The organism is Priestia sp. JV24 (assembly GCF_025910025.1).
In the GTDB taxonomy this organism is placed as follows: domain Bacteria; phylum Bacillota; class Bacilli; order Bacillales; family Bacillaceae_H; genus Priestia; species Priestia megaterium.
Window position 1 is genome coordinate 1 of sequence record NZ_JAPCIN010000024.1, and the last position, 56,457, is coordinate 56,457.

67 protein-coding genes and 1 riboswitch (1 of these 68 only partly in view) are annotated in these 56,457 nt (G+C 38.0%); of the genes, 28 read left to right on the plus strand and 39 right to left on the minus strand.

Annotated features, from left to right (window positions below):
* Positions 1-278: 278 nt before the first annotated feature.
* From OK414_RS25600 to OK414_RS25610, 3 genes are all read left to right on the plus strand, one after another.
* A complete protein-coding gene (locus OK414_RS25600) occupies positions 279-473 on the plus strand; it encodes a hypothetical protein (protein ID WP_013059575.1) in 195 nt (64 codons plus the stop codon).
* A gap of 239 nt (positions 474-712) precedes the next feature.
* Positions 713-2,299, plus strand: coding sequence for an AMP-binding protein (locus OK414_RS25605; protein WP_016765791.1), 1,587 nt, complete (start codon positions 713-715; stop codon positions 2,297-2,299).
* Positions 2,300-2,418: 119 nt separating this feature from the next.
* On the plus strand, positions 2,419-3,096 hold the full coding sequence (locus tag OK414_RS25610) for an MgtC/SapB family protein (RefSeq protein WP_013059577.1): 678 nt from the start codon (positions 2,419-2,421) through the stop codon (positions 3,094-3,096).
* A gap of 26 nt (positions 3,097-3,122) precedes the next feature.
* Here the strand turns inward: OK414_RS25610 and OK414_RS25615 are convergent, their stop codons facing one another.
* From OK414_RS25615 to OK414_RS25645, 7 genes are all read right to left on the minus strand, one after another.
* Entirely contained in the window at positions 3,123-3,731 is a 609-nt protein-coding gene (locus OK414_RS25615) for an NAD(P)-binding protein (RefSeq protein ID WP_013085291.1), read from the minus strand.
* Entirely contained in the window at positions 3,712-4,479 is a 768-nt protein-coding gene (locus OK414_RS25620) for a sirohydrochlorin chelatase (protein ID WP_205661992.1), read from the minus strand. Before OK414_RS25620 ends, OK414_RS25615 begins: the two co-directional genes overlap by 20 nt.
* A 13-nt stretch (positions 4,480-4,492) precedes the next feature.
* Entirely contained in the window at positions 4,493-5,272 is a 780-nt protein-coding gene (gene cobA, locus OK414_RS25625; protein WP_016765793.1) for a uroporphyrinogen-III C-methyltransferase, read from the minus strand.
* A gap of 91 nt (positions 5,273-5,363) precedes the next feature.
* Positions 5,364-5,963, minus strand: a complete 600-nt coding sequence (cysC, locus tag OK414_RS25630) for an adenylyl-sulfate kinase (protein WP_014457932.1) — start codon at positions 5,961-5,963, stop codon at positions 5,364-5,366.
* Between the two features lie 12 nt (positions 5,964-5,975).
* Positions 5,976-7,127 carry a sulfate adenylyltransferase gene (gene sat / locus OK414_RS25635; protein ID WP_013059582.1) on the minus strand — a complete coding sequence of 384 codons (1,152 nt, stop codon included), beginning with the start codon at positions 7,125-7,127 and terminating at the stop codon, positions 5,976-5,978.
* 52 nt (positions 7,128-7,179) lie between these two features.
* Positions 7,180-8,259, minus strand: a complete 1,080-nt coding sequence (locus tag OK414_RS25640) for an inorganic phosphate transporter (RefSeq protein WP_016765794.1) — start codon at positions 8,257-8,259, stop codon at positions 7,180-7,182.
* A 19-nt stretch (positions 8,260-8,278) separates the two neighbouring features.
* A complete protein-coding gene (locus OK414_RS25645; RefSeq protein WP_016765795.1) occupies positions 8,279-8,992 on the minus strand; it encodes a phosphoadenylyl-sulfate reductase in 714 nt (237 codons plus the stop codon).
* A gap of 254 nt (positions 8,993-9,246) precedes the next feature.
* Positions 9,247-9,349, minus strand: a riboswitch (SAM riboswitch).
* 313 nt (positions 9,350-9,662) lie between these two features.
* Here OK414_RS25645 and cdaS point away from each other — a divergent pair.
* The 3 genes from cdaS (at position 9,663) to OK414_RS25660 (ending at position 11,626) form a co-directional block, all read left to right on the plus strand.
* Positions 9,663-10,289: a sporulation-specific diadenylate cyclase CdaS gene (gene cdaS / locus OK414_RS25650; protein ID WP_016765796.1), complete on the plus strand. Its 627-nt coding sequence runs from the start codon at positions 9,663-9,665 to the stop codon at positions 10,287-10,289.
* 97 nt (positions 10,290-10,386) lie between these two features.
* A complete protein-coding gene (locus OK414_RS25655; RefSeq protein WP_013085297.1) occupies positions 10,387-10,770 on the plus strand; it encodes a VOC family protein in 384 nt (127 codons plus the stop codon).
* A 67-nt stretch (positions 10,771-10,837) separates the two neighbouring features.
* Entirely contained in the window at positions 10,838-11,626 is a 789-nt protein-coding gene (locus tag OK414_RS25660; RefSeq protein ID WP_013085298.1) for a potassium channel family protein, read from the plus strand.
* Positions 11,627-11,635: 9 nt separating this feature from the next.
* On the opposite strand, the gene OK414_RS25665 is transcribed toward OK414_RS25660, so the two are convergent.
* The 3 genes from OK414_RS25665 to OK414_RS25675 form a co-directional block, all read right to left on the minus strand.
* Entirely contained in the window at positions 11,636-12,040 is a 405-nt protein-coding gene (locus OK414_RS25665; protein ID WP_016765797.1) for a YugN-like family protein, read from the minus strand.
* A gap of 53 nt (positions 12,041-12,093) precedes the next feature.
* A complete protein-coding gene (locus OK414_RS25670) occupies positions 12,094-12,288 on the minus strand; it encodes a hypothetical protein (protein ID WP_230586502.1) in 195 nt (64 codons plus the stop codon).
* A 130-nt stretch (positions 12,289-12,418) separates the two neighbouring features.
* Positions 12,419-13,768: a glucose-6-phosphate isomerase gene (locus OK414_RS25675; RefSeq protein ID WP_263045903.1), complete on the minus strand. Its 1,350-nt coding sequence runs from the start codon at positions 13,766-13,768 to the stop codon at positions 12,419-12,421.
* A 708-nt stretch (positions 13,769-14,476) separates the two neighbouring features.
* Here OK414_RS25675 and OK414_RS25680 point away from each other — a divergent pair.
* From OK414_RS25680 to mnhG, 7 genes are read left to right on the plus strand one after another with little or no spacing between them, the layout of a single operon-like run.
* Positions 14,477-16,882, plus strand: a complete 2,406-nt coding sequence (locus OK414_RS25680) for a Na+/H+ antiporter subunit A (RefSeq protein ID WP_095380232.1) — start codon at positions 14,477-14,479, stop codon at positions 16,880-16,882.
* Positions 16,879-17,301 (plus strand): Na(+)/H(+) antiporter subunit B, encoded by a 423-nt coding sequence (locus tag OK414_RS25685; protein ID WP_013085301.1) that lies wholly within the window; start codon positions 16,879-16,881, stop codon positions 17,299-17,301. The genes OK414_RS25680 and OK414_RS25685 overlap by 4 nt, the downstream gene beginning before the upstream one ends.
* Complete coding sequence (locus OK414_RS25690) at positions 17,301-17,642, plus strand: Na(+)/H(+) antiporter subunit C (RefSeq protein ID WP_013059592.1); 342 nt, start codon at positions 17,301-17,303, stop codon at positions 17,640-17,642. The genes OK414_RS25685 and OK414_RS25690 overlap by 1 nt, the downstream gene beginning before the upstream one ends.
* Positions 17,632-19,116 carry a Na+/H+ antiporter subunit D gene (locus OK414_RS25695; protein ID WP_034648547.1) on the plus strand — a complete coding sequence of 495 codons (1,485 nt, stop codon included), beginning with the start codon at positions 17,632-17,634 and terminating at the stop codon, positions 19,114-19,116. The genes OK414_RS25690 and OK414_RS25695 overlap by 11 nt, the downstream gene beginning before the upstream one ends.
* A 6-nt stretch (positions 19,117-19,122) precedes the next feature.
* Complete coding sequence (locus OK414_RS25700) at positions 19,123-19,599, plus strand: Na+/H+ antiporter subunit E (RefSeq protein ID WP_263045904.1); 477 nt, start codon at positions 19,123-19,125, stop codon at positions 19,597-19,599.
* Entirely contained in the window at positions 19,600-19,884 is a 285-nt protein-coding gene (locus tag OK414_RS25705) for a Na(+)/H(+) antiporter subunit F1 (RefSeq protein ID WP_013059595.1), read from the plus strand.
* A complete protein-coding gene (gene mnhG, locus OK414_RS25710) occupies positions 19,868-20,230 on the plus strand; it encodes a monovalent cation/H(+) antiporter subunit G (protein WP_016765801.1) in 363 nt (120 codons plus the stop codon). Before OK414_RS25705 ends, mnhG begins: the two co-directional genes overlap by 17 nt.
* Positions 20,231-20,274: 44 nt before the next feature.
* Here the strand turns inward: mnhG and OK414_RS25715 are convergent, their stop codons facing one another.
* Positions 20,275-21,438 carry an iron-containing alcohol dehydrogenase gene (locus OK414_RS25715; RefSeq protein WP_013085305.1) on the minus strand — a complete coding sequence of 388 codons (1,164 nt, stop codon included), beginning with the start codon at positions 21,436-21,438 and terminating at the stop codon, positions 20,275-20,277.
* Between the two features lie 220 nt (positions 21,439-21,658).
* Here OK414_RS25715 and OK414_RS25720 point away from each other — a divergent pair, with 220 nt between their 5' ends.
* Entirely contained in the window at positions 21,659-21,889 is a 231-nt protein-coding gene (locus OK414_RS25720) for a DUF378 domain-containing protein (protein WP_013059598.1), read from the plus strand.
* 35 nt (positions 21,890-21,924) lie between these two features.
* Here OK414_RS25720 and yugI read toward each other — a convergent pair whose 3' ends face one another.
* From yugI to OK414_RS25735, 3 genes are all read right to left on the minus strand, one after another.
* On the minus strand, positions 21,925-22,326 hold the full coding sequence (gene yugI / locus OK414_RS25725; protein ID WP_013059599.1) for a S1 domain-containing post-transcriptional regulator GSP13: 402 nt from the start codon (positions 22,324-22,326) through the stop codon (positions 21,925-21,927).
* A gap of 207 nt (positions 22,327-22,533) precedes the next feature.
* The gene (locus tag OK414_RS25730) at positions 22,534-23,694 is read right to left on the minus strand and encodes an aminotransferase (protein ID WP_016765803.1); all 1,161 of its coding nucleotides are present in this window, start codon (positions 23,692-23,694) and stop codon (positions 22,534-22,536) included.
* Positions 23,694-24,194 (minus strand): Lrp/AsnC family transcriptional regulator, encoded by a 501-nt coding sequence (locus tag OK414_RS25735; RefSeq protein WP_013085306.1) that lies wholly within the window; start codon positions 24,192-24,194, stop codon positions 23,694-23,696. Before OK414_RS25735 ends, OK414_RS25730 begins: the two co-directional genes overlap by 1 nt.
* Before the next feature lie 158 nt (positions 24,195-24,352).
* Here OK414_RS25735 and OK414_RS25740 point away from each other — a divergent pair, with 158 nt between their 5' ends.
* On the plus strand, positions 24,353-25,201 hold the full coding sequence (locus OK414_RS25740; RefSeq protein WP_013085307.1) for an alpha/beta fold hydrolase: 849 nt from the start codon (positions 24,353-24,355) through the stop codon (positions 25,199-25,201).
* A 166-nt stretch (positions 25,202-25,367) separates the two neighbouring features.
* Complete coding sequence (locus OK414_RS25745; protein ID WP_263045905.1) at positions 25,368-26,540, plus strand: MalY/PatB family protein; 1,173 nt, start codon at positions 25,368-25,370, stop codon at positions 26,538-26,540.
* A gap of 35 nt (positions 26,541-26,575) precedes the next feature.
* Here the strand turns inward: OK414_RS25745 and OK414_RS25750 are convergent, their stop codons facing one another.
* Together OK414_RS25750 and OK414_RS25755 are read right to left on the minus strand one after the other, a co-directional pair.
* Entirely contained in the window at positions 26,576-27,100 is a 525-nt protein-coding gene (locus OK414_RS25750; RefSeq protein WP_034648536.1) for a superoxide dismutase family protein, read from the minus strand.
* A gap of 103 nt (positions 27,101-27,203) precedes the next feature.
* The gene (locus OK414_RS25755; RefSeq protein WP_034648533.1) at positions 27,204-27,401 is read right to left on the minus strand and encodes a hypothetical protein; all 198 of its coding nucleotides are present in this window, start codon (positions 27,399-27,401) and stop codon (positions 27,204-27,206) included.
* Positions 27,402-27,486: 85 nt separating this feature from the next.
* Here OK414_RS25755 and OK414_RS25760 point away from each other — a divergent pair, with 85 nt between their 5' ends.
* A complete protein-coding gene (locus tag OK414_RS25760; protein WP_016765806.1) occupies positions 27,487-27,867 on the plus strand; it encodes a kinase-associated lipoprotein B in 381 nt (126 codons plus the stop codon).
* Positions 27,868-27,903: 36 nt separating this feature from the next.
* On the opposite strand, the gene kapD is transcribed toward OK414_RS25760, so the two are convergent.
* Complete coding sequence (gene kapD, locus OK414_RS25765) at positions 27,904-28,518, minus strand: 3'-5' exonuclease KapD (RefSeq protein WP_013085312.1); 615 nt, start codon at positions 28,516-28,518, stop codon at positions 27,904-27,906.
* 348 nt (positions 28,519-28,866) lie between these two features.
* Positions 28,867-29,250 (minus strand): hotdog fold thioesterase, encoded by a 384-nt coding sequence (locus tag OK414_RS25770; RefSeq protein WP_013085313.1) that lies wholly within the window; start codon positions 29,248-29,250, stop codon positions 28,867-28,869.
* A 106-nt stretch (positions 29,251-29,356) separates the two neighbouring features.
* Here OK414_RS25770 and OK414_RS25775 point away from each other — a divergent pair, with 106 nt between their 5' ends.
* The 3 genes from OK414_RS25775 to OK414_RS25785 all read left to right on the plus strand — a co-directional run bounded on the left by OK414_RS25775 (position 29,357) and on the right by OK414_RS25785 (position 30,746).
* The gene (locus OK414_RS25775; protein ID WP_016765807.1) at positions 29,357-29,725 is read left to right on the plus strand and encodes a hypothetical protein; all 369 of its coding nucleotides are present in this window, start codon (positions 29,357-29,359) and stop codon (positions 29,723-29,725) included.
* A gap of 176 nt (positions 29,726-29,901) precedes the next feature.
* Positions 29,902-30,438: an HD domain-containing protein gene (locus OK414_RS25780; RefSeq protein ID WP_016765808.1), complete on the plus strand. Its 537-nt coding sequence runs from the start codon at positions 29,902-29,904 to the stop codon at positions 30,436-30,438.
* 116 nt (positions 30,439-30,554) lie between these two features.
* On the plus strand, positions 30,555-30,746 hold the full coding sequence (locus OK414_RS25785; protein WP_016765809.1) for a hypothetical protein: 192 nt from the start codon (positions 30,555-30,557) through the stop codon (positions 30,744-30,746).
* 50 nt (positions 30,747-30,796) lie between these two features.
* Here the strand turns inward: OK414_RS25785 and OK414_RS25790 are convergent, their stop codons facing one another.
* Both OK414_RS25790 and OK414_RS25795 read right to left on the minus strand, forming a co-directional pair.
* Positions 30,797-32,116: a Na+/H+ antiporter family protein gene (locus OK414_RS25790; protein ID WP_016765810.1), complete on the minus strand. Its 1,320-nt coding sequence runs from the start codon at positions 32,114-32,116 to the stop codon at positions 30,797-30,799.
* A 267-nt stretch (positions 32,117-32,383) separates the two neighbouring features.
* On the minus strand, positions 32,384-33,877 hold the full coding sequence (locus OK414_RS25795) for a leucyl aminopeptidase (RefSeq protein ID WP_034648527.1): 1,494 nt from the start codon (positions 33,875-33,877) through the stop codon (positions 32,384-32,386).
* A gap of 245 nt (positions 33,878-34,122) precedes the next feature.
* Between OK414_RS25795 and OK414_RS25800 the strand changes: the two genes are divergently transcribed.
* Entirely contained in the window at positions 34,123-34,599 is a 477-nt protein-coding gene (locus OK414_RS25800; RefSeq protein ID WP_034648525.1) for a divergent PAP2 family protein, read from the plus strand.
* A gap of 42 nt (positions 34,600-34,641) precedes the next feature.
* Here OK414_RS25800 and OK414_RS25805 read toward each other — a convergent pair whose 3' ends face one another.
* From OK414_RS25805 to OK414_RS25815, 3 genes are all read right to left on the minus strand, one after another.
* Positions 34,642-35,289 (minus strand): 3D domain-containing protein, encoded by a 648-nt coding sequence (locus OK414_RS25805; protein WP_013085320.1) that lies wholly within the window; start codon positions 35,287-35,289, stop codon positions 34,642-34,644.
* 81 nt (positions 35,290-35,370) lie between these two features.
* Positions 35,371-35,694, minus strand: a complete 324-nt coding sequence (locus tag OK414_RS25810; protein WP_013059616.1) for a YuiB family protein — start codon at positions 35,692-35,694, stop codon at positions 35,371-35,373.
* Positions 35,695-35,816: 122 nt separating this feature from the next.
* Entirely contained in the window at positions 35,817-37,031 is a 1,215-nt protein-coding gene (locus OK414_RS25815) for an NAD(P)/FAD-dependent oxidoreductase (protein ID WP_013085322.1), read from the minus strand.
* A 492-nt stretch (positions 37,032-37,523) separates the two neighbouring features.
* Here OK414_RS25815 and OK414_RS25820 point away from each other — a divergent pair, with 492 nt between their 5' ends.
* Positions 37,524-38,516, plus strand: a complete 993-nt coding sequence (locus OK414_RS25820; protein ID WP_013085323.1) for an NAD(P)/FAD-dependent oxidoreductase — start codon at positions 37,524-37,526, stop codon at positions 38,514-38,516.
* 27 nt (positions 38,517-38,543) lie between these two features.
* Here the strand turns inward: OK414_RS25820 and OK414_RS25825 are convergent, their stop codons facing one another.
* The 4 genes from OK414_RS25825 to OK414_RS25840 all read right to left on the minus strand — a co-directional run bounded on the left by OK414_RS25825 (position 38,544) and on the right by OK414_RS25840 (position 41,049).
* Positions 38,544-39,062, minus strand: a complete 519-nt coding sequence (locus OK414_RS25825) for a hypothetical protein (protein ID WP_263045906.1) — start codon at positions 39,060-39,062, stop codon at positions 38,544-38,546.
* Between the two features lie 149 nt (positions 39,063-39,211).
* Complete coding sequence (locus OK414_RS25830) at positions 39,212-39,577, minus strand: HesB/IscA family protein (RefSeq protein ID WP_013059620.1); 366 nt, start codon at positions 39,575-39,577, stop codon at positions 39,212-39,214.
* Between the two features lie 75 nt (positions 39,578-39,652).
* Positions 39,653-40,507 carry a diaminopimelate epimerase gene (gene dapF / locus OK414_RS25835; protein ID WP_026106717.1) on the minus strand — a complete coding sequence of 285 codons (855 nt, stop codon included), beginning with the start codon at positions 40,505-40,507 and terminating at the stop codon, positions 39,653-39,655.
* A gap of 302 nt (positions 40,508-40,809) precedes the next feature.
* On the minus strand, positions 40,810-41,049 hold the full coding sequence (locus tag OK414_RS25840; RefSeq protein ID WP_047931145.1) for a YuzB family protein: 240 nt from the start codon (positions 41,047-41,049) through the stop codon (positions 40,810-40,812).
* 382 nt (positions 41,050-41,431) lie between these two features.
* On the opposite strand from OK414_RS25840, the gene OK414_RS25845 reads away from it, so the two are divergent.
* Positions 41,432-42,496, plus strand: a complete 1,065-nt coding sequence (locus OK414_RS25845) for an NAD(P)/FAD-dependent oxidoreductase (RefSeq protein ID WP_013085326.1) — start codon at positions 41,432-41,434, stop codon at positions 42,494-42,496.
* A 43-nt stretch (positions 42,497-42,539) separates the two neighbouring features.
* On the opposite strand, the gene OK414_RS25850 is transcribed toward OK414_RS25845, so the two are convergent.
* On the minus strand, positions 42,540-42,866 hold the full coding sequence (locus OK414_RS25850; protein ID WP_216875691.1) for a YuzD family protein: 327 nt from the start codon (positions 42,864-42,866) through the stop codon (positions 42,540-42,542).
* A gap of 193 nt (positions 42,867-43,059) precedes the next feature.
* On the opposite strand from OK414_RS25850, the gene OK414_RS25855 reads away from it, so the two are divergent.
* On the plus strand, positions 43,060-43,290 hold the full coding sequence (locus tag OK414_RS25855; protein WP_013059625.1) for a NifU family protein: 231 nt from the start codon (positions 43,060-43,062) through the stop codon (positions 43,288-43,290).
* A gap of 89 nt (positions 43,291-43,379) precedes the next feature.
* Here OK414_RS25855 and thrB read toward each other — a convergent pair whose 3' ends face one another.
* From thrB to yutH, 5 genes are all read right to left on the minus strand, one after another.
* Positions 43,380-44,294, minus strand: coding sequence for a homoserine kinase (gene thrB / locus OK414_RS25860; protein ID WP_013085327.1), 915 nt, complete (start codon positions 44,292-44,294; stop codon positions 43,380-43,382).
* Complete coding sequence (thrC, locus tag OK414_RS25865; protein WP_026106720.1) at positions 44,288-45,349, minus strand: threonine synthase; 1,062 nt, start codon at positions 45,347-45,349, stop codon at positions 44,288-44,290. The genes thrB and thrC overlap by 7 nt, the downstream gene beginning before the upstream one ends.
* Positions 45,349-46,650, minus strand: a complete 1,302-nt coding sequence (locus tag OK414_RS25870; RefSeq protein ID WP_013059628.1) for a homoserine dehydrogenase — start codon at positions 46,648-46,650, stop codon at positions 45,349-45,351. Before OK414_RS25870 ends, thrC begins: the two co-directional genes overlap by 1 nt.
* 240 nt (positions 46,651-46,890) lie before the next feature.
* Positions 46,891-47,880 carry a 2-hydroxyacid dehydrogenase gene (locus OK414_RS25875; RefSeq protein ID WP_047931101.1) on the minus strand — a complete coding sequence of 330 codons (990 nt, stop codon included), beginning with the start codon at positions 47,878-47,880 and terminating at the stop codon, positions 46,891-46,893.
* A 117-nt stretch (positions 47,881-47,997) separates the two neighbouring features.
* A complete protein-coding gene (gene yutH / locus OK414_RS25880; protein ID WP_034648503.1) occupies positions 47,998-48,999 on the minus strand; it encodes a spore coat putative kinase YutH in 1,002 nt (333 codons plus the stop codon).
* Positions 49,000-49,175: 176 nt separating this feature from the next.
* On the opposite strand from yutH, the gene OK414_RS25885 reads away from it, so the two are divergent.
* A complete protein-coding gene (locus OK414_RS25885) occupies positions 49,176-49,676 on the plus strand; it encodes a phosphatidylglycerophosphatase A (protein WP_013059631.1) in 501 nt (166 codons plus the stop codon).
* Positions 49,677-49,713: 37 nt separating this feature from the next.
* On the opposite strand, the gene OK414_RS25890 is transcribed toward OK414_RS25885, so the two are convergent.
* Together OK414_RS25890 and OK414_RS25895 are read right to left on the minus strand one after the other, a co-directional pair.
* Complete coding sequence (locus OK414_RS25890) at positions 49,714-50,484, minus strand: TIGR01457 family HAD-type hydrolase (protein ID WP_013059632.1); 771 nt, start codon at positions 50,482-50,484, stop codon at positions 49,714-49,716.
* A gap of 76 nt (positions 50,485-50,560) precedes the next feature.
* Positions 50,561-50,998 (minus strand): DUF86 domain-containing protein, encoded by a 438-nt coding sequence (locus OK414_RS25895; RefSeq protein WP_013085332.1) that lies wholly within the window; start codon positions 50,996-50,998, stop codon positions 50,561-50,563.
* A 162-nt stretch (positions 50,999-51,160) separates the two neighbouring features.
* On the opposite strand from OK414_RS25895, the gene OK414_RS25900 reads away from it, so the two are divergent.
* Positions 51,161-51,427, plus strand: a complete 267-nt coding sequence (locus OK414_RS25900; protein WP_013059634.1) for a DUF3055 domain-containing protein — start codon at positions 51,161-51,163, stop codon at positions 51,425-51,427.
* Between the two features lie 48 nt (positions 51,428-51,475).
* Here OK414_RS25900 and OK414_RS25905 read toward each other — a convergent pair whose 3' ends face one another.
* Positions 51,476-51,751 carry a YutD family protein gene (locus OK414_RS25905; protein ID WP_013059635.1) on the minus strand — a complete coding sequence of 92 codons (276 nt, stop codon included), beginning with the start codon at positions 51,749-51,751 and terminating at the stop codon, positions 51,476-51,478.
* 196 nt (positions 51,752-51,947) lie between these two features.
* Here OK414_RS25905 and OK414_RS25910 point away from each other — a divergent pair, with 196 nt between their 5' ends.
* Positions 51,948-52,589, plus strand: a complete 642-nt coding sequence (locus OK414_RS25910) for a YhcN/YlaJ family sporulation lipoprotein (protein WP_034648498.1) — start codon at positions 51,948-51,950, stop codon at positions 52,587-52,589.
* 294 nt (positions 52,590-52,883) lie between these two features.
* Here the strand turns inward: OK414_RS25910 and lipA are convergent, their stop codons facing one another.
* A complete protein-coding gene (gene lipA, locus OK414_RS25915; protein ID WP_013059637.1) occupies positions 52,884-53,783 on the minus strand; it encodes a lipoyl synthase in 900 nt (299 codons plus the stop codon).
* A gap of 316 nt (positions 53,784-54,099) precedes the next feature.
* Between lipA and OK414_RS25920 the strand changes: the two genes are divergently transcribed.
* The gene (locus OK414_RS25920; protein ID WP_016765822.1) at positions 54,100-55,101 is read left to right on the plus strand and encodes a M23 family metallopeptidase; all 1,002 of its coding nucleotides are present in this window, start codon (positions 54,100-54,102) and stop codon (positions 55,099-55,101) included.
* Positions 55,102-55,130: 29 nt separating this feature from the next.
* Here the strand turns inward: OK414_RS25920 and OK414_RS25925 are convergent, their stop codons facing one another.
* The gene (locus tag OK414_RS25925) at positions 55,131-55,247 is read right to left on the minus strand and encodes a methionine/alanine import family NSS transporter small subunit (protein WP_080967536.1); all 117 of its coding nucleotides are present in this window, start codon (positions 55,245-55,247) and stop codon (positions 55,131-55,133) included.
* Positions 55,247-56,457: the 3' portion of a sodium-dependent transporter gene (locus tag OK414_RS25930; protein WP_034648496.1), read on the minus strand. The gene runs 304 nt beyond the window's last position; 1,211 of the gene's 1,515 nt are visible here — the last part of the coding sequence; its start codon lies off the right edge, out of view — the gene reads right to left on this strand; the stop codon is at positions 55,247-55,249. Before OK414_RS25930 ends, OK414_RS25925 begins: the two co-directional genes overlap by 1 nt.

Consider the following 56,457-nt stretch of genomic DNA (forward strand, 5'->3'; position numbering starts at 1 on the left):
CCGCCGCTCTTAGGCGACTTTACTATCATAACAAGTTGCAACCTAGTTGTCAACAAGTTTTTTTATTTGTTTATCACTTCGATGTTTGCTTTAGCAGTTCATCTTAGCGACATTTAATAATATACCATGCCTTCTTTTATTGTGCAATAGTTTTTCGATATATTTTTAAAAACTATTTTCTTACAAACGAAACGTTCGCCAATTAATAGATACTAGCATATCTAGAGCCACACTAGCATAATGTCTATTAAATCATTATCCGCCAAGGAGGCGTTCACTTGGATACCTTAATTGCAGCTGCACTCTATTTGTCCTTTTGTATGTCTATTCTCTTAATTTCACTTGCTTATTGGGAATCAATTCAAATGTCTAATAAAGAAGGCAAGGTCAACGGCCTTTCATTTATTTCACTTTCAACATTCAGCATGATTTTTTGTTTGTTTACTTCATATTTTTATACCATTCTTTATTAACATGCGTTGTCTTCTTATAAAAAGGAGACATTTCTTTATTTTATTACAATATTCGCATTCAGTATACTTACTTATTGAAATCAATGCGATAACTTCAGTCACTCCTCTTCTTCTATACGTACGATGGACAGTGAAGGAATTTGTCGAATGATTTTTTGGAACACTTTCTTTAAATTTGATAAACTACTTTTAGAAAACGCTTTCATTTATACTTTAACATTATTCAAGGAGGAAACCAAATGAAACCATTGCTTGAATTAACAGTTGGAGAACTTTTAAAAGAAAGTACAAAAAAGTTTGGGCATCAAGAAGCGGTTATCTACTCTGAACAAAATATTCGTTATACGTACGCGGAATTTTATCAAGAAACCTCTCGAGTTGCAAAGGCACTTCTAGCCACCGGTCTCAAAAAAGGCGACCATATCGCTATCTGGGCTACCAATGTGCCGGAATGGTTGCTTCTTCAATTCGCAGCAGCTAGAATAGGCGCTGTTTTGGTTACCCTTAATACAAGTTATCAATCCTCTGAATTAGAGTATGTATTGAGTCATTCTGATACAACAGCGCTATTTTTCATTGATGAATTTAAAAGCACTTCTTATACGTCTATTATCACTAGTATTGAACATAACCTTCCCAAACTAAAACATCTTATAAACTTAAGTGGATCAAGCGAACATACATCTTGGAATGAGTTTTTAATGAGTAGCTTAATGATCTCGGATGAGGTTCTCGATAAGCATGAACAATCCCTACATATCCATGATGTTATCAATATGCAATATACTTCCGGAACAACAGGTTTTCCAAAAGGAGTTATGCTAAGTCACCATAATATAGTAAACAACGGCTTTTTAGTTGCTCAGTCTATGAAACTGACTAACGAAGACCGCTTATGCATCCCAGTTCCTTTCTTTCATTGCTTTGGATGTGTGCTGGGTGTTCTAGCATGCGTATCTGTAGGTGCTACTATGCTACCGATTATTGAATTTCAACCTGCCTCTGTTTTACGCACCGTAGAGAACGAAAAATGTACAGCTCTTCACGGTGTACCAACTATGTTTATTGCGGAATTAAATGCACTTGAGTTTAATCAATATGATTTATCTACTCTTCGCACAGGAATCATGGCTGGTTCTAATTGTCCAGCAGAAGTAATGAAACGAGTCATACATGACATGGGCATCAATGAAATTACGATCGCGTATGGTCAAACCGAAACATCTCCTGTAATCACCCAAACAACCCCAACTGATTCTATCGAGCGGCGAGTACAAACGGTTGGCAAAGTTCATAATCATGTACAGATTCAAATTATTAATCCAGTTACAGGTAAACCAGCTTCTTTCGGAGAACAAGGAGAACTTTGTGCAAAAGGATATTTAACAATGAAAGGGTATTATAAAATGCCGGAAGAAACAGAAAAAACAATTGTAAAAGATTGGCTACATACAGGAGATTTAGCTACCATCGATAAGGATGGCTATGTAAAAATTACAGGACGTCTAAAAGATATGATTATTAGAGGCGGAGAAAACATTTACCCAAGAGAGATTGAAGAGTTTTTATATAGAATACCCGAGGTAGAAGATGTGCAAATTGTCGGTATTCCTGATCCAAAGTATGGAGAACGAGTTGCTGCATGCATTAAACTCAAGCAACATTCTTTTCTTACCGCTCAAGAAATCAAAGACTTTTGCAAAGGTAAGCTTGCTCATTTCAAAATTCCGGAACATATTTATTTTATAGACGACTTTCCCATGACGGCCTCCGGCAAGATTCAAAAATATAAATTGAAAGAAAAGATTGTAGCGCTTTATAAATAATCAGATTTTTTCGAATTCCACCTGTTATTATGAAGAAAAGTTTACTATACTAATACATATCTGTTTTTCTTCTTTCATACAGATATAAACAACAATGTTTATTGAAATAGGTGAAAATAATGGAAAATGAAATGTTGCTTAAATTAGGTATTTCCGCTGTACTTGGTCTTATTATTGGAATTGAAAGGGAACTAAAACGAAAGCCTGTTGGTTTAAAAACATCTCTCGTAATTTCCATTATTAGCTGTTTACTCACAATTGTTTCGATTGAGTCTTCTCAAATTTTTAATAAAGGTGATCATATCACAATGGACCCGCTTCGTCTGGCCGCTCAAATTGTTTCTGGAATTGGTTTTTTAGGGGCGGGCGTCATTTTACGAAAAGAAAATGACAGCATCTCAGGGCTTACAACAGCGGCTATTATCTGGGGAGCAGCAGGTATAGGCATTGCTGTAGGTGCAGGGTTTTATCCTGAAGCTATTACCGGAGTTGTACTGCTCATTATCAGCGTTGAACTTCTTCCCTTCCTTATTACTATTTTGGGGCCTAGGCAACTGCGCGAGAAAGAACTTATTCTTCAACTCAAGCTGGCGGATAAGCACAATATCTTTGATACAACTAATAGCATTAGAGAAAAGAATATTACAATTAAAAATATTCGAATCAAAGATTTAGACACCAATGAATTGTATATACGAATGAAAGTGTCAGTTAATAACCAGCGCCCTACTACAGAAGTGTATTACGAAATTCAAAAAATCAGCGGTATTCGAAGCATTGAAGTTGAAAATGTATAAATAAAAAACGGCCAATTGGCCGTTTTTTATTTATATTTTTCAATCTGTTGTAAAAATTCCCGCTGTTTTACTAGAGACAGCCGGTATTGATCATCGATAATTTCTGTTAATAACTCATGTTTACGGCTCTTTGACACATTCAATCTGTGGATAAGAACTCTGCATTCATACAAAAACTGTGTATACTGTGTGTAACTCTCATCATAATTTGAGGATAAGTCTTCTTTGATTCGTTTTGTCAACAAAGGACTAGCGCCATCTGTGGATATTGCTAGCGATAATCTCCCTCTAGAAAACTGTGCAGGGATTTGAATATTTCCATCGGAAAAACTGCTGGCCATATTAACCAACTGATCATTTTTAATATGCTGCTTAACAAACTTATTCACAGCTTGATCATTTGTAGCCACAACAATTAAAAAGACATTAAGTAAGTCTTCTTCTCCTACTTTTTTTCTTTTTACACGCAGCTGATCTTTAACTTCCCATTCATTTATTTCAGCTGAAACAGTTGGAGCAACCACTGTAATGGCTGCTCCTTCTTGTAAAAAACCTTTAATTCTACGAGTTGCGATTGTTCCGCCCCCAACTACTAAGACCGAACGACCCTTTAAATCAAGCATAACGGTATACATCGTATTGATTTCCTTTGCTGGATAATAACGTTTTTACTTGGTGACTTAAAATGTGTGCAAGTCCCTCATGATAACCTAGGTAGTTGGCTAAGATAAACTGCTGGGCATCTGTTGATAGCTGCTCCAATTCTTCCTTAATTTCGTTCATTAAAATACCGGTAAACAAAAGGTATGGAAGAACGAATACTTGCTTATACGAAGTTCGTTTAGCAAGGTGCAGGCCTTCTTTTAAATTAGGAGAAGCTGCAGCTAAATAACATGTGCTCACTTCTTTAAAAGCACCTTTCCCTTTTAGCAGTTGAGCTATTTCGTTAAAATCTTTTTTTACAGCAGGATCACTGCTTCCTCTGCCGACCAACAATACCATCGAATCTTCATGCTTATCCACATTGGTTTCATTGATTCTCTCTAGCAAGATATCAACAATTCGTTCGTCTACGCCGAATGGTTCTCCGTACAGGACTTCTACCTGGGGATAACGTTCATATACTTTGTGTATTTCTTCGGGTATATCATGCTTTGCATGCGCAGCTGTTAATAACAGAAGAGGCACAATTGCAATACGAGTAGCACCTTGTTCAATGCATGCTTCAAATCCTTGTTCAATAGTGGGGGAAGCTAGTTCTAGGAAACAAACTTCTTGAATCGGTACATCTAGATTTTTTTTACATCTTTCAATAAAAGCAACTGCCTGATCAGCGCCTTCTTTTACGCGGCTGCCATGGCAAACATATAAAACTGCATCCATATAATCAACCTCTTTAGTAAGCTTCTTGTGCAAACGAATAGTAATGCTGTCCAGTCTTCTCAAACCAATTTAATCGATCATGAAAATTCACAACTTCACCAACGATAATCATACTTGGATTTTCAATTTGTTCTTCTTTAACAATATCAACAATTGTACCAAGAGTTCCAGTTACAGTGCGCTGGTGCGCACATGTTCCCCAGTGAATCAATGCAATTGGCGTAGCTGAAGTTTTTCCGTGTTTCATTAACTGTTGGCAAATGTACGGTAAGTTCCGCACCCCCATATAAATTGCAAGAGTATCTACACCTTTGGCTAGGCTATCCCATTTGATTGCATCATGCTCGCTATCTTTACGATGACCTGCTACAAAAGCAAAGCTTGCGCTGTATTCCCGGTGAGTGACAGGGATTCCTGCATAAGCAGCGGCTGCGATACCTGATGTAATTCCTGGAACAATTTCAAATGAAATGCCCTGCTGCACGAGAGCTTCTGCTTCTTCCCCTCCGCGTCCAAAAACAAATGGATCTCCGCCTTTTAAGCGCGTTACAATTTTTCCTTTCTTAGCGAATTTCACTAAAAAGTTGTTAATTGTTTCTTGCTTGAGGGTATGGTAGTTCGGAAGCTTTCCGCAGTAAATGATATCCGCATCACTTTTAGCATACTCCAGCAGGTCCTTATTCACTAAACGATCATATAAGATAACATCTGCTTGTTGAATTGCTTTCAACCCTTTTAATGTAATTAAATCTGGATCTCCCGGTCCTGCACCGACTAGATATACTTTCCCCATGAATGCCTTTCACCCTTCCATCATTTCCACGTCTCCGCAGCGCTCCCACATTTTAATTTGAATTAGAACAGCGGACAAAGTCCGCTGTCATTTAGATAAACTTTCGGTTAGCTAAATATTCAATAACAGTTTGTACACATTCTTCTACAGACTGTGTGCTTGTATTAATTGTTAATTCAGGGTTAGCCGGTGACTCATACGGAGAATCAATTCCTGTAAAGTCACGGATTTCTCCGCTTCTTGCTTTTTTGTAAAGGCCTTTTGGATCTCTTTTTTCACATTCTTCTAACGGACACTCCACGTATACTTCCAAAAATTCATTCCCCTCTAAGATCTCACGCACTTGAGCTCGGTCCTCTTGGAATGGAGAGATAAATGCTGTTAGTACCACTTGACCGCTGTCTACAAATAGCTTAGAAACCTCACCGATACGGCGAATATTTTCTGTACGATCTTCAGCAGAAAACCCTAGATTCTTATTTAAGCCGAAACGAACATTGTCACCATCTAATACATAGTTGCGAATATTTTTATCAAAAAGCGCTTTTGCCACTGCGTTTGCTACGGTAGATTTACCTGAACCCGAAAGACCTGTAAACCATAATACAAAACTGTGATGATTATTTTGCTCGCGTCTTTCCTCTTTTGTAATTCCAGCATCATGCCACGTAATGTTTGTTGATTTGCTCACTTCAACCGCTCCTTATTTTGAAGATACTTTTTGTTTTGCTAATCCTTTAATTAACACTTCAATTACTTCTTTACGGCTGAATGTGCTTGGTGGCACTTCTCCGTTACGAAGCATTTCACGTACCTTTGTTCCAGATAGAATCATATGATCTTCCTTGCTGTGAGGGCATGTTTTCGTTGATGCCATCGCTTCACACTTTTTGCAATAGAAGCTGTGTTCAAAGAATAAAGGTGTAATTCCTAATTCATCTGCTGTAAAGTTACTGAAGATTTTTTGTGCATCATATGTTCCATAGTAGTCACCCACACCAGCGTGGTCACGGCCTACAATGAAATGTGTGCATCCAAAGTTTTTTCGAACCATTGCATGGAAAATAGCTTCTCTAGGTCCAGCATAGCGCATCGCAGCAGGGAAAACTGCTAAAGCTACACGATCGCTAGGATAATAGTTCTCTAAAAGTACTTCATAACTTTCCATACGGATATCTGCTGGGATATCATCTGACTTTGTTTCTCCTACGAGTGGATTTAAAAATAGGCCGTCTACAATTTCTAATGCCGTTTTTTGAATATATTCGTGCGCACGGTGAACAGGGTTACGAGTTTGGAATCCAACAACCGTTTTCCAACCGCGTTCTTCAAATGCTGCTCTTGTTTCAGTTGGATCTAGGTAATACTTTTCAAAACGCGTTTTAGGTGTACGTTCTACAAGTACGATTGGACCTGCTACGTATACATTTGGGCGTTCCATCATTTTTTTTACGCCAGGATGAGCAAGTTCTGCTGTGCGGTACACGTTCTCCGCTTCTTTTTCTTTATTTGGCGTATATACTTCAGAAACTTCTAAAACACCATACGTTACGCCGTTTTGAACAAGTTTTACTTTGTCGCCAATGTTTAATTCTTTAGCTTGCTCTTCTGTTACAGGAAGAGTGATAGGAATACTCCATACTGTTCCATCTGCTAAACGCATATTTTCAACAACTGATTGATAATCTTTTTCTCCTAAAAATCCTGTAATTGGGCTGTAAGCACCAATTCCAATTAGTTCTAAATCACTTAGAGCCATGTTATCTACTTCGATTTCTTTTGTTAGTGACGTGTAGTCATATGTTGGTTGATATAAATTAATTAATTCTCCACCGTGTGCTTGAATTGTTGTCATTTTGTAAAATCCTCCTTAAATAATTAACACAATATAATAAAAAGCACTTGAATCACGCAGTCATTTTTTCTTTTTCCGACTGCAAGCTTGCTCTTTTTCTTCTAGTCGCTCTAGCTAAGCTTAGAACACCTGCTGTGGCAATACATCCGCTAGCTAGCACTACAAATGAATATAAGTCGCTTTCAAGTACTAATTTCACAAGAACATATGAGATTACGAGTGAAAATACAGGGGATACCACCCAAACCTTTAACATTTGAATGACCACTTCGCGCTGTTCTTTCGTGAATCCCGTTTTCGCTGCTCCTATTCCAATAATAGAAGACGTAGTGACCTGTGTAAGCGGTACTGGCAAACCAAACAGTGAAGCGACTGTGACAAGAGAAGCACCAGTACCCGAGATAATGCACCCTTCCCCTACAGAATAGCGAGTAATTTTTTTCCCGTTTGTTTCAATAACTCGGCCTCCTAGTAAAAGAGCTCCGAGCGCCACTGCCAATCCTCCTGCTATGACACCCGTTGTGGCATCCATTAATCCAGCTCCTACTAGAGGACCGACAGCATTTGCCACGTTATTCATTCCAGCTGAGAAGGCTTCAAAGAATCCCGTCGCTATAACTAAAATCGTTAAAACTCTTTTCCACTTTCCCTCTGCTTCTTTTTTATGCGCTCTGCGTTTTATCACTTTTCCAATCAAAAAAGCAATGACAAATGAAACCAGCGGAACAATAATCCAAAAAGACATGACAACTAAAAGTTTTTCCACATACAGAGATTGATAAGCTACGCCTACTCCAACAACTGAACCAACCGTTACTTCACTTGTTGATAGAGGAATACCAATTAAATTCGCGAAAAAGAGTGACAGCGTTGCAGCAGCCAGAATGATAATAACTAATTCTACTGACAGCAATTTTTCAGGTATGATACCTGAACTGATAGTTTTTACCACCTCGCCGCCTCCGATAATGGCTCCGAGCACAATACCTATAGCACAGATGAACAGGGCTACTCTTTTCTTTTTAATCGCACCGGAGCCGTATGAAACGCCCATAGCTGCTGCTGCACCACTTGCTCCAATATTCATTGCAAAAAAAAGCGCAATGATAAAGGCAACATATAAAAGCATCATTTATTCAGCTCTTTCGTATTTAAGATTCGTGTAATCCGCATTCAACTTTTTGTGTACCTGCCCATCTTCCTGAACGTAAATCGTCTACATTGTAGGCAGGTGCGGTACAGGGCTCACAGCCAATACTTGGGTAGCCTTGATCATGAAGTTTGTTATATGGTAAATCATGCTTATACACATAGCGCCAAACTTCTTTCCAGGACCAATGAATTAACGGGCAGACTTTCACTTTCTTGAATTTCTCATCTTTATTAAAATAATTCGTGTTGGCACGAGATTCAGACTGCTCGCGTCTCAAACCAGAAATCCACGCATCATAAGGAGCAAGAGATTCCCTTAGCGGGATGATTTTTCGAATTTGACAGCATAGGTTAGGCTGACTCTTCCAAAGTTCATCTCCATGTTTCTCAGCTTGTTCTGCAAGCGTTAAATCCGGTTTTTTCATACGAATACGCAAATCAGGAAAGCGTTCTTTAATTGCATCAATTACTTCATATGTTTCTTTAAAATGAACGCCCGTATCTAAAAAGACGATTTCAGCATCTTTTTTCACTTTTGAAATTAAATCAATTAACACAATCCCCTCGATACCAAAGCTTGATGCGTAAATAATTGAATCTCCGTAGGTATCATACGCCCACTGCAATGCTGAAAGGGCTCCTTTTGTTTCATCTTCACTGTCGAACTCTGGAAATGTATCACTCCAGTTTTCGTACGTATATAAGTCTGCCATTTTCTTCACTCCAATTCTTAGTTATCCGCGTTATCCAATAAAAAAAGACGGTTTTACCCACTAGAATTGGATAAAACCGCCTCTAGTGTGTCTAGTCAGCGAAACTATTTAATTCTTACTTTGCTTCAACATGCTCAAAGATTTGTTTTAAGTCGGGGGTTACAGTCATTGGTGTCCCTCCTCAAATTATCGCTTGCGCTATATCAAAATAAAAAGTCTTCCATATTGAAAGACTGGGTAGGCAATAAATTTTCACCTTATCTTTCAAAATGATACACACTTTGCTGGAATTAGCACCTTGCTAAGCAGGTTGCCGGGGTTCAGCGGGCCAGATCCCTCCACCACTCTTGATAAGCATTTTTTAAAAATTTTAGCATATTTAGAATATTTGTCAACATTAAAAATCATATATCCGATAAGAAAACTATACTTTAAATTCACAGAAATATCTATACTTTTATTTAAAACAACATATGTAAATTTAACCCAAATGTGAACGTATCAGTTTATAAAACGCTTTCTTTTTTCTCCAACTTTTTATATTCTCTTGCTAAATAAAACACAAAACCTCTCTATAAAATTAATAAGGGATTTATAAGCTTTACGGATAATTCACCCACATTAGCACACATTACAGATAACACTGACTGACAGATAGGAGCTATATAAGATGGAGAGACAACCCTTTCAATTAGACGATACAATTAAAAATAATGTGCGAACATATTTACAGCAGATTTCAACTGAAGCCTCTAATTTAATTAAACATTTAGACACGAGTGATCATTGTATCCTATGTGATTTTGAGGAGATGCGAAAGTTATTTCAAGATGTTCAAGCTACGGCTGCCTCTTATTATTTGCGTCATTATCTATCGCCTTATACATTTGAATATGCTGCTCTGTCCTTAGCTATTCATAACCTTTCTGAGAAACGTCACGGCGCTTTAATTGTCATTGAACGGGAACAAAATGTAGACTCTCTTATTCAAAAAGGAATCCCTATTCAAGCTCCTGTCAGCGCTACGCTAGTTGAGACGCTGTTCTATCCAGGGACACCCTTACATGACGGAGCCGTCTTGATTAGAAATAATCAGCTTATCTCAGCTGCTAATGTTTTACCTCTCTCGTCTATTATTTCAACGACCAAAAAATTGGGAACACGCCACCGTGCAGCCATTGGAATGTCGGAAAAATCGGATGCATTAATTTTAGTTGTATCTGAAGAAACAGGCAAAATTTCGTTTGCTCTTGATGGAAGCCTCTACCCTATTCACTCCAGCAAAAATATGATTTAAGAGCCCTTTCCTGATAAGCAGCCCTATCTTGACTTCTATATCCTTTCTCTTTAATATATTTCATAGTTTTTACATACTATAGATACGGGTGATGCATATGACAATTTTAAAATTTGAACATGTAGGCGTTCAAGTAAAGGATATAGAAGAATCTATTGAGTTCTATACGCAAAAAGTGGGATTAGAGCTCATCGAAACACTACCACATACCGATCCATCTTTGAAGCTAGCTTTTCTAGGTTTAGAAGGCAATGTAATCGTAGAGTTAATTCAAGGGTATAACTCAAGCTTACCTAACGAAGGTAAAGTTCATCATTTTGCCCTGGCAGTAGACGGAATTGAAGAGGAGTTTGAGCGTTTAAAATCAGCAGGCGTTTCATTTGTGGAAGAAAACATTGTAACTTTGCCAAATGGAGCAAGATACTTATTTTTCTACGGTCCAGACAAAGAATGGATTGAATATTACGAAGTAAAAAGATAAAGATATCTTATACCTTCAGTAGAAAATGGTCATACTGTGGTTATGACTAATCACTGGAGGTTTTTTTATGATGGAATGGCTATTATTTCGACTTTTTCGTCGTTCTATTTTAGTGCGGCTTCTTTTTATTATCGGCTGCCTTGTTCTGCTTTTCGGCATGCTTATACATTTCCTAGAGCCGCAAACGTTTGGGAATGTGTTTGAAGGAATTTGGTGGGTTATTATTACAATTTCTACTATAGGGTACGGTGATTTTGCTCCGACCACTACGATTGGAAGGTTAGCTGCAATTATTTTAGTCCTGATCGGAACGGGATTTATTACTACTTATTTTGTTACGCTTTCTAAAATTGCTGTTTCCGCTGAGAGCGCTTATTTGGAAGGGAATTTAAAATTTTATGGAAAAGATCACTTTATCGTTGTTGGGTGGAATGAGCGCGCCAAACTCGTGTTAGAGTCTTATCGCGACGCATTTCATAAAGAAGACATTGTTCTTATCGACGACTCTCTGACTAAAAATCCCATGATTTGTGATCGCGTTCATTTTATTAAAGGAAGTCCCTCTCATTATGAAGTATTAGAACTTGCCAACGCTCGGTACGCAAAAAAAGTGCTGATTACTGCCGATCAACATAAGACAGAAGAATATGCAGACATGAATACGATTGTTACGTTAGTCGCTCTGCAAGGATTGAACCCTTCTATTTACAGCATCGTTGAACTGTTAACAAAAAAGCATATTCAAAATGCACAAAATTTGGGGGTGAATGAAATGATTAAAACAAACGAGTTGATTAGTCAAGTCATGTACGAACATATTTTTGTGAAAAAAGTAGAGAGTTTAAAAAAAGAATAGTTCCTTCAATTACTGAAGCAGCGCATCTTCTGCCTCTCTAATTAGCTCTTCTCCTAAGCTGATATACTTTTCTGGAAATGAAGCGTCTGCGTCTTGGGGTTCTGCAAACTGATTAAATGAAGCACTCACATTTCCATTGTGAACATCGTCATCTAGACCAATTTGATATTTATGTGAAAGTAAAAATGGCGTGCCAATCTGTACGGTTGTTCCTTTAGAATCCAGCTCTCCATTCGTAGCTGTAAACGGGATACGTAAAAATTGATAGCCGACTTCATCATTCATCTTATAGTCGAATGAACCATGGTCATAATCCCAATTCCCTCCAATGTTATACCCAAGCGGCTTAAGCGTTTTTTCTAATTCATAAAGCTTGAATAATGTGCCCTCTAATCTTGAAGATAATTCAATCATGTTATCCCTCCTCTGTTTTAACATGTCCTTTTTCCAGCGTTTTATCCTTTATCTCAAAAGCAAAAAAGAGATTGAGATATAACTAAATGAATCCAACCTAAAGACGAACAAACTGGATAAAGTAGCTCGTATAAATCGCTTGTGACACCGTGATGTCCGTGCAAGGCTTCGCTTTCCGCGGGCGGGCGCTGAGCCCCCTCGTCGCTTGCGCTTTTCCCGCAGGAGTCTCCGCCTTGCCCTCCAATCAACTGCTAGAAGGACCTAAACAGATGAAACTATATTCACCATAACAAAAAAAACGAACCACTAATCAAACATGTTGATCAATGGTTCGTTTTTCACTTGGGCTAAAATACTTTTGTACCGCCCTCTTTTTACTTATTTCAAACGCTTTTCTAATTCTGCTTTTTTCTCTTCAAAACCAGGTTTTCCAAGAAGAGCAAACATATTTACTTTGTATGCTTCTACTCCCGGCTGATCGAATGGGTTTACGCCTAATAAATAGCCGCTGATTGCACATGCTTTTTCGAAGAAATATACAACATATCCGAACGTATACTCATCTAGCGCAGGAATGTTCACAACTAAGTTTGGAACGCCTCCATCTGTGTGAGCAAGCATTGTACCTTGGAACGCTTTTTTATTTACAAAGTCAACTGTTTCACCAGCTAAGTAATTTAATCCATCTAAGTCCGCTGCATCTTCTTCAATTGTTAGCTCATGACGAGAATCTTGAACTTGTACAATTGTTTCAAAAATATCACGGCGACCTTCTTGTACATATTGACCTAAAGAATGAAGATCCGTTGAGAAGTTAGCAGATGAAGGGTAAATACCTTTTTGGTCTTTTCCTTCACTTTCGCCAAATAACTGTTTCCACCACTCAGCAAAGTATTGAAGAGCTGGCTCATAGTTAATCAGCATTTCAATTGTTTTTCCTTTATTATAAAGCACATTACGAGCTACAGCATATTGATAAGCTGGGTTCTCTTCTAGCTCTGATGATGAGAATGCATCTTGAGCATCAGCTGCCCCTTTCATCATTTGTTCGATATCAAGACCCGCAGCGGCAATTGGTAATAAGCCAACCGCTGTTAATACTGAATAACGGCCGCCTACATCATCTGGAATAACAAATGTTTCATAGCCTTCTTCGTCCGCTAATGTTTTTAATGCGCCGCGCGCTTTATCTGTTGTTGCATAAATACGCTTGCGTGCTTCTTCTTTGCCGTATTTCTCTTCTAATAATTTACGGAAGATACGGAAAGCAATCGCCGGTTCTGTTGTTGTACCAGATTTTGAAATAACATTAATAGAGAAATCTTTATCTTGTAAAACATCCATTAAGTCTTTCATGTATGTTGAGCTGATGTTGTTACCAGCAAAAATAACTTGCGGAGTTTTACGCTGTTCTTTTGATAATGTGTTATAGAATGAATGCTGAAGCATTTCAATAGCAGCACGAGCACCTAAGTAAGATCCTCCAATACCGATAACAATTAATACATCTGAATCAGATTTAATTTTTTCTGCACTTTTTTGAATGCGTGCAAATTCTTCTTTGTCATACTCCGTAGGAAGGTCGACCCATCCTAAAAAGTCGTTTCCAGCACCTGTTTTCTCATGAATTGAATGGTGAGCTACTTTCACGGCATCACGTAAGTATGTAAGTTCATGTTCACCAAAAAATGATAACGCGTTTGAATAATCAAAACGAACATGTGTCATAGTCTGTTCCTCCATTAAAATATCTTTATTTTTCACTTTATCGAAACTGTTAGCTGAATTCAAGTGAATCCACTTACAATTTGACACAATCATTATAGTTTGTTGAAACTGCAATCATTGTATGTACCCTTTTATTTAACGATAAATTCAGTTGTGAAGTCAACTAATGTTCTTTGATTACAGGACGTAATTCATGCACGATTACGCAAATAATAAGCAAATAAAAAACGACTAAGGAGTGGTCTTCAATCGTTTTTTATTTGCTTATTGGGTGGTGCAATATAGTTCATTTCACCTATCTTCACATATTGTCTCGGTTTATAAGAGGCTTTTAAAAGGGAAGAGTCTATTGATATGGAATTTCCAGCTTCGTTTTTAGAAGTGAGCAGCATCCTGTTTTCTTCTTTCATTTCCAAGTGATTATTTAGCACAAATCCACTCATACATAGTGCAGTAAAAATGAGAAAACTGATGGCTATTTGTTTCCTATACATTTCCATCACCTCACTCTTAGAGTGACAATTTCGCATGATTTTTATACGTCGAAAAAAATTTTTTTATGTTTTTTTTATGGATTTTGTGACGAGTTTCTATTTATTTAATAAGCCTTGAAAATTCTGCTGATACTAAGAATTAGCATGGATGCATGCATAATTAAATTATTATATAATCGGTTACAGAATTGAATATCACAAGGAGGTTTGTCTTTTGTCGTGGTTGCACTTGGTGATTTTATCGCCTTTTTTATTAGCCTTTTTTGTCCCGCTTCTGTATAGGAAATTCCAGCGTATTCATACAGGGTGGTTCGTTTTGCCTCTTCCACTTGTGTTGTTCATTTATTTCACACAATATATCAGTGGTGTTTCTAAAGGGGAAAACTACCTACATTCAATGAAATGGATACCTAGTCTGGGTATTAACTTTGATGCTTACGTGGATGGACTCGGTCTTCTATTCTCTCTGTTAATCACCGGAATTGGGACACTTGTTATTCTTTACTCCATTTATTATCTTTCTAAGACAAAAGAAGCGCTGCATTCGTTTTATGTCTATTTGCTTCTTTTTATGGGGTCTATGCTAGGAGTTGTATTATCAGACAATCTAATGAGCCTGTATAGCTTTTGGGAATTAACAAGCCTTTCATCTTTTTTATTGATTGGTTATTGGTACAAACGGGAGAAATCTCAATACGGAGCCTTAAAATCTATGCTTATTACCGTATTCGGAGGACTTTCCCTATTAGCAGGAATTATGCTTTTATACGTCATGACAGGTACTTTCAGCATACGCGAAATTATCTCAAACGTAGATGTAGTCACATCAAGTCATCTATTCATTCCAGCTCTAGTCCTCATTTTATTAGGGGCCTTTACAAAATCTGCTCAGTTTCCTTTTCATATTTGGCTGCCAGATGCAATGGAAGCTCCAACCCCAGTGAGTGCATACCTTCATTCAGCCACAATGGTAAAAGCGGGAATTTATCTTTTAGCAAGACTCAGCCCTGTTTTTGCTATAAGCGCCACTTGGTTTTTTGCTATTTCAATTACAGGACTAATTACACTGTTTTGGGGCTCATTTTCAGCAGTAAAGCAGCAAGATCTGAAAGGGATTTTAGCTTTTTCAACCATTAGTCAGCTCGGGATGATTATGTCACTTATAGGAGTAGGTAGCGCAGCTCTTCACTATGATTTTTTAGACGATAATATCTACTTAGTAGCTCTTACTGCAGCGGTTTTCCATTTGATTAACCACGCTACCTTCAAAGGCAGTTTGTTTATGGTAGTAGGGATTGTCGATCATGAAACAGGCACGCGTGACATTAGAAAGTTAGGCGGGTTAATGAGCTTCATGCCTGTGACATTTACCATTGCTATCATCGGGGGATTTTCAATGGCGGGTCTTCCTCCTTTTAATGGATTCTTAAGTAAAGAGATGTTTTTTACAGGTATGGTAAACGTGACAAAAATGGATATGTATAGCATGCAGACGTGGGGAATTTTGCTGCCTGTCATCGCTTGGTTAGGAAGTATTTTCACTTTCGTCTATAGTATGATTTTTGTCTTTAAAACCTTTACAGGCAAATACCAGCCCGAAAAACTAGAGAAGAAGCCGCATGAAGCACCAGTAGGCATGCTTATTTCACCTGTTATTTTAGCATCACTGGTTGTTATTTTCGGCTTTGCTCCTAACTTATTAGAATCAACCCTTATTGAGCCAACAATGGCCTCTATCGCACCTAGCCTGCTAGCTGAAGGTAAAGAATATCAAGTGCATATTAAATTTTGGCACGGCTTTACGCCAGAATTATTTATGACGCTAGGGGTCATCATATTTGGTGTTTTGTTCTTTATGACGATTCAAAAGTGGTTAAAAATCTACCCACGATTCCCTTCTTCTTTAACGCTTAATAACGGCTATAATTATGGAATTAAAGGGATGGAAAAAGGGTCAACACGTATCATGAAAACATTAATGACAGGATTTATTAGAGACTATCTTTTAATCATTTTTACTTTCATAGGCATTTTACTTCTCGTGACGCTCTTTTCTCAGAATGCCTTTGCGATTGATTTAAAAGATACTGCTTCTATAGGCGTTTATGAGGCCATATTAGCAGTCGTAATGGTTGCAGCTACTATTACAACTTTATTAGCAAAATCACGCCTCACAGCCATTATTTCTCTAGGAGTTGTCGGGTATACGCTCTCTTTATTTTTCGTATTATTCCGAGCTCCTGACTTAGCTTTGACTCAATTAGTGATTGAAACTGTATCCGTATCCCTATTTTTACTATGTTTCTACTACTTGCCCGAGTTTCGGAAGCGAAAAGTAAGGGTGAAGTTTCAGCTGCCAAACTTACTGGTTGCTCTTCTTGTTGGAACGACTGTTACACTGCTTGGCATATCAGCAAACAGTACGAAACTATTTGAATCGATTTCACATTACTTTATTGAAAACAGCTATGAAAAAGCAGGCGGCGAAAACATGGTGAACGTAATCCTTGTTGACTTCCGCGGATTTGATACATTATTTGAAATTACCGTACTTTGTATAGCAGCTCTTGCTATCTATGGCATGATTCGTCTTCGGTTAACAAAGGAGGAAGAAGAGTGAAAAAAAATGATTTGATACTACAAACCACAACGAAAGTAGTCACGTTTATTATTATCATTTTTGCCATTCATCTTTTCTTTGCAGGTCATTATACACCGGGGGGAGGGTTTGTTGGAGGACTTACTACCTCAGCAGCTCTTGTATTACTACTGCTGGCTTTCGATATAAAAACCGTATCGAAAGTCATCCCATTTGATTATAAGAAGGTCGCGGCTTCCGGACTGCTGCTAGCTATTTTAACCGGGCTTGGGTCATTTATTTTCAAAGTCCCATTTCTAACTCACACATATAGCTACTTTAACCTTCCCCTTCTCGGGAAAACATCTTTAGCTACCGTTGTACTGTTTGATCTAGGTGTATATCTAGTAGTTGTTGGTGTTACGATGACCATTATTCAAACGATTGGAGAGAGTGAATAGTGGAAATATTAATGTCCATAGTGGCAGGGATTCTATTCACTGCCGCTGTATATCTCATGTTATCCCGCAGTTTACTGCGAATTATTATTGGAACAGGCTTATTAAGCCACGGTGTTCACCTGTTAATTTTAACGATGGGCGGATTAAAAGGGGGGAGTGTTCCCCTTCTGGGAGAAAAGGCTTCTTCTTATACAGATCCTTTACCTCAAGCTCTAATTTTAACTGCCATTGTCATAAGCTTTGGCGTCACTTCTTTTTTCCTTGTACTAGCGTACAGGGCTTATCAAGAACTCGGAACAGACGATATGGACAAGTTAAGGGGAAATGAACATGACGAGTAATTTTGTAATCATCCCACTGCTTATCCCGTTTGTTGTAGGTGTTGTGCTCATTTTTTTCAAAGACAATATTAAACTTCAAAGGATAATCAGTGTTTTATCATTAATCACCACCACTGCTTTTGCTGCCTATTTAGTACAGTTGGTTCAATCAAAAGGAGTTTTAACTCACGAGCTAGGGAACTGGAAACCTCCTTTTGGAATTATTCTAGTAGCGGACATGTTCGCTTCCCTTCTCGTACTTACTGCTAGTATCGTAACACTATGCTGCGTTCTTTTTGCTTTTCATACAATTGGCGAGAGACGTGAACGCTTTTACTTTTATTCATTTGTGCAGTTTTTATTAGTAGGCGTATTTGGCGCCTTCTTGACAGGTGATATCTTTAACTTATTTGTCTTTTTTGAAGTCATGCTTATGTCTTCATACGCTCTTATTGTAATTGGGGGTACAAAAGCACAGCTTCGAGAGTCTCTTAAGTATATTTTAGTCAATGTCATTTCATCCGCTTTGTTTGTAATTGCTGTTGCTTATTTGTACGCCGTAACAGGAACTCTCAACATGGCAGACCTTTCGCAACGAATTGCAGAGGCTAACCAGCCGGGAATTTTAACAACCATTGGCATGCTTTTATTTATTGTATTTGCATTAAAAGCAGCTTTATTTCCAATGTATTTCTGGCTTCCAGGTTCGTACAGTGCACCTCCACCCGTTATTATCGGATTATTTGGTGCGTTGCTAACAAAAGTAGGAGTTTACTCTATTTTCAGGACTTTCACTTTACTGTTTTATCACCATCCTGAATTCACTCATCAAATTATCGGTTACGTTGCGCTTTTGACTATCGTTGTTGGTGCAGTAGGCGCCATTGCTTATTCAGATGTGAATAAAATTTTAATTTATAACATTATTATTGCTGTCGGAGTCATTGTCTACGGTGTAACTTTAACAACAAAAGCAGGTTTTGAAGGAGCCATTTATTATTTAATTCACGACATGATTATTAAAGCAGCTCTCTTCCTTCTTGCTGGAAGCATCATTCGAATAACTGGAACAACAAAATTAAAGAAAATGGGCGGGTTAATTAAAGACTATCCGCTGCTTGGCTGGATGTTTTTTATCGCTACTATTTCGTTGGCAGGAATTCCTCCCCTAAGCGGCTTTATTGGAAAATTCCTTTTAGTTCAAGGCGGTTTAGAATCAGAGAGCTACACGTTTGTAGGAGTTTTACTAGCTTCAAGCCTGCTCGTTTTATATTCTGCCATTAAGATTTTCATGAGCTGCTTCTGGGGTGAACCTACGCTTTCTTCTGAGCATGAAAAAGTATCTCTTAAAGGTATTCTATACCCATCCGCTATCTTACTTGCTGTTTCTGTCTTTTTAGGACTAGGTGCAGAAGCTGTTATTCCTTATGTGTCGACAGCCGCTCAAACGCTTATGGATCCTTCAATTTATATCCAATCGGTGTTAAAGGAGTAGATCTGCATGTCATTTCAACTATTATTAAACGTAATCATTGCATTCACATGGATGTTTTTGAGAGGGATTTGGACACTACCTTCTTTTATTATAGGATTTTTCTGGGGAGCGGTACTGCTGTTTGTTTTCCGCCGTTTTTTTCACAGACGTTTTTACTTGCATAAAGTGTATGCGATCATTAAGCTGCTGTTTATTTTCATACGAGAATTATTCAAAGCCAATATTGCAGTTACTAAAGACATATTGCGCCCTAAATTAAATATTCAGCCAGCCATCTTTGCAATGCCAACCCGTCTGGAGAGTGAATGGGAAATTACCATTCTTTCTCTTTTAATTACGCTAACGCCAGGCACACTAGTAATGGATGTATCAGATGATAATTCTACTATCTATATTCATGCAATCAATACAGACGATATTGATGACATTATTACAGATATTCAGCAAACATTCGAAAAAGCTATTATGGAGGTGAGTCGTTAAATGCTCGATATTTTTTTAAACGTTTCGCTCATTCTCATTTCTGCTTCAACTATTGGGTTTGTTTACCGAGTGGTAAAAGGTCCGTCAACCGCTGATCGAGCAATGGCCCTTGATGCTATTGGAATTAACATCATTGCTATCACGGCCATCATCTCGATTATCTTTCGAACCCAGGCTTTTTTCGAAGTCATTTTACTGCTAGGCATCATAGCCTTTGTAGGTACCGTTGCTTTTTCTAAGTTTTTAGAGAAAGGAGAAGTGATTGAATATGAACGTGATCAGTGAAATCATTGTAGGAGCTTTGGTACTAATAGGGTCTCTTCTGACAGTGGTGACCATGATTGGGCTTATTCGCTTGCCTGATACGTATACAAGAAGTCACGCTGCCTCCAAAAGTGCTACCTTAGGCGTCCTGTTTATATTAGTGGGCTGCTTACTCTACTTTTGGATTGACACTGGCCATATTAGTGCACGGTTAATTTTAGCGATTGTCTTTGTGTTTATCACCTCTCCTATTGCTGGACATTTACTAGGAAGAGCGGCTTATTACAGCAGAGTTCCCCTTTCTGATAAAACCGTTCGGGATGATTTGAAAACCAAACAGCAGAAAAAGCTTACCCATCATGAATAGAAAAAAACGCCGTGCGGTTTGCACGGCGTTTTTTATCGAAAATCTTATAAAGAAGCGCGTAGGATTGCTAGTACATCTTCTTTGTTTAATTTTTTGAATTTACCAAATTCACCTTTAGCCATCGCACGATCAGCCATAAGATCTAATTTGTCTTCACCAATATCATAATCTGCTAAGCGAGTTGGTGCACCTAGGCTTGACCAGAATTCACGAAGCTTATCAACACCTTCAAGTGCTACTTCTTTATCCGTCTTGCCTTCCGTATCTACGTTAAATACGCGTACAGCTACTTGCTTGAAGCGATCTACGTTCTCATCCATTACGTGTTTCATCCAGTTCGGGAATAAAATTGCGAGTCCACCCGCATGAGGAATGTCATATACAGCTGATACCGCATGCTCAATATTATGAGTAGCCCAATCGCCTTGGTGTCCCATTTGTAACATACCGTTTAATGCGATTGTCCCATTGTATAAAATCGTTTCACGTAACTCGTAGTTCTCTAAGTCGTTTAATAATTTTGGTCCCGTTTCAATAACCGTTTGCAGTACTCCTTCACACATGCGATCTTGAAGCGGCGTATTTGTTGCAGCATGGAAATACTGTTCAAATACGTGGCTCATCATGTCGACCATGCCATAAACTGTTTGATTTTTTGGTACAGTAAATGTATTAACGGGATCTAAAATAGAGAATTGAGGGAATGTTGCCGGGCTGCCCCAGCCGTATTTTTCTTGTGTTTCCCAATTTGTAATAACAGAACCAGCATTCATTTCTGAACCTGTTGCCGCTAATGTTAGCACTGTTCCAAATGGAAGAGCTTCAGCTGCGAATACGTCGCGGTTAATGATGTCCCATACGTCTCCATCATATTTTGCGCCTGCTGCGATTGCTTTTGTACAATCGATTACGCTTCCTCCACCTACTGCAAGTAAAAATTCAATACCGTTTTCTTTACAAATATCGATTCCTTTTCGAACAGTTGTCAGACGAGGATTCGGCTCTACTCCCGCTAACTCATGTACCTCTGCATTCATGTCATTCAGTACATCCATTACTTGATCGTATAAACCGCTGCGTTTTACGCTTCCTCCGCCGTATACTAATAATATCTTTTTACCAAAGCGACTTGCTTCTGTTTTTAATTGCTCTAATTGACCTTTACCAAAAATTAATTTTGTAGGGTTATAAAATGTAAAATTGTTCACTATAAACTCCTCCTTACGAGCTTGATTACATGCATCATTATGAAGAACAACTTTTTGATTGTAAAGAAAATTGACTTCCTAAAGATTATTCCCTGTTGGCTAGATGCTCACCCCATCCAAATGAACGTTTATTTGTCTGTATCTTCCAAAAGCAAATATGCATATTTCCCTCTAAAAAAAGCAGGCTAATAAGTGAACTACAAAACAAGGAGGGTTCATCATGAGTGGTATTCAACGTATTGCGCTCGTATTAACGATTATTGGAGCAATTAACTGGGGACTTATTGGCTTTTTTCAATTTGATTTAGTAGCAGCAATCTTCGGCGGTCAAACATCTGCTTTCTCCCGCATTATTTATGGATTGGTTGGAATCGCAGGACTGATTAACTTAGGTCTATTATTTAAACCTTCTGCTGAAGTAGAGCGTACAGAACCTAGAACGGAACATTAAAAAAGAAGGATAGCTCAGCTATCCTTCTTTTTTTCTTATTTCTTAATTAGATCTTCGCGGTTTGATTGCTCAATCCACTCTTCTAATTTTTCTTTTAATGTGTTGAATCCTTGAGTAGATTCAGTATGAACTGTTGCTTGACCTTGACGCTTTTTAGCAGGTTTTTTAGGTGCAGAAGCTTCAGTTTTTTCTGGAGCTGGCTCAGTTGCACGAATAGATAAACCAATTTTACCAGTTGACTCATCAACAGATAAAACTTTAACGTTTACTTCGTCTCCTACTGATAAATGTTCGTTAATATCTTTAACGAAGCCATGTTTTACTTCTGAGATATGAACTAATCCTTGAGTTTCTTCATTTAATGCAACGAATGCACCGTATGGTTGAATTCCTGTTACTTTACCTTTTGTAACAGTACCGATTTCAAATTTTGACATATAAACACTCCTAGATACCTTATTATTTTCATCACTATAGCCAATTTAAAATTATAGCACAGTTCATAGATTGAATCAAAAAGTAGTTATACTATATTTATTATTTACCAATTTCGTCACAAATATAAACTAACACTACATTTCATCATAGCAAAAAAGATATTATATCAAACCGTCTATACGATATGACATAATATCTTATTTTTATTATAACTTATTTTCAACAAAACGGCTAATCCGTTTTATGGATTCTTCTAATGATTCCATTGAAGAGGCGTATGAACAGCGAATATGTCCCTCTCCGCCTTTTCCAAATACATTGCCTGGCACCACAGCTACTCGCTCTTCAAGCAAAAGCTGCTCAGCGAATTCTTCCGATGACAATCCCGTTTTCTTGACAGAGGGGAACACATAAAACGCTCCTCCGGGAGAATGGCATTCCAGACCAATTTGGTTTAATGACTTTACCATATAGTTTCGTCTTCTGCGATAGCTTTTTCTCATCTCTTCTACGTCATGCTGCCCATTTTGTAGTGCTTCAATTGCCCCATATTGTGCCATGGTAGGCGCACACATCATTGTATACTGATGAATTTTCAGCATTGCTTTCGCAATCTCAGTTGGTGCACATATGTACCCAAGACGCCATCCAGTCATAGCAAACCCTTTAGAAAAGCCAGAAATAATAATAGTTCGTTCTTTCATTCCTTCTAAAGAAGCAATAGATGTAAATTCTTCATCATATGTTAATTCTGCATATATTTCATCCGTGATAACAAGCAAGTCATGCTTGATTACAATATCCGCAATAGCCTGCAGCTCTTCTTTAGATAGTGAACTTCCTGTTGGATTATTAGGAGAGCATAAAAGAAGAGCTTTCGTGTTGCTTGTAATGACTTCTTCAATCTGTCTAGGCTGCAGTTTAAACTCTGTTTCTGCCGTTGTTTCAATTGCCACAGGAACTCCTCCTGCTAGTGAAATTAACGGGCTGTAAGACACAAAGTTTGGCTCCACGACAATAATCTCATCTTCAGGGTTAATCAAAGCCCTCATTGTAATGTCTAAAGCCTGACTTCCTCCAACGGTCACGATAATATCATCTTTATAATCATACGAGACGTTAAAATTTCTTTTCATATACTTCATAATTTCAAAGCGGAGCTCTAAAAGCCCCGCATTTGCCGTATAAGAGGTATACCCTCTTTCCAACGATAAAATACTCGCTTCTCGAACAGCCCAAGATGTGACAAAATCAGGTTCACCTACTCCAAGAGAAATGACGTTATCCATACTTGCTGCTAAATCAAAAAAGCGGCGAATACCTGAAGGTTTCAGCTGTTGTACAGTTGTTGACAAGCGCTCTTTCATTACGGAGACACCACGATTCTGCGATCTTCATCGCCTTGGTCGTAGATGGTACCATCGTGCTTGTATTTTTTCATGATAAAGTGAGTCGTCGTAGATAAAACAGAGTCTAGCGTAGAAAGCTTTTCAGAAACAAAAAATGCTACTTCAGACATTGATTTTTCTTCAATAATAACAGACAAATCATATGCTCCTGACATTAGGTACACGGATTTCACTTCTTGAAAACGATAGATGCGCTCCGCAATCTCATCAAAGCCTACTCCTCGCTTTGGTGCAACTTTTACATCTATCATAGCGGTGACGCCCTCATGTCCATCTACTCGTCTCCAGTTAATATCAGCTGAATATTGCACAATTACTTTTTCTCTCTCTAGCTTTTTAACAATATTAGAGGTTTCGTCAAACGTTAAATCCACCATTTTTGAAATACTATCTATTGAAATACGGCTATTTTTTTCTAGAATTTCTAAAATTTCTAACTCTTTTTCTTCTAAGAACACCGCGTTCCCCTCCTACACCGATTAAATTTTTTCACTTTTTCCATTATATCAAATTTAAACACATCTTTATTGTGAAATCTATACCGGTAATTGAGTTTCATTTTATAGATTGCTGGAAATTAGGACAGACTAGAAAGAAAAAGATGGAGTGAAACAAATTGACTGAATCTAAAATTACTTGCCACCAGCGTACTTTTAATGGAGTCAATGTTTACTACGAATGTCATAACTATCACCCTGATAAACCAGCTATTGTATTTATTCACGGCTTTTTATCATCGAGTTTTAGCTTTCGGCGTTTAATTCCTTTATTTGAAGATACGTTTTCTATCATTACGCTGGATCTTCCGCCATTTGGGCGAAGTGAAAAATCGTTAACCTTTCAATACTCGTATAAAAACTTAGCCAAAATTGTCATCGAGTTGATTGAATATTTAAACTTGAAAGATGTTGTACTATCGGGACACTCAATGGGAGGACAGGTTTGTTTAAACGTAGCAAAATTAAAGCCTTCTTGCGTATCAAAACTTGTTCTTCTGTGCAGCTCAGCTTATTTAGGCCCTTCACATTATGGGTTGGTCATGTCTTCTTATGTTCCATTCTTTTATCTGTGGGTAAAAACGTGGCTGTCTCGCAAAGGTGTATTAGGCAACTTGCAAAATGTCGTATTTGATCATCAGTTAATCGACGAAGAAATGATTGATGGCTATACTGAACCATTTTTGGATGACCGTACGTTTATGGCTTTAACAAGAATGATTCGTGATCGAGAAGGAGACCTATCCTCAAAGGATTTGCAGCACATAAAAAAACCAAGTTTACTCATTTGGGGAGAAGAAGACCGAGTTGTCCCTTTACATCTCGGACGTAAGTTAAAAGATGATTTAACAGACTCTACCTTTATCTCTTTAAAGGAAATTGGACACCTTTTACCAGAAGAGTGTCCCGACATTGTGCAGTCTCATATGGTCGATTTCTTGTACGATGAACAAGCCCTGTCTCAATAATGATGGGGCGAGTTCGTATATGTCACAAGAAGCGCTAACTTTAATAAAAAATTTAGTAGTGGCGCTTCAACAATTTTCCATTTTCTTTATTAACTTCACGAGTTAACTTCGTTGACAAACGTATTAAAAATAATCAAACTATTGTATTAAAAAGGGGGTACTTTTATTGTCTACTTATTCTTTTGATCAATTAATTAACCGTACAGGTACGCAGTCCGTAAAGTGGGACAAAACTGATCTTGTTTTTGGAGCAAAAGATGTTCTGCCTTTTTGGGTAGCTGATATGGATTTCCAAGCGCCGCCTAATGTTCTTCAAACCATTAATGAGCGTGTCAAACACGGTATTTTCGGCTACACTTCCCCTACTGAATCTACGGCGAATGCTTTATCATCTTGGGTAGAAAAAAAGCATCAGTGGACCATTGATCATGAATGGATTACATACAGTCCAGGAGTTGTGTTTGCCCTGAGTATGGCTATTCAAGCATTTACGGAACCCGGAGATTCAATTTTAATTCAGCCTCCCGTCTATACTCCATTTTTTAACATGATAAAGGTAAATGATCGAGAAGTTGTTGAAAATCCGTTGAAACTTGCAGGCGATAAATACGAAATTGATTTTGCAGATTTAGAGAAAAAATTTGCAGAAGGCGTAAAATTAATGATTCTTTGCAGCCCTCATAATCCAGTAGGACGCGTGTGGACAAAAGAAGAACTGAAGAAACTTGCTGATCTTTGTGAAAAATACAATGTATTAATTATTTCAGATGAAATCCATTCTGATCTAATTTACCAGCCTTATAAACATATTCCCATCAGCATGGTGAGTGAAGATGCAGCCAATCGAACCATTACGTGTATAGCCCCTAGCAAAACATTTAATATACCGGGACTTCAGGCTTCAGCTGTTATTATTCCAAATGAGAAACTGCGCACACAGTATGTTCAGCAGCAGCAAAAGCAAGGGTTTTCTAATTTAAACACATTTGGAATCATTGGATTAGAAGCAGCTTACAGCGAAGGTGGAGAATGGCTAGAAGCACTGCTTGTGTACCTGAAGAAAAATGTAGATCTCGTGACGCGTTTTATAAGTGAAAACTTGCCTGAACTGCGAGTGGTTCAGCCAGAAGGAACTTATTTACTATGGATTGACTGCAACAAGCTGCACTTATCTGAAGAAGAATTACATGAACGCTTATTAAAAAAAGGCAAAATCGCCGTAGAAAAAGGCGAAAAATACAGCTCCACATATGGAAAAGGTTTTATCCGCTTGAACATTGGCTGTTCACATGAACAACTTCAAGAAGGATTAAATCGCTTAAAAATAGCTTTAACGTAAAAAACAGCGTTCTTTCTCACGAAAGAACGCTGTTTTTAATGTTTTTTTGAAATAATTCCACACGCGATTCGCTTTCCAGAATTACCTGATGGCTCTGTCATTCCGTCATCACCTTGTTCGGTAATAACAAGGGAGGAACCATCCATACGCTTAACGAGAGATGTCTTTCCTTCTTTTAACGTGACTTGAGGAACCATATCCGTTCCTTTATACGTCTGATCGTCTTCTACCACAATATTTTTCATATCGCCTAAATGCGGTCCTTTTGGATTTAACAGTCCGTGTTTCTTTTTATCAGGATCAAGGTGATTTCCTGCACTTTTAAAGTTAGGAGCTTTGCAAATTCCCATTTCATGAATATGTACGCCGTGTTCCCCAGGTGGAAGTCCGCTTAAATCGTAAGTAAACTCAATTCCATCAGCCTGCTCTTTCAACTTGACTGTACCGATGCTATCTCCATCTGCGTTATAGAATTTGACTTCTTTATTGGATATTTCTTTTTCCATACACCCCGTTAACAAGAAAAAAGGCACGGTTCCAATGAGTAGTAGTTTTTTCATGTTGCCCTCCAATCGCATATGCACTAGCGAAAGTTTTAGATGTCTTTCCATAGATTGTCCAGCAACATATCATTTTAAACGCTTACATTTTATTTGCATTTCATTAGAGTGACTTCTTATTTTCTTGTTCTTTCAGCTTTGCTTCTAATTCCTTCGTTTTTTCTTCTTCTTTTTTAGACACCTTGATGATGAACCGCCAGACTGCAACTGCTGCTAGTACAAAAATCGCCATTGTAGCAAAAGCAGGAATATATTCTGTTTTATCTTCCGGAAAATAAAGCAAAAACATTAAATTCATCATGTACAACATCCTTTCATAGAAACGGTAGTGGGTTTTGATTTATACTGTTTATAATAAACACTTTACTTAAAGGAGATCTGGCAATATGACATTTACAATTGGTCAAACCGTTACGGCACTTTATAAAACCGGGAAATACATCGGTGAAATTACACAAGTTCGAGATCTGCATTATGTTGTACGAATTCAAGCTGTGTTGAAGCACCCAGAACAAGGTGACTTACATAATCCTGGACAAGTGGACGTACCTTTTTTTCACGAGCGAAAAGCACTTGCTTTTCGAGAGCAGGCAAACATTCCTCAAAAAATGGTTCATCTCTATGAAGACAGCGTTCCTGATTATAAGCATTCACTAAAAAAAGCCCTTGAATTAAAGATAGCTGAACAACAAGGCAAAGATAGCGCTTTTGCTCAAGCAAGTATTTCCTGTTTAGAAGAGTTAAAAAAAGAGTACGGTATTCATTAAGCAAAAAGCCAAATTCACATAGAAGTGATTTGGCTTTTATAATGCAAATTTATTTAATACTTTTGAAAAATCGATTCGATCTCCTATGGTCGTTGGCTCCGGCTTTTGAAGGTACCTCTTATCTTTTTCTACAAGCTTAAAGATGTTGAGTGTAGTCATCGCATCATCAAGCGCGCAGTGGTGCTTTCCAGTTCCTTCTTTACCATACTCTTGCACAGCTTTCCAAAGGCCGGTTTGATTTTGATCTCCAAAAAAGCGCTTATACTCCATCGAAAGATCAATTTCTTTACCTGTAAAAGGAAAAGGCACCTTATTTTTTTGACAGCACTGCCTTAATACTTTCATATCCATGTTCCCCCATGTAATAATCGTGCTGTTTTTATACATGCCCAGTCGCTGTACAAGCTGCTCTAGCGTAATTCCTTCATTTACTTGATTTTGTTCGATATGGAGAAATGATTTACAGCGCTCAGTTAATTTTGTAAAGTGTGTAGGCTGTACGTAAGAGGAGAAACGATCAATGATTTCTTGATTTTTAACAAACACCAAACCAACTTCAATGATTTCCGGAAAAAAGCCTTTTGGAAAACCTTTATACTCTGGCATTGTAAATTCAAAATCAATGAATAAATACTGAGAGTTCTTATCCAATATTATCACCCCTTTGTAAAATAAACCGCCCTACTATATTAATGCTATTATAGCACGATTGAACAATCGGAAGGTCTATTTTCTGTTCTTATTTTTAATATTATGAATATTCTAGTTGCTGAATAAAAAGAATACTTTACTACTACTATATTCTAGAGCATGTCTCTATGCGCAGGGTAACTGTCACGAATAGACATAATTTCGCTTCTTTTTTTTACCTATTTTTTCACTTTTTTATGTATCCGCTCTTCCCAATTCTCTTTAAGCTCTCACATCAGTGTGTGAGGCGGCTCCCTCCCGACTCCAAAAGCATACCTCACACCTTTTTAGACTAAGCCTTTCTTATATTTAAGCTTTAGGCAGAATAGCAAGCGTGCATCGGGATATACAGATTAAATTCTCTTCTTCATCTTGAATTTTCACTTCCCAAACCGCTGTTTTTTTTCCTTTATGTAAAGGAACGCCTATAGCTGTAACGATTCCGTCTTTTTTCCCTTTGATATGATTGGCATTAATCTCTAAACCCACGCAGATTTCTTTTTCAATATCTACACTTTTAATAGCACCTAGACTAGCCACAGTTTCGGCTAACGCCACCGATGCTCCTCCGTGCAAAAGCCCGAATGGCTGACGCGTTCGCTCATCAACAGGCATCGTCGCTTCCACTCTCTGTTCACTTGCGCTAATAATCTCAATTCCTAATGCTTCTAACAGCGTATCTTTTGTTTTCATATCCATACCTCCCTTTGTATCTAGTATACAATAACGGTTTTGCTACAACATATACGAACCCTCTACATATACATAATAAAAATCCGTTTTTTAGGAGGATTCTTATATGAAACCATTTGCTCCCTTGTCTTACTATTGGCCATCGTACTACATGCCTCACCCTTATACATACAGGGTACCTAGCTTACCTGAGGCGGACATAGCGACTTTCCAGCAATCTCTTAAAGTGATTCCCTCTACCATGCAAAGCGCCACCATATTTATTCAAAGAGCTAATACTTCGCCAGCTTTAATAAAAAAAATAAAAGCTGCTGCTCAAGAATCTAAAATGAGTGAAGTAAAAAGACTCATTCTTTCAACGGGCGTTAAGGCAAAAATTGATGTTTTTTATACGCCAGACTATATTAAAATTACGTTTATTCATCCCGATAACCAATTTAACTGCTGTCACGTTTCGTTAAATATTAAATGGTAAAACACAAGGAAAAAAGTCTTATTTTCTTTTAAAAAAGATGTACATGTTGTTTTGTTTCGAATATTATAATATATGCCATTTTTGGATGTAAAAACAAATTACACGATAATTGTATTTAGGAAATAAATATGATATTGTATTTGGAAATATATTTTTTCTTTAGGAGGGATGACATGATGAGACATGTTACACTAGTAGAAATTTTCACGCATCCTATCGCTCAAAAATATTTAACTCGATCTGGCGTTGCGCATGCTGTATCCGTCGCCTATCATGCTTTTCGTCTATCTGTCCAGCATAATGTAAACCCCGATTTAGCTACAAAAGCAGCGCTGCTTCATGATATTGGCCACTACGAATGGTACACAAATGGTCAGTGGGATTATGAGAAGTATCGTCAAAATGATATTCACGCTATTAAAGGTGCTGAACGTGCACATAAATTACTCATTCGTTTAGGTGAGGAACCTCAGGCAGCAAAAGAAATTGCCTTAGCTATTTTACTACACACAGACTCATATTTACCTGAAGGAACCATTCAACAACGCCCTCTTCAAAAAGTAGTCAAACTAGCTGATGAAGCTGATGAAGAGCCAGGCGGCAAACACCATTACCGTGAAATGGAATATAATTTGGCTGTAAAGAAAATTAAGGAGCTTGATAAGAAAGTGCTTGAAATTCTACATTCCAACCAATTTAAACAGTTAGGCTGACAGGATTAACTCCTTTCATAAGAGTTAATCCTTTTTATTATTTCTCCTCATAATTCCCTGCAAATTACTCATACTACTTATTGATTCTCATTTTTGGTTAGTTAGGAGGAAGAAGAATGTCTAAAAACGCTAGAGGTTACGTGCAGGATTCTTGTACGTCATTAAATCAGGCAAAAGCAAGCCTTGAACAAGCTCTTCAAACAGTAGAGAAAGATTCAAATCGTGAACGTATTGAGCAATCTCTTCAGGCTGTAGAGCAAGCATTAGGAACTTGTGACAGCACTGCTTCTACTCTTTCTCAAGCATGAAAAAAAGCAGCCGGTTTTGATCGGCTGCTTTTTTCATTATAGACCTCTATTTACAAGATAACCGAGGCAATCCATCCAAAAATAATGAGTGGAATGTTATAGTGAAGAAAAGTTGGTACACACGTATCCCAAATATGATCATGCTGACGATCGACTGCTAATCCAGATGTGGGTCCAAGCGTACTGTCGGAAGCTGGTGAACCAGCGTCTCCAAGCGCTCCTGCTGTACCAACAATACAAATCGTCGCTATTGGACTCATACCAAGTTCTAAGCAAAGAGGAACAAAAATCGTCGCGATAATTGGAATGGTAGAGAAAGAAGAACCAATGCCCATTGTGACTAAAAGCCCGATGACAAGCATAAGAAATGCCCCCAGCATTTGGTTTCCGCCAATAAGAGCAACAGAATCTTTTACAAGCGCTTCTACGTCTCCAGTTTCTTGAAGAACTTTTGCAAAACCAGAGGCTGACAGCATAACGAATCCAATGAAAGCCATCATTCTCATTCCGTTTGTTAATACTGGATCTGCTTCACTCCACTTCAAAGCTCCGCTGAAGTAAAGTACAACAATTCCTGCCAGCGCTCCAAAAATCATAGAATCCACTAAGAGCTGCACAGTTAAAGCTGCTACAATCGCAACCAAAGCTATAATAATGCCTCTTGTTGTATAACCTGTACTCTCTTCTGCACCTTGATCAATGTCAATGTCTTCATACCGACGTGGTTTGCGGTATGAAATAAAAACAGCAAACAATAAGCCCGCTATCATTCCTAAAGCTGGCAGAGCCATCGCTGCGGTAATATCTCCTTTATCAATCGTTAGTCCACTTTCTTTGATGTTAGTAAATAAAATATCGTGATAAATCTTACCGAATCCTGCGGGCAAATACATATAAGGTGTAACCAGTCCAAACGTAATAACGGTTGCGACTAATCGGCGATCGATTTTTAACTGATTAAATACTTTTAATAGAGGTGGAATTAAAAGCGGAATAAATGCAATGTGAACCGGAATAACGTTTTGAGAAAAACATGAAATAATAAGGATGATCAATAAGATCAGTACTTTTGACAGTGACTTCTTTTTCGTTTCTCCTTCTTTCCCTACTATTTTTAACGCTAGTTGAACAACGGCATCAGGCAGCCCTGTCCGCGAAACAGCCATTGCAAATCCTCCAAGCAAAGCATAGCTTAATGCAACAGAAGCACTGTTTCCAAGACCATCTGTATATATACTTACTGTATCTGTGAGGCTGATACCGCCAACAAGTCCTCCAATTAACGCTCCGACTGCTAAAGAAAAGACAACGTTGATACGCAATAAGCTCAAAATCAGCATCACGAGCACAGCTATTAATACTGCATTCATTTTGAAACCTCCATTTTTCTTTTTACTTTATCTCATTAAAACATTAGAGAGATAAACAACATGTTCATTATATTAGGTATAGAAAAAAAGTCAATCGTCTTACTAAATAAACGTTTGTTTAACTTCTCTACACCCTTAACGATATAAGGATTTTTCTAAATAATCTTTTCTTACTAAAAAGAAAAAACATTATGTAAACATATTAAAAAAGAAGCATCATCGATGCTTCTTTTTACGTTTCTTTCTATCCCTGCTATACTTTTTTCATTAATTGGCTTCAAATGAACAAACCATTGCAGCTAGTGTTCGCACCATCACGCCTGTTGCACCTGAAGGTCCTAACTCATGAGAAGCAGCGGATGTTGCAGTTCCAGCAATATCCAAGTGAACCCATGGTGTTTGCTCTGCAAACTCACCAATAAAGGTTCCTGCCATAATTGCGTGCCCCTCTCGTCCAGGAGAGTTATTTAAATCTGCTACCTTACTTCCCCGAACACGCTTTTTGTCTCGTTCTGTAATAGGCAGCTCCCAAATCGGTTCGCCTGTCTCAATGCTCGCTTTTTCTATTTTCTGCAATAAAGCAGAATCATTCGTCATTGCCCCCGTTGTATGTGTACCAAGAGCTACAATTACACCACCCGTTAATGTCGCCACGTCTACTAAATAATTTGCTCCGTGGTGTTTGGCATAGGAGATACCATCAGCTAACGCTAAACGCCCTTCAGCATCTGTATTCAGTACTTCTATTGTCTTTCCATTCATTGCTGTAATTACGTCATCTGGCTTAAAAGCACGTGCGCTAATAACGTTGTCAGTTGATGGAATGACAGCTACTACGTTTTGATGAGGTTTTAATTCTCCAATCGCTTCCATTGCACCAAGAACAGATGCAGCTCCGCCCATATCTGTTTTCATACCTACAATCCCGTCTTTAGATTTAATAGAGTAACCACCTGTGTCAAAGGTAATCCCTTTTCCTACTAACCCAATAACGTCCTCCCATTTTTCTTTTCCTTGATATTTCAGCACAATCATTTTAGGAGGCTCTGCGGAACCTTGATTAACTGCTAACAGTGCGCCCATTCCCAATGTTTCCATCTCTTCTTTTTCTAAAATTTCATATTCAAAACCATATGTATGTGCCATTTCTACTGCATAATTAGCTAAATCTGTAGCCGTTAGCATATTGCTTGGTAAGTTAACAAGGGTGCGCGCTGAGTTTGTTGCTTTTCCATACGTATATCCAACCAAAGCAGATTGTACAACGTCTTTATAAAAAGAAAACAGTTGAATTTTCTCCAGCTGCTTATCAGGTTCGTTTGATTTCTTTTTGTAGTTTTCAAACTCGTACATAGCAAGCTGTTGAGCTTCTCCTAATAAAGCTGCAGTTTCTTGCTCTGGCCACGCTCCTGTATCAAATGTAGGAAGGGCGACCGATGCGTTTGAAATCTTCGCTTCTTTTAACTTTTTAAATAACAGCCCAAAGCTCTCTTTGAGCCCATTTTTAGTTAACGCTTGCTTTCGTCCGAGCCCTACAAAATAAAGACGTTTTGCTCCTAATTTTCCTAGTGTATGAATCGTTGATATACGTTTTTCTTGTACACGTATATCCCCTTCTTTAATCAAATGAATCAGCTGTCCACCTAAAGCTTCATCAATTTCTTTTAGAAGGCCTTCAAACTGTTGGTTTTGATTAAATAACCCAATTACGAGCGCTTCTGTTTGATGATCAACACCAAATGTTTCTACATGCGAAAACATAAAATTCCTCCCTTTTACGTATAGAGATTTTATTTTTATTTATCATCTGCTTTGTTTAATCTATTCAGCAAGTGGAATATATATCATATTCACCACTGTTTTCATCTATATACATATGATAGCAGAAATACAATTTTTAATCACAGTTCAAAAACCTTAGTTTCACACATATACTTTCATCTACCGCTTTTTTCATCATATGGGTTTAGCTTTTCAGACATTTTAAGTTGAGGGAGGACGTCTCAATGGAGTTATTCTCAAATTTTCCACTTTGGAGTTCATTAATCGCTATTTTCTTTGCTCAATTTATTAAGATTCCCCTTTCTTTTGTAGCTACTAAGAAAATAGACGGCAGCTTATTTTTTAGTACGGGAGGTATGCCAAGCTCTCACTCCGCAGCAGTAACTTCCTTAGCCACTGCCATTGGGCTAGCAGAAGGTCTTAAATCCCCTATTTTTGCTCTCTCCGCTATTTTTGCCATTATTGTCATGTTCGATGCTAAAGGAGTAAGAAGACACGCAGGAGAGCAAGCAACGGTTTTAAATCGTTTAGTTGAAGACTTTCAGCGCGCGGTAAAAGAGGCAAAGCTGTGGACGACCAATGAAGAAGACGAAAAACAAGTGAAGCTAAAAGAGCTGCTTGGACATAAGCCTATCGAAGTTTTCTTTGGAGCCTTAACAGGGATAGCAGTTGCTTTTGTAACGTATTATATATGGCCATAAAACATAAGAAAACACATGAAGAGTTCTTCATGTGTTTCTCGTTTATTTTACCTGCTGGCGAAAAACCTGCATCGACTTCTTTTCATTCAGCATCGTTAACTCTTCTTCAGTTAAGCGGCCGTCCCCTGATTTCACTACATAGACGTTTAATTCTTTTTTACCCCATATGTTGTACACATCGGAAACAGTCTCAAAATATAAATCAAGATGATTGCCTTTAATAGCCCCACCTTTATCTGCTACCACTCCATAGCCATAGCCCGGAATAAACAAGATCGTGCCGATTGGAAATATGGTTAAATCAGCAGCGATGGTTGAATACAAGTCACGTTTTACTTTAACGCCCGAATATGTAATACCGTACCCTGGATGATTGGGATTTTTCCCAGTTGATTCGTAACCAGCTGTGTAACCCGTAGCCAATACATTCTTCGTTGGATAACGCGACCAATCAAATGCTTCTTCAATCGTCAGACGCTCTTTGTCATTGCTAGCCGCTTCAGCTCTTAGTGGTTTTAGAAATGATGGCAAGAGCCTTTCATTCATTAGAGGATGCCCTGTACTGTTTATAAAAGGCATATATTTGATGACTGTGGTTATTGGGACGCCAGTAATTGCTTCATATGTTGTAAACAGCGCTCCGACCAGTAGTAGGCACATAATGAATCGCTTTGCTATTTTTCCAATCATTGTGATTTCCACAACTCCTCTCACGAATCTATTTGTTTCCAACATAAAAACAAATTATTCGTTTGCGAGAAGAATTTACATTTAAAACATTTGGTACCCTCTTGTTCGTAAAGATTTAATGGTAATGCCTGAAGCTAGTGCACCTATAAAACCAGCCATTAAAATCGCAATGTCAGCTGTGGCTAAAGATAGCACTTTTGTCCCTAGCTGCTGAAAGGAGTGAGCGGGATGTTGAATGTAATCAACCGCTCTTACATCATCAATAATAAAAATAAAAATCACGGGATAAATAATGGCCATAATCCAAGACATGCGAAGCAGCATATTCAATAAGAAACCGATTCCAAAAAACAAAACAAAAAACAACAAGATGGAGATAATTAGTACAGGCACACTCATTTCCATTGCTTTTCGCCTCCGTTATTCTTTATACTCTCAGTTTACTTAAGAGTAATGAAGGCGTCAATCACAGAAAAGTAAGTTAATACCAAAAAAGCAAAAGGCTTAAAGACCTTTTGCTTTTTGTTTTAAAAGAAATTAAATTTTCCTTTTTTCAATACAAGACCTGCTCCGCCTTGAAGGAAAAGCGAGCGATTATCAACAACTTTTTTCATAAAAGATGCGCTTGAACCAAATAGTTTCCGACCGTATACAACGCCAATTGCGTCATCATGCCCTAACGAACATACCGTTCCTTTAATATCTGGTTTGAACTCGCTTAATTCTTTTTGACCTTTCATCAAACGGCTAATATTTTCAGCGCAGGTACCGCCTTGCTGCATAGCAATTTGAGCTGTTGGCGGATAAGGACGTTCTGTTTCAGGGTTAATCATTAGTGAACAATCTCCAATAACAAACACATCTTCATGCCCTGGTGCCAGCAAGCTATTGCTTACTTTTACACGTCCGCGCATGTTCTCAAATCCAGCTTTTTCAATCACATGACTGCCTCGAACACCCGCAGCCCATACAACTGTTGCTGATTTGATTTCTTCTACTTGGTCATCTTTTGATACAACAATTCCTTCTTCTGTACACTCTTTAATCGCTGTTCCGATCTTGAACTCGATTCCTTTTCGTTCTAGTTGTGTTACCGCATATTCTACAAGTTCTGGATCAAAACCTGGCAAAGCCGTAGGCGCTGCTTCTACACAAATAACGCGTACTTTTTCACGCGGAATATCAAACTCTTTGCAAAGTTGAGGGACTCGATTTGCTAATTCTCCCACAAATTCAATGCCGGTAAAGCCAGCACCCCCAACAATAATGGTCAGAAGTTCGTCTCTTTTTTCCACTTCATTGTTGTACGTCGCAAACACATAATCAATATGCTCACGAATTTGACGTGCTGCATTAATGCTCGTAATGGTAAATGCATGTTCTTTTAAACCTTTAATTCCGAAAGTTTCTGCTTCATACCCTAAAGCAACAACTAAATAATCGTACGTTAGCTCACTGTTTTCAAGAAGAACACGCTTTTCATCTAACTTAATATCTACGACCGTGTCTTTGATAAATGTAACCTTATTTGTGTTAATTAAATTTTTAACAGGAACACGAGAGCGATCTTGATGAATTGTACCTGCTGATACTTCATGAAGCCATGTCGTTTCGTAATGGTAATCGTTTTTATTTACCAAAACAATTTCCGCATCACTAGCACCTAGCTTCTTTTGTAAATTAACAATGGTCATAATGCCGCCATACCCGGCACCCAAAATGACGATTTTAGGCTTTTTCATAGGAATGTCATCCACCTTTTTTAGTTATAGTCACAAGTATGTCTTACAAATATAATGATAAGAGCAATTTTATTTAGTTTGCTTTTTTATGTTAGTTTGAGCAAGAACGATCATCGCTATCCATTTATTATTCACATAAAAAAACAATGTGAATCACTTCACGTTCTTTTTTAAAAAAATACATTTTTTCTTTTTTAAAAAAATGTAAGCGTAAGTCCTAGCTTGATTTACACAAACATCTTATGCTTTTTTAATCGGTTTTTCAACCCTTCACTTTGTATTTACAAGCTTTTTAATTTTCAATTACTTTCCTGTATACCCAGTTTTATATTTGACCAAAACGCGTGTTTATGTTAATGATTACAAATACTGCTCTTTAAGTTGAGAAAGTTTCTCAAACATTCCAGCGTGTTTTAATGATATTTTATAATTTACTATGCTATCATAAAGTAGAATATGCATTGGCACAGAACAATCTAGAGGTGATTATAAATGAAAGAAGATAAACAAGTATATGATATTACCATCATCGGAGGCGGCCCTACAGGCTTATTTACAGCATTTTATGGCGGTATGCGTCAAGCGAGCGTAAAAATTATTGAAAGCTTACCACAGCTTGGTGGACAGCTTTCTGCTTTATATCCTGAAAAATATATCTATGACGTAGCTGGTTTTCCAAAAGTACGCGCTCAAGAATTAGTCAATAACCTAAAAGAGCAAATGGATCAATTTAAACCTGCAGTTGCACTAGAGCAAGCCGTAGAAAAGGTAGAAAAACAAGCGGACGGCGTATTTCGATTAACTACTAATTCTGAAGTTCACTATTCAAAAACAATTATTATTACGGCTGGAAACGGTGCATTTAAGCCCCGTAAAATCGAGCTAGAAAACGCAGAACAGTTCGAGCAAACGAACCTTCATTATTTTGTGGATGATATGAATAAATTCAAAGGCCGCAAAGTATTAGTATGCGGGGGCGGGGATTCTGCTGTAGACTGGTCTCTTATGTTAGAGCCGATCGCAGAAAAAGTAACGTTAACGCATCGCCGAGACAAGTTCCGCGCTCATGAACACAGCGTAGAAAACTTGCATAATTCATCAGTTGATATTAAAACACCGTATGTACCGGTTGAATTTGTTGGAGATGACCGTATTACACAAGTTGTGTTAGAAAACACAAAAGGTGAAGAAAAGACAGTAGTAGACGTAGATGATGTTATTGTAAACTTTGGATTTGTTTCTTCTCTAGGTCCAATTAAAGAATGGGACTTAGATTTAGAAAAAAATGCAATTGTTGTTAACTCAAAGCAAGAAACAAACATTCCTGGCATCTATGCAGCAGGTGATGTCTGCACATATGATGGAAAAGTAAAACTCATCGTGGCAGGATTTGGCGAAGGTCCCACTGCCGTTAATAACGCTAAAGCATACATTGATCCAAAGGCTCGCTTACAGCCTATGCACAGTACGTCAATGTTCTCATAAAAAAAGCAGGCGAGAGCCTGCTTTTTTTCATTGCTGGATTGGTGTAACCATTCGATGAATGATTTCACTCATCATTTCCGCATCACTGCTTATTAAACAGATTTCATAAAAGGAATGGTTTCCTTCTTGACTAGTTACGCTCATCCTGTAGGTCTTCAAACCTTCGAGCTTGCTTAAATATTTTACTACCTCTGATTGACCGGCAATACGTTCAATCAGCAGAATATGCTCTCCTTCAACTGCTCCGTAGCTTTCAGCCAGAGATGCGTTAGCATTTTCATAATAGCGAATGTAAGGTTCAGAATGGTTAAGAGGCGCAGAGGACGAGTTTTGATGACAGGCTTCACCTGAGGAAAAAGGCAAATGCTGAACAAATAAATACGATTCACTAAAATGAATACTTTTTACATCCTTAGACTCCATTTTGCTACTTTCAAGTTTTAACCAGTTTATAAACCCCTTCCATAGAATAGGCAGGGTATTTTTTTTACGAAAACTTCCGTAACCTCCTACTTGTTCCGCGTCGTAACGAGGCGCATCTATCAAATCCGTTCATCTCCTCTTTTTTATTGAGTATAAAAAAGACTGATTATTCAGTCAACATATTTGACAGATGATGTAACATACAAAAATTTCTCACTAAAAAAGCTTTCTTCACCAGATGATGTGAAGAAAGCTTCTTGATAAAAATATATTTAGCACTCTTCAGGAGCACCTGCGTTGCTTGCTGTACGGAAAGAAGAGCCGCAGCCGCATGCTGCAATGGCGTTTGGGTTATCAATTGTAAACCCTCCGCCTAGCATAGATTGCTTGTAATCAATTTTTACATCTTTTAAAATTGGAGCACTTTCGCTATCTACAAGAATCTTAATGCCATGTTGTTCAAACAGCGTATCGTTTTCATTTACTTCGTGAGCAAAACCCATGCCGTAAGAAAGACCTGAACAGCCTCCTCCATTTACATTAACACGTAAATAAGCATTTTCTTCTTCATGTTCTTTCATCATATCTTTTATTTGAAAGCTTGCAGCTTCTGTAATTGTTAGGATATCCTGACTCATTTTTAAACAGACCTCCTTTTTTGTTTAGTATACGACGAAATGTCTGCGACGACAAATCGTCTGCTTCTTCATTTTTTAATAATAATACGCGCCGTCACAAATCACATTGGCTGGACCTGTCATTAATACATTGCCTTTATTTTGCCAAACAATCGTTAAATCTCCTCCAGCGAGGTGTACGACAGTAGGAACATCTTTTTTCGTCTTCTCATTTAATACAGACGAAACAACAGCAGCACATGCTCCGGTTCCACATGCTTGAGTGATACCCGAACCTCTTTCCCATACACGAAAATTCAGCTCTCTTTCGTTCACTACCTCGACAAATTCAACGTTCACTCCTTCTGGAAAACGCGAATCTTTTTCAACCACAGGCCCTAATGTAGTAAGAGGCGCTTGTTCAATATTATTTACGTAAAAGACAACGTGAGGATTTCCCATTGATACAGCCGTCCCTTTTAACCGTTCTTTTCCAAATTCCATCTCTTCATTAACGACTTGGTCTTGGCTTGCTCCCGTCATTGGAATTTGTTCTCTAGCTAAAATAGGTGCTCCCATATCGATTGTCACTTCTGGAACTTCATTTCCCTGCGGATGCACCGTTGCTTCTACAACTCCAGAAAGCGTTTCGATAAAAAATCTTTCGCTTGTTACTAAATTATGTTCATATGCATATTTAGCTACACATCTTAAACCGTTTCCGCAGTTTTTTGCTTCCGAGCCGTCATTATTAAATACGCGCATTTTCACATCTGCACGTTCAGATGGACAAATAAGAATCATTCCATCCGATCCAATTCCCGTATGAACATTTGAGACTTTTACAGCAAGCGGTGCTAACTCTTGCTCTTCTATATGTTCTTCAAACATATTTACGTAGATATAGTTGTTGCCAAGTGCATGCATTTTTGTAAACTGAAATTTTTTCATATTATCACCCATTATTTTTTTATGTAGCTCTAGTATAAAGTGATTCTCTTTTGTACACAATAATATCATCCCCCGTTTTTTTAGCTCCTTAATCATAAAGATTAAGGGGTTTTTTATTTTGTCCTCCTTTGGAGTATTAAAAAACTAAAGAAGCTTTATGATTGCAAAGAGGATGGTTAAAACGCAGATATTTGCGCAAAATCGCATAAAAAAGCACGGCAAGACTAGCCGTGCTTACATCATCTATTCTATTAGCCTCATGTCCCTCTCCTGATAAAAAGAGATACGACAGCGGGGATAGTTTAAAACATTGGGTTTTCTTCTAAATGAATATAAATATTATCCACTAACTGTTCAGGTGTTTCCGCTGTAACAATCTCTCCGTTTACCAAGGCAAATAAAGATTGTGAACATTTCCCGCAATAACCTAAACATCCGTATTCAATAATATCTAGATTTGGATCTTTTTCAAGCTTTTCTAAAGCTCCTTGAGAACCACTGGCTAAATTACTAACGCAAAATTCAATAATTGGCTGTATCACGTTTTTCACCTCTCTACTATTAGTTTATCCTATCTCCTTTCATTTTCAACGTCAACTTTGGAAATTCACGTTCATGTTGCGCACGCTTTTTAGCTTCACAGACTTTTTCAAAAAAACGTATAAATAAAGCTTTATTACAGGGATAGCTTTAAATTATGTTGAAACATATTGTGGTTTTTTATTAATTTAGTTATACTTTTATGTATAGAAAACCAAACGAGGTTATATTAAATTATTATTTAAGTAAAATATGTTATCTTATATAGCCTTTCATATCTTTTTGGCAACCATCCTTATTAACGGTAATTTGTACTCTCCTATTCTCAAAAGCAAGAATAATAGAGAGAAAACAAAAATGCATGAAGCTAAAGGGGAAATTCACATGAAGAACCTTGTCATACTGGGCGGCGGATACGGTGGTATGCGCGTTTTGCAACGCCTTTTTCCGAATCAATTGCCTAACGATGTAGAAGTAACGCTTATTGACAAAGCACCTTATCACTCACTAAAAACTGAATTCTATGCACTTGCAGCTGGAACAATTTCTGATCAGCATGTTCGTGTTGCTTTTCCTGAACACCCTCGCTTAAAGATTCGCTACGGCTGTGTAAAACGCATAGACCTAAAAGAGAAATGTGTCTATGTGGATGATCAAATGATCGCTTATGATGACCTGATTGTAGGACTTGGATGCGAAGATAAATATCATGGAGTTCCCGGAGCTCTTGAGCATACATACAGCATTCAATCCATTGATGCTTCACGAGCAACTTATCAGACATTAAACAACTTGCCAGCCCACGCTACTGTTTCAATTGTAGGAGCTGGGTTAAGCGGAGTAGAACTAGCAAGCGAGCTAAGAGAAAGCCGCCCCGATTTAAAAATCATCTTATTTGACCGCGGTAAATTAATTTTGTCTGCTTTCCCAGAACGTTTAAGTAACTACGTTCAAACTTGGTTTACTTCAAACGGTGTTGAAATCGTAAATAGTGCTAATATTACAAAAGTAGAACCGAACATTCTTTATAATCATGATGAGCCCATTCAAAGCGATGCAATCGTGTGGACAGCAGGTATCCAGCCAAATAAAGTGGTACGCGATTTAGACGTAGAAAAAGACCCTCAAGGACGCGTCGTCTTAACGAAATACCATAACTTGCCTGACGACGAAAATGTCTACATTTTAGGTGATTGTGCAAGCCTACCGCATGCACCAAGCGCTCAGCTGGCAGAAGGTCAGGCTGAACAAATCGTGCAAGTACTTCTTCACCGCTGGAAAGGCGAAGCGCTTCCGGATGAATTGCCAACTATTAAATTAAAAGGCATACTTGGTTCATTAGGCAAAAAGCATGGATTTGGCTTAGTTGCCGAACGGCCAATTACAGGACGCGTAGCTCGATTATTAAAATCAGGTATTCTTTGGATGTATAAACACCATAGTGGATAAAATAAAAGCCGTTAGATGACTGACAATCTAACGGCTTTTTTCATTATAATGCGCAGAAACCATACTTCTCCATTTCCTCAAATACGCGCTTTAATTTCGGGTTGCCTTCCCCAACAATTTCTCCGTTAATGACCACTACAGGATAGAATAAATCTTCTTCAATCACACGCTTGGCAAAAGCTGCTTTTTCCAGATCCGTATGTGGCTCGTTTATATCTACATACGTGATAGCAAACGGCTGATTCGGATATTTACGAGAAATAGCTGCCTCTAGCCAATCATAGGTGTCTTTTGAAGACGGCAGGTTAACGCAGCTTGCACAAACAATTTCAGCTCCATAAATACACACTTCTACCTCAGTTGATTGCATAGCACATCCCCCTTGAATCTTTACATTCAAACTGTACGATTATTCACACTTTTACTTCATTATGAATACTATTTTACACAAAACTGATTCATTGCACATCTTTTTCTTTTAAGGTAACATTACGATGTATACTCCGATAGATTTTTCATGAAAGACCGTTTATAATAAGAGTAGAAGAAAGGAGTCGATAGTTATGTCAGAAATGCACGAGCAAGTTCAAGAAGTATTGGAAAAACTTCGTCCGTTTTTACTTCGCGACGGTGGAGACTGTGAGCTAGTAGACGTAGAGGATGGTATTGTAAAGTTACGTCTTTTAGGCGCATGCGGAAGCTGCCCAAGTTCAACAATAACGCTAAAAGCTGGTATCGAACGTGCCCTTTTAGAAGAAGTACCTGGTGTAGTCGAAGTAGAACAAGTATTCTAATCTCTTTGATTTTATTATAAAAGCAACCTCCCATTTTATTGGGGCTTGCGAATGAAAAATCCTCATTCAAATGAATGAGGATTTTTTTATTAACTCGTTGTGACTTCAGCTTCTACAAATACACCTTTGCGATCAATTTGTAAAACATCTATTTCGCAGTTCGGCAGTAAAGCATACATATGTTCAGCAATCGCTTTTCCTTTTCCTTTTGGTGCTAAACATAATACACTCGGACCGGCTCCGCTTAATGACACACCGTATGCGCCGAGAGCTTTTGCCTCTTTTCGCACAAGAGAAAGCTCTGGCACGAGTCTCATACGATAAGGTTCGTGATATAAATCTTTCTCCATAAATTCGCCTACCAGAGGTAAATCTTTATTTAAAAGGGCTGCTACTAGCATGTTCCCGATTGCCCCAGCTTCTACTGCGTGGCGATAATTAATATCGGAAGGCAGCACATCACGAGCATCGGTTGTTTTTAATTCATATTCTGGAATAGCCATCACGATATCGACATCAAATTCAGGTATTTGAGCAATATATGTTTCATTTTCATGATGGTAACCAACAACGATGCCGCCGTAAATAGAGGGGCTGACGTTATCAGGATGCCCTTCCATTAAGCTGCTGATGCGAAGCTTTTCTCTTTTTGATAAACGCAAGTCACACAGTACATTGGCCAGCTCGATTCCAGCTACGATAGCCGATGCGCTGCTTCCAAGTCCCCTTGCTAATGGAATGTTGCTCCAAACAGAGACCTTCGCACTTGGAAGATCAATGTTAAATTGACGAGCCACGTCTTGTGCCACTTCATACATTAAGTTATCTGTACCTGTAGGAATACTTTGCACTTCTTTCGTTTCAGGGATAAAAATCCATTCCTCATGACACTCTACTGTTAATCTTAAGTAGCGAGATAAAGCCACTCCAATGGAATCAAATCCTGGCCCTAAATTAGCAGAGCTAGCTGGGACCGTAATGACAAAACGCTCATTTTCTAGCATGAAGCAACGACACCTTGGATATACTCAAATACCTTTTCTTCATCATTTGGTAAAACCACTGGCTTTACATTATGAGCATCGATTGCTACGTTTGGATCTTTTAATCCGTTACCTGTTAGTACAGCTACAACCGTTGAACCTTTTGCAATTTTACCAGAAGCTACATCTTTAAACACACCAGCTATTGAAGCGCAAGAACCTGGCTCTGCAAATACACCTTCTTTGCGTGCAATTGTACGATATGCTTCTAAGATTTGTTCATCTGTTACTTCATCAATTTTTCCGTTTGATTCTTTTGCTGCGTTTACAGCATAATCCCAGCTTGCTGGATTTCCGATTCGAATAGCCGTTGCAATTGTTTCTGGATTTTCGATAACTTGATTACGCACGATCGCCGCCGCACCTTCTGCTTCAAACCCGTGCATGTGAGGAAGAGACGTTTGGTGACGCTCACTGTATTCTTTGAAGCCTTTCCAGTAAGCTGTAATATTCCCTGCATTCCCCACTGGGATAGCTAAAACGTCAGGCGCTTTTCCAAGCTGTTCACAAATCTCGAAAGAAGCTGTTTTTTGCCCTTCAATACGGTATGGGTTTACAGAGTTTACAAGTGCAACCGGTGATGTTTCACTCAGCTTACGAACCATAGAAAGTGCTTGGTCAAAGTTTCCTTCAATTGCTACAATTTCTGCACCATACATAACAGCTTGAGCTAATTTCCCCATCGCAATTTTCCCATTTGGAATAACAACGATACAGCGCATGCCAGCGCGTGATGCATAAGCTGCTGCAGCTGCGGATGTGTTACCTGTAGATGCACAAATAACCGTATTGCTTCCTTCTTCTTTTGCTTTTGCTACAGCCATTACCATTCCGCGGTCTTTAAATGACCCCGTTGGATTTAACCCTTCTACTTTCACATGTAGATCAATGCCTAGCTCTTTTGATAACTGAGCAAGATGAATTAAAGGCGTATTTCCTTCATGTAATGTAAGCATAGGTGTTTTCTCTGTTACAGGTAAAAATTCTTTATATTCAGCTAATAGACCTTTCCACATCATACTGTGCCAACTCCCTCTACGCGGTAACTGCTTTTTACATTCTCTACAATTGGTAAATCCCGAAGCTGCTGAAGGATTTCCTCATAATCTTTTTGAGATGTTTTGTGTGTAACTACAACAATCTCAGCTAATTCGCTTCCTTTCACAGGAAGTTGGATAATTTTTTCGAAGCTCACGCCACGCTCTGAAAATAGCGTTGTTAATTTTGCAAATGCTCCAACCTGATCTTTAACATGAATACGTAAGAAATGTTTCGAGAACATTTCATCTTCTGCTTTTAACTGTTTCGGATACTGAGGTGTTACCGCACTTTTACCATTCACACCTAAACGCATGTTTTTCATAACACCTACTAAATCGGATACGACAGCAGTGGCCGTTGGCAGGCTTCCCGCCCCCGGTCCATAGAACATAGTTTCTCCAACAGCTTCTCCGTATACATATACAGCGTTATACTCATCGCTTACTGAAGCAAGAGGATGTGTATCTGCTAAAAGAGTTGGTTGAACACTAACTTCTACATTGTCACCGTCACGATGTGCATATCCAATCAGTTTCATCGTATAGCCTAGTTGTTTACTATATTGCAAGTCTTCTTCCGTTACTTCTGTAATACCTTGAACACGAACATCATCCAAGTCAATTTTCATTGAAAATCCTAATGTAGCCAAGATTGCCATTTTACGAGCAGCATCTAAACCACCTACGTCAGAAGTTGGATCCGCTTCAGCATATCCTAAATCCTGAGCTTCTTTTAACACTTCATCATAGGCGCTTCCTTCTTTTGTCATTTTCGTTAAAATGAAGTTTGTTGTCCCATTTACAATTCCCATCATCTTCGTAATACGATCAGATGCTAACCCATCTGCTAATCCACGAAGGATTGGAATACCGCCAGCTACACTTGCTTCATAAAATAAATCACAATTATTTTCAGAAGCTACTGTTAACAATTCTGAGCCGTAAACCGCCATTAAATCTTTGTTTGCCGTTACAACATGCTTTTTATTACGAAGAGCTGTTAAGATATAATCTCTTGTTTCTTCAACGCCACCCATTACTTCAATGACAACGTCAATCTCCGCGTTATGTAAAACGTCTTCAACATTCGTTGTTAATTTATCTTCACTGATCTCCACGTCACGTTTCTTATCAATATCTTTAACTACTACTTTTTTAACTTCTACAGGACACCCGACTTGATGACTTAATTTATCCTGATGATTTTCAATAATTTTGACTACTCCGCTTCCTACCGTTCCTAATCCTAATAATCCTACTGAAATACTTTTTGTCATATTCCTCACCTCTGTGTTCTTTCTACGTATACATTTGTTCTCTTATAGAGGACATTATAGACCTTATTTTTCTTTTTTACAAGGTTTACTTGCCATCTTTTCTCGTAAACTTGTTAAAAAAATTGGTATATAAAGATAAATGTAAATTTTTAAAATATTTCATTTTATTATCATAACATGGCTACTCCTGTTTTTTAATAAAAAAAGGACAATTTCACCGAAATGAAATTGCCTTTTTTATTATGATTTTTTCGCAAACGCTTCTTTATTTACAATTGTAATAGGAGACTCGTTTGTGAGCACTGCTTTAATGTTTTTTACGCATAAAGAAATCATTTCCGTGCGCGTTTCAATACTCGCACTGCCGATATGAGGAAGAGCTACAACATTAGGCAATTGAAGAAGAGGGTGAGAAGCAGAAACAGGCTCTTGATCGAATACATCCAAGCCAGCTCCAGCAATTTCACCGGATTGAACCGCATGTAACAATGCTTGTTCATCAACCACTGCTCCTCTTGAAGCATTAATAAAAATTGCAGTTGTTTTCATCTGTTCAAATGCTTCAGCATTAAATAAATGTTTGGTTTCGTCGGTTAATGGTGTCAAACAAACAATAAAATCAGATCGTTCAAGCAGCTCATTTAACTCACAGTAAACTGCATCGAGCTTTTGTTCTGCTTGAAGGTTGCGGCTTCGGTTGTGGTACAGAATTTCCATATCAAAACCTGTAGCACGTTTCGCAAGCGTCTCTCCAATTTTCCCCATTCCAACAATACCTAATGTTTTATGATGAATATCTCTACCCGCTAACAAAAATGGACTCCAGCTTTTCCACTGATTTTCTTTCACATATCCAGCAGCTTCTACTAAACGTCTAGCTACACTCATTAATAAACCAAACGTTAAATCCGCTGTTGTATCAGATAAAACATCGGGGGTATTAGAAACGATAATTCCTCGTTCAGTTGCCGCTTCTACATCAATATTATCGAATCCGACCGCCAAGTTAGCTACAAGCTTTAAATGAGGAGCTTGCGTAAGCAATTCACCGTCAATACGATCTGAAAGCATTGTTAATAGAGCATGTGCGTGCTTAGCTTTTTCACAAAGCAGCTCATGAGGGACTGCCTCATCTTCTTTATCCCACATTTCTACATTCGCTACTGCCTTTAAAGGTTCGATTAATTCATTCGGTATTTTTCTCGTAATAAATACAAACGGCTTGTCCATATGTACGCCACCTCTTTATCCTTTTTAAACTGCATGCATAAAAACAAAATAGAAAAACAGGTTTGGATTATCCAACACCTATTTTTCTATTTTATCATATTCTATAGTAATCGCTTTTTAATGAATCCATGTTAATTCAGGAATGTGATAACGAGACGTTGAAATACCCACCGACTGGTAAAAGCGCTTCAGAAAAGCTTCGTAGTGAGAAGAATGAGCTAATACTCCTTCCAGCTTCTCATAATACTTTTGTTTTTGCCTCTCATCTTGTACACTGTAATACCCTTCAATGACCTCAAAATAATGAACGGGAAAAAGAAGTCTAGCATATAACAGTCTCCATGAAAAAGAAGAAAGCGGATTTACCTTTTCGTATTCACTTAAAAACTGATGCATGTGCCTTTCATCGACAGCGTATGTTAATAAATATTGTTCCCTTATATATTCAGCAATATCTCTGCTAGGGTGATCGAAAACCCAGTCTGCCGGGAGCTTGTAAACGTGGTCTTCCCCCCATGTTTTTTGCCCGAACCGATGATGACAAATCGTCGCAGCGTCAACTGAACGAGGCAAATCGTCAATTTCCGTGTCTACTAGGTATTGAATAGCATTTTCCGTTAATCCTAGGTAATAAGGAAAAGTTTCTAAAAAACGTTTTTCCATCTCTTGATTAGGCAAAGCACGTAATCTTCCATACCAAAATTGCTCCATCTGGTCGAGACGCTTCTCCCACATGGACTTCCATTGCCCTAGCCGGTTTGCTTTTTCCACTTCATAAGGAAACAGTCTCCCTTTTTGATGAAAAACAGCTAGCTCGTGCCCAGGTGAAAAGTTGGGGTTTTTCTCTTCCGCAAGACAGCGGCAAATGATAAATTTTTCAGTTTCAGTTTCTGTAATCATTTCACCATTCAAATTAGGCATAAATGTTGCCACATGGCGATCACCTTGGCCCATCAAAAATTGACTCATTTGATATAGTTCATTTAACTCGTCTTGTTCCATTTGTTTTACATTAATGATTGTATATAAAATATCTCGATACTGAAAACCTTCAAATTTACCTACGGGCATAAATTCATTTGGACGTAATCCGTAATGCTCATAAATGGTTTGTATCATTTTAATCCCTCTCTTCATTCATTCAAGAAATTATATGATGGAAAACAACATTACTTGTCATAATATTTACGGAGGAATGAATAGATTAGAAATACACCATTTATAGTTATTTACTCCGGGTTAGTAGTATGAAACAACTTTAGACTTAAAAATATATAGAAAACAGGTGATGATACTTGGAGAAAAAACATACACAAAGTGAGTTAGAAAAAAAAGCAAGAGAATGGTTAATAGAACGCGGCGTGGCTCTTACAGACATTGCTGAACTGGTCTATTACTTGCAAAAAAAGTATCACCCAAACTTAACAATCGAAGACTGTTTATATAATGTTGAGCGCGTCATTTCTAAACGAGAAGTTCAAAATGCTATTTTAACCGGTATTCAACTAGATGTCCTCACGGAAAAAAAAGTGATTGAGCCGCCTCTGTTGGATATTCTTGAGAAAGACGAAGGTTTATACGGTATCGACGAGATTTTAGCATTATCGATTGTAAATGTGTACGGATCAATCGGCTTTACCAATTACGGGTATATTGATAAACAAAAGCCGGGTATTTTAGAAAGATTAAACGATAAATCTACTGGAGAGTGCCATACTTTCTTAGATGATTTAGTAGGCGCAATTGCTGCCGCTGCTTCTAGCCGGTTAGCGCATCGGGCTGCCAGTCAAGAATAGGTTTTAAAAACAAAAAAAGCTGTCAATTGACAGCTTTTTAAATTCGCTCCATCCACTCTTTTAGTGAATCTACTGTATAAGTTGGCTTTTTCTCATATCCTTCTAGTAACTCTCTTGTTGTTACCCCTGTATGGACTAATAATGTATCTAAGCCTGCATTCATCCCTGCTAAAATATCTGTATCATAGTAATCACCAATCATGATTGTTTCTTCTTTTGGCGTACCGATGACTTCAAGGGCTTGCTCCATAATAATACTTTCTGGTTTACCAATAAATACTGGATTTGTTTGAGTAGAAACCGTAATAACGGACGTAATAGATCCATTACCAGGCAGTAAGCCTCTTTCAGTAGGAATCGCAATATCTCCGTTCGTTGAAACAAAAAAGGCGCCGTTTCGAACGTTTAAACATGCTTTTGCCAATTTTTCATATGTAATTTCCTGATCCAAACCAACAACTACAAAATCCGTATCTTCCTCTTCAATGGTAAATCCTTTTTCAAGCAATGCATGTCGGATTCCTTCTCCACCAATTACATAAGCTGAAGCGTTTGCTTTGCGTTCATGCAAATAATTAGCTGTTGCCTGACTCGTTGTAAAAACTTGCTCTTCTGTTGCAGGAATGCCAAATGCCTCTAGCTTTTCAGCTACTTTATCGGGCGTTTTTGTTGAGTTGTTTGTTACAAATAAATAAGGAATTCCTTTTTCCTTTAATTTAATAACAAAATCACGTGCCTCGGCAATTAGCTCTGTTCCTTTGTACATTGTTCCATCTAAATCAATCAAATATCCTTTATATTCCTTCATGTTATGTGTGATCTCCTTTCAAGTCTCATACTTGAAATCATAGCTTATTTTTTATACAACTACAACTTGCTTGCCTTTAGTTACGAAAAGCAGACACAGGCCCTAACTCTGTCTCTAGATATGTCCTTACGCGCTCTGAAAATGCTGCCAGTACGTCTTTATGCTGCATCACTTTTTGATAAATATCCTGATGATTAACATCCACATATTCTTGAACAAGGCTTTTACGCAATTGAACGATCTCTTTTAATGGCGTTTCTTCCTCTTTTTTAACCACTTTCTCATCAACTAAAATGTCAATAATATCGTCGTAACTGCCGGGATCTCTCATAATAAATCCATCAATCATTGCATTTCCTACATCTAAAACGTTTTCAATTAAAAGATGTACAATTCTCTCTAATGCCTTTTTCTCTATTTCTGTGTTCCAGCTCGAATGCTCAGCAAACAAACGAACGTGCTCATCAAAAAAAACAAGCGTGGCTTCTATTTTTTCACGATCTACAAAGTACATATTATTTCCTCCCTAGTTGTCAGCTCTCTATAAATCTTTTTTCATAAACAAACGGGGTTCCTGTTCTATTTTATCATGACCCATTATCCATTTGATAAATTCATTTTTGTTTTTGACCTTATTTGATATGATACAAATACAACCTATGAAAGGAGTATACCTATGAGCGAACGCTTTTATCTATATGACGATGTCGTATCTACAAAGACCCGTTTTGTCAGCTTTATGGGCGAAAATCAACGATTTGATTTAGCTATTATCCAAACCGACCGTTATTATGGCAAACAAGTTGTTCTTGATATTCAAGGAGGACGCTTTGCCATCATTGGACAAGATGACCTTGAAGAACCAAACTATCTTGAAGAAGTATTTAAATTAAACAGTGAAGACGGTCAGGAACTTCGCGAATTTTTATATGAAATCATCTAAAAAAAAAGGCAGCGTGAAGGACAATTAGTGTCTTCGGCTTGCCTTTTTTTACTTATGGACTTTTTTTAAGACAAAATACGCACAGCCAAAATTACAATATTCATGTAAATAGTCTTGAAGCGTACTAATCTTCGTATCATACGTTGCCTTTTGATTCCGGTCATCAAAAAAGCCTCGCAGTCGAAGCTGATTGTATCCCCAATCTCCCACAATATAGTCATAGCGGCTCAACACGTCAATAAAGCGACCTCTAAACGCCTCTTCATTAAATGCTTCGCGCTCATCTTTTAATACTTCATAACAAATATTATTGATACAGACCATTGCTCACACCTCTTCTCTTAAAATTTACCATACCATAATTATGATGATGAAACCATCAATTAACATGAAATTTTTCACGTATAAGCAGCACTCTAATCCTGTAGGAGTTTTATCGGTATACCTACTGATCTTTTATGCTCCACATGAGGGTTCGCCGGTTTACCTGGCGTACGATATTTAACTACAGGAGGTGGAAATGGTGAAGAAATCTATTCTTGGAATCGCTTTGATAACAAGTATTTTAACCATTGGCTGTCAAAATAAAAATACAGCTGAAAATGAAAATTTATCACCAAACAACCCAGATGCCATTAATGTAAACGAGCCTAATCATTATTATAATCCAAATAATAATAGCGGCACAAATTATGGATATGTCCGATACACTAAAAACACAAATGAACAAAATTCCAATATGAACCAAGTAGGAACATTTAATCGAGAAGAAGCAGCCGACAATATTAGTAAACTGAGCACCGCTATCCCAAATATTAAACAAGCCGCTACGCTAGTAACGGATAAAGATGTGCTTGTTGCTTATAAAACAGATGCTAAAAATAGGAATAACGCAGCCGATCAGGTAAAACGTACAGCTATGTCTGTAGTCCCTCGTTATTATCATGTATACGTCTCAGATAATCCGAAACATATGGACCAAATCGAAAATATCAGTGAATTGAATACACAAACAAATGATGCTAGAAAACGAATCGATGCCGTTATTCAACAAATGCTAAAATCTCCCCAAGGGCGTAAAATGAACGGCGGAGAAGATGCAAATGGAAGAGAGAAAAACGAATTGAATGAACCGATGACGGACAAAGATATGGTAGAATAAACAAAAAAGTTGAGACGTAACTAAAAGAATGTAATCGAAAGACGAAGAAATGAGACACATGAGCTGAACCGCTTGTGACACCGCAGTTGATTTCCGTGCAAGGCTTCTTTCCGCGGGCGGCCGCTGTTCCCGCAGGAGTCTTCGCCTTGCCCTCCAATCAACTGCTAGAAGGAACAAAACAGATAAATTTTACGTTAACCGTAACAAAAAAAAACGAACCACTAATCAAACAGTTTGATTAGTGGTTCGTTTTTCACTTCGGCTAAACTACTTTTGTTCCAGCCTCTTTTTACCTTATTTGCTTTCTTGTGCTTTGTTTTTTGCAGCAGCGTTAACTTGCTCATCTGCATGGTAAGAAGAACGTACAAGAGGACCTGCTTCGACATGGCTGAATCCTTTTGATAATGCAATTTCTTTTAGCTCTTCAAACTCATTTGGATGGTAATATTTTTGAACTTTTATGTGCTTTTTAGTTGGCTGTAGATATTGGCCTAGCGTCATAATATCTACATTGTTCGCACGCAAATCATCCATCGTTTCAATAATTTCTTCTTTTGTTTCTCCTAGACCAAGCATGATACTTGATTTTGTAGGGATATCCGGCTGCATTTCTTTTGCACGGCGAAGGAACTCAAGAGAACGCTCATATTTAGCACGAGCACGAACACGAGGCGTAAGGCTGCGTACTGTTTCAATATTATGGTTTAAAATATCAGGACGTGCGTCCATTACAATACGTAAGTTCTCTTCCACACCGCCCATATCAGAAGGCAATACTTCAATTGTTGTGAATGGATTTTTACGACGAATCGCACGAATTGTTTCAGCTAATACGCTTGCTCCTCCGTCTTTTAAATCATCGCGAGCTACTACTGTAATAACCGCATGTTTTAAGTTCATTAGCTGAACAGAATCCGCTACGCGTTCTGGCTCTTCTAAATCTAATTCTGTTGGTAAACCTGTCTTAACCGCGCAAAAACGACAGGCACGTGTACATACTTCTCCCAAAATCATAAAAGTTGCCGTACGACGAACAGCCCAACACTCATGAATATTCGGACATCTTGCTTCTTCACAAACTGTATGAAGGTTTTTTTCACGCATCATTTTCTTTAAGCCTGTGTAATTTTCGTTTGTGTTTAGCTTAATCTTCAGCCACTCGGGTTTGCGGACATGCTCTTCTTTTGTTGCCATATTATCAACTCCACCAATCTAGAAAATGTCTATAACCTATATGCTTAATTTTAACTACATATTAAAAACATAACTATATGTCACTTTATCATAAAAAAGTGAGATTCGACAAGTTGTCTGCTCTTTATTTTCCTGAGTTTTCTTCTATTTTCCATCCGAATGTGTGCGTTTTCATCCTCCGTATAATTTCCATTTATCTTCTGAATAAACTTCTTTAAAAAAGTTTTGGAGCGATTTCCATTAATTAATATTTATGAAATCTTTTTTCTCGCTGCAAACTAGTGTTACACACTATTTTTAGAAAGGGGGAAACACGATGCGCAAAACGATTATCTTACTTTTTATGTTCATGTCTATATTCACAGGATGGCACCACGTAACAGCTGAATCTTCAGCAGATCAAGAAAAAATACTTATTCAAAAGAGATTAGAGCTGTATAAACAAATGGAAGCCGCTACTACGATTCCTTGGTATTATTTTGCTGGGATTGACCAGTATGAACGAAATATTCGACGCTCTCATAAAGATATTCCAAGAGAAAAAGGCGCGATCGCCATTTATTATCCTCCAGAAAAATGGTCAGGTTCTCTAAATCCAAATTTGGAAGATACAAACCCACTTACTATTTCTCTGCTCGGGGGAATGGGCAAAGATGGGAATGGAGATAAAAAAGCAGACCAATTTAATGATGAAGATATGCTTTTTACAATGGCAGATTATATTCGGACGTTCGGGGTGTCCGAAGACTATATTAAAATTGCCCTTTGGAACTATTATCACCGGGCTAAAGCAGTTGATATTATTTTAGGGAATGCCAAAATTTTTCGCCATTATGGACGCATTGATTTAAAAGGTTCTTCATTTCCGGTGCCTCTGCGTGCGAACTACAGTTATCGCAGTACATGGGGAGATGCGCGCGGCTGGGGTGGCAAACGAATTCATGAAGGAACAGACATTTTTGCAGATTACGGAGTTCCAGTAAAATCCCCTTGCTATGGCATTATTGAGCTTAAAGGATGGAATAAATATGGAGGCTGGCGAATCGGTATTCGTGACCTTCATAATAACTATCACTATTTAGCTCATTTAAGCGGATTTGCAAAAAATTTAAAAGTAGGACAAATTGTAGAACCAGGAACACTCATTGGCGGAGTAGGAAGTTCCGGTTATGGACCTCCTGGAACTTCTGGGAAATTCCCTCCTCACTTACATTATGGAATGTATAAAGATAACGGTAAAAATGAGTGGTCGTTTGACCCATATCCTCAGTTAAGAACGTGGGAACGAAATGATCGTTTAGAACTAAAGAAAAAATAAAAAAACAGGAAGCTGATGCTTCCTGTTTTTTATCCTGATGTTTTGCTTTCCTTTGCTTTTTTCACAGCATGAGCAATACTCGCGGCCAATCCGCCCCATATGATGACCATCCCTACAACCATCATTGTTATTGAACTTCCATCCATTATTTGGAAACCCCCTTCTCTTTAACTGACAAACGAATCGTCCCATCTTTCCATCGTGCAAAAGAAAAAGCAATTCCTAAAATAACTGCCAGAGCTGCCACGCCCCAACCAAAAGGACCTACAAAAGTTGTTGCATACTGCTCGTAATTTTCCGAAATATTTTTTCGGAAGTTATCAAACATCATATACCCAAGTACAAGTGGTGTAACCACTCCTAAACATATTTTCCACCATGAACCGATTCGGATATCAGAAACTTCGTTTGCATGCTGCTGAAGGCTGCTCAACTTTTTAAATACCCAAGCAACTAATACAACTTCTACTAAGCCTGCTAAAGCAACTCCAAAGTTATTAATGAAATAGTCGACCACATCTAAGAAATAAAGTCCGCCTTGTGTTGCAAATAACAGCGAACAAATTGAAGCGATTCCTCCGCCTATTAATACAGATTTTGTACGTGAGATAGTAAATTTATCTTGAATGCCCGCTACAAAGGTTTCAATGATTGAAATAAGTGACGTTAATCCTGCTAATGTTAAAGAAGCAAAGAATAACATTCCAAACAGCTGTTTAAAGGCCGGAAATTCATTAATAATTTGCGGAAAAACAACAAAGGCTAGTCCTACTCCTCCCTGAACCACCTTATCGATTGGGATACCTTGCTGAGTAGCCATAAAACCTAGTGCGCTAAACACACCGATTCCCGCTAGTAATTCAAAAGCGGAATTACCGAATCCAGTAATAAACGCATTATTAGTTAAATCAGATTTTTTAGGAAGGTAACTGGAATAAGTGATCATAATAGCAAAACCAACAGATAAACTAAAGAAAATTTGACCATATGCTGCAATCCAAACCTTTCCATCTCCAATTGCGCTCCAGTTTGGTTTAAAGAAAGCGTGCAGACCTTCCATTGCTCCGTCCAATGTTACTGCTCGAATGACAATGATTAAAAATAGAACAATTAGTGTTGGTAAAAAGATTTTGTTTGCCGCTTCAATTCCTTTTTTGATTCCCTTTAATAACACACCCAACGTGACAATCCATACAAGTACAAGCGGAATTAAAACATGTAATACAATGCTTCCTGTTTGTCCTGGTGCTTCAGCTAATTTTAAGTAATCTCCATATAAAAACGCTTCCGTATCCTTTCCCCAGCTTAACTTAAATGAAAAGATAAAATACGACATCGCCCACGCGATAATAACGG

Bases quoted from the DNA above. Each gene is read 5' to 3' on its own strand.
- OK414_RS25605 (WP_016765791.1), top strand. From the start codon at position 713: ATGAAACCATTGCTTGAATTAACAGTTGGAGAACTTTTAAAAGAAAGT.
- OK414_RS25610 (WP_013059577.1), top strand. From the start codon at position 2,419: ATGGAAAATGAAATGTTGCTTAAATTAGGTATTTCCGCTGTACTTGGT.
- OK414_RS25615 (WP_013085291.1), bottom strand. From the start codon at position 3,731: ATGTATACCGTTATGCTTGATTTAAAGGGTCGTTCGGTCTTAGTAGTT.
- OK414_RS25620 (WP_205661992.1), bottom strand. From the start codon at position 4,479: ATGGATGCAGTTTTATATGTTTGCCATGGCAGCCGCGTAAAAGAAGGC.
- cobA (WP_016765793.1), bottom strand. From the start codon at position 5,272: ATGGGGAAAGTATATCTAGTCGGTGCAGGACCGGGAGATCCAGATTTA.
- sat (WP_013059582.1), bottom strand. From the start codon at position 7,127: ATGACAACAATTCAAGCACACGGTGGAGAATTAATTAATTTATATCAA.
- OK414_RS25640 (WP_016765794.1), bottom strand. From the start codon at position 8,259: ATGATGCTTTTATATGTTGCCTTTATCATTGCGCTTTTTTTTGCAATG.
- OK414_RS25645 (WP_016765795.1), bottom strand. From the start codon at position 8,992: ATGGCAGACTTATATACGTACGAAAACTGGAGTGATACATTTCCAGAG.
- cdaS (WP_016765796.1), top strand. From the start codon at position 9,663: ATGGAGAGACAACCCTTTCAATTAGACGATACAATTAAAAATAATGTG.
- OK414_RS25655 (WP_013085297.1), top strand. From the start codon at position 10,387: ATGACAATTTTAAAATTTGAACATGTAGGCGTTCAAGTAAAGGATATA.
- OK414_RS25660 (WP_013085298.1), top strand. From the start codon at position 10,838: ATGATGGAATGGCTATTATTTCGACTTTTTCGTCGTTCTATTTTAGTG.
- OK414_RS25665 (WP_016765797.1), bottom strand. From the start codon at position 12,040: ATGATTGAATTATCTTCAAGATTAGAGGGCACATTATTCAAGCTTTAT.
- OK414_RS25675 (WP_263045903.1), bottom strand. From the start codon at position 13,768: ATGACACATGTTCGTTTTGATTATTCAAACGCGTTATCATTTTTTGGT.
- OK414_RS25695 (WP_034648547.1), top strand. From the start codon at position 17,632: ATGACGAGTAATTTTGTAATCATCCCACTGCTTATCCCGTTTGTTGTA.
- OK414_RS25700 (WP_263045904.1), top strand. From the start codon at position 19,123: ATGTCATTTCAACTATTATTAAACGTAATCATTGCATTCACATGGATG.
- OK414_RS25705 (WP_013059595.1), top strand. From the start codon at position 19,600: ATGCTCGATATTTTTTTAAACGTTTCGCTCATTCTCATTTCTGCTTCA.
- mnhG (WP_016765801.1), top strand. From the start codon at position 19,868: ATGAACGTGATCAGTGAAATCATTGTAGGAGCTTTGGTACTAATAGGG.
- OK414_RS25720 (WP_013059598.1), top strand. From the start codon at position 21,659: ATGAGTGGTATTCAACGTATTGCGCTCGTATTAACGATTATTGGAGCA.
- yugI (WP_013059599.1), bottom strand. From the start codon at position 22,326: ATGTCAAAATTTGAAATCGGTACTGTTACAAAAGGTAAAGTAACAGGA.
- OK414_RS25730 (WP_016765803.1), bottom strand. From the start codon at position 23,694: ATGAAAGAGCGCTTGTCAACAACTGTACAACAGCTGAAACCTTCAGGT.
- OK414_RS25750 (WP_034648536.1), bottom strand. From the start codon at position 27,100: ATGAAAAAACTACTACTCATTGGAACCGTGCCTTTTTTCTTGTTAACG.
- OK414_RS25755 (WP_034648533.1), bottom strand. From the start codon at position 27,401: ATGATGAATTTAATGTTTTTGCTTTATTTTCCGGAAGATAAAACAGAA.
- OK414_RS25760 (WP_016765806.1), top strand. From the start codon at position 27,487: ATGACATTTACAATTGGTCAAACCGTTACGGCACTTTATAAAACCGGG.
- OK414_RS25770 (WP_013085313.1), bottom strand. From the start codon at position 29,250: ATGAAAACAAAAGATACGCTGTTAGAAGCATTAGGAATTGAGATTATT.
- OK414_RS25775 (WP_016765807.1), top strand. From the start codon at position 29,357: ATGAAACCATTTGCTCCCTTGTCTTACTATTGGCCATCGTACTACATG.
- OK414_RS25780 (WP_016765808.1), top strand. From the start codon at position 29,902: ATGAGACATGTTACACTAGTAGAAATTTTCACGCATCCTATCGCTCAA.
- OK414_RS25785 (WP_016765809.1), top strand. From the start codon at position 30,555: ATGTCTAAAAACGCTAGAGGTTACGTGCAGGATTCTTGTACGTCATTA.
- OK414_RS25790 (WP_016765810.1), bottom strand. From the start codon at position 32,116: ATGAATGCAGTATTAATAGCTGTGCTCGTGATGCTGATTTTGAGCTTA.
- OK414_RS25795 (WP_034648527.1), bottom strand. From the start codon at position 33,877: ATGTTTTCGCATGTAGAAACATTTGGTGTTGATCATCAAACAGAAGCG.
- OK414_RS25800 (WP_034648525.1), top strand. From the start codon at position 34,123: ATGGAGTTATTCTCAAATTTTCCACTTTGGAGTTCATTAATCGCTATT.
- OK414_RS25805 (WP_013085320.1), bottom strand. From the start codon at position 35,289: ATGATTGGAAAAATAGCAAAGCGATTCATTATGTGCCTACTACTGGTC.
- OK414_RS25810 (WP_013059616.1), bottom strand. From the start codon at position 35,694: ATGGAAATGAGTGTGCCTGTACTAATTATCTCCATCTTGTTGTTTTTT.
- OK414_RS25815 (WP_013085322.1), bottom strand. From the start codon at position 37,031: ATGAAAAAGCCTAAAATCGTCATTTTGGGTGCCGGGTATGGCGGCATT.
- OK414_RS25820 (WP_013085323.1), top strand. From the start codon at position 37,524: ATGAAAGAAGATAAACAAGTATATGATATTACCATCATCGGAGGCGGC.
- OK414_RS25830 (WP_013059620.1), bottom strand. From the start codon at position 39,577: ATGAGTCAGGATATCCTAACAATTACAGAAGCTGCAAGCTTTCAAATA.
- dapF (WP_026106717.1), bottom strand. From the start codon at position 40,507: ATGAAAAAATTTCAGTTTACAAAAATGCATGCACTTGGCAACAACTAT.
- OK414_RS25845 (WP_013085326.1), top strand. From the start codon at position 41,432: ATGAAGAACCTTGTCATACTGGGCGGCGGATACGGTGGTATGCGCGTT.
- OK414_RS25850 (WP_216875691.1), bottom strand. From the start codon at position 42,866: ATGCAATCAACTGAGGTAGAAGTGTGTATTTATGGAGCTGAAATTGTT.
- OK414_RS25855 (WP_013059625.1), top strand. From the start codon at position 43,060: ATGTCAGAAATGCACGAGCAAGTTCAAGAAGTATTGGAAAAACTTCGT.
- thrB (WP_013085327.1), bottom strand. From the start codon at position 44,294: ATGCTAGAAAATGAGCGTTTTGTCATTACGGTCCCAGCTAGCTCTGCT.
- thrC (WP_026106720.1), bottom strand. From the start codon at position 45,349: ATGTGGAAAGGTCTATTAGCTGAATATAAAGAATTTTTACCTGTAACA.
- OK414_RS25870 (WP_013059628.1), bottom strand. From the start codon at position 46,650: ATGACAAAAAGTATTTCAGTAGGATTATTAGGATTAGGAACGGTAGGA.
- OK414_RS25875 (WP_047931101.1), bottom strand. From the start codon at position 47,880: ATGGACAAGCCGTTTGTATTTATTACGAGAAAAATACCGAATGAATTA.
- yutH (WP_034648503.1), bottom strand. From the start codon at position 48,999: ATGATACAAACCATTTATGAGCATTACGGATTACGTCCAAATGAATTT.
- OK414_RS25890 (WP_013059632.1), bottom strand. From the start codon at position 50,484: ATGAAGGAATATAAAGGATATTTGATTGATTTAGATGGAACAATGTAC.
- OK414_RS25895 (WP_013085332.1), bottom strand. From the start codon at position 50,998: ATGTACTTTGTAGATCGTGAAAAAATAGAAGCCACGCTTGTTTTTTTT.
- OK414_RS25900 (WP_013059634.1), top strand. From the start codon at position 51,161: ATGAGCGAACGCTTTTATCTATATGACGATGTCGTATCTACAAAGACC.
- OK414_RS25905 (WP_013059635.1), bottom strand. From the start codon at position 51,751: ATGGTCTGTATCAATAATATTTGTTATGAAGTATTAAAAGATGAGCGC.
- OK414_RS25910 (WP_034648498.1), top strand. From the start codon at position 51,948: ATGGTGAAGAAATCTATTCTTGGAATCGCTTTGATAACAAGTATTTTA.
- lipA (WP_013059637.1), bottom strand. From the start codon at position 53,783: ATGGCAACAAAAGAAGAGCATGTCCGCAAACCCGAGTGGCTGAAGATT.
- OK414_RS25920 (WP_016765822.1), top strand. From the start codon at position 54,100: ATGCGCAAAACGATTATCTTACTTTTTATGTTCATGTCTATATTCACA.
- OK414_RS25925 (WP_080967536.1), bottom strand. From the start codon at position 55,247: ATGGATGGAAGTTCAATAACAATGATGGTTGTAGGGATGGTCATCATA.